This window comes from Occallatibacter sp. FHG110214_02 (assembly GCF_059115385.1).
Map to the genome: position 1 here is coordinate 1 of NZ_JBZYWK010000030.1, position 40640 is coordinate 40640.

Below are 40640 nucleotides of genomic sequence, written 5' to 3' on the forward strand. Positions count from 1 at the left end.
CCCGGGCGTGCGTGGCGGTAGATTGGATTCCAGGTGATTCGTTGATTGAGATGGTGGGAAGCGCGCTCGTCGTCAATCCGTAAGCATGACGCGGCATCCGCACAAGCCCATAGATTGATAGAAATTTTTTGAGGTCACGGAAAGGAAACAATTCATGAATCTGAAGTCCATCTGGAATCGCCGTTCGTTTCTCTCACTTTTAGGCGCGGTTGGAGGCGGCGCATTGGCTCCAGCGCCGCTGCGCGCCGCCACGGCAAAGCCGGATGCCCCTGCTTCCCCGCTGCTGGACGGCCACCCGATTGTGCCGATTACAAGCGGCCTTGGTTCTACGGGCGATGTCTACGCCGAGCTGGGCGTAAAGCCGCTCATCAATATTGTCGGCACCGTAACGGTGATTGGCGGCTCGGTAATGAAGCCGGAAGTTATGGAGCTGATGCGTCAGGGCAACCAGCATTTCGTGCTTCTCAACGAGTTGGAAGTGGCCGCGGGCCGCTACATTGAGAAGCTTTGCAAGACGCCTCCGGGCTACACGGGACTGGTCACCGGCGGAGTCGCCGCGGGCATTGTTGTGGCTTATGCGGGCATGATGACCGAAGACCTTGAACCGCGCATCCGCGTCTGTCCTGACGTGACGGATTTCCCGCGCACCGAGGTCATCATCCAGAAGTCGCATCGCAATCCCTTTGACCATCAGATTCGCCAGACCGGCGCCAAGCTCATCGAAGTGGAAACACGCGAGCAGATGATTAACGCCATCAACCCGAAGACGCTGGCGATTCACTTCACCAACATCCTCTCCGGCAATGGCAAGGTGAGCGGCCCGGAGACCGTAGAGATTGCCCGCGCCCACAACATCTACACCTTCAACGATGCCTCCGCCGACGTGCCACCCAAGGAGCGCCTTTGGGAGTACCCCGCGGTAGGCTTCGATTTCGTAGCCTTCAGCGGCGGCAAAGATATCTGCGGCCCACAAACCTCAGGCATCCTCATCGGCAAGGAGAAGCTAATTCGCTGGGCGCAACTGAACATGAGCCCGCAGGAAGACCGCATCGGACGCTGCTGCAAAGTCGGCAAGGAAACTATTTTCGCTTTGCTCAAAGCGCTGGAAATCTTCGTCAACCAGGACTACGACGAAGTGCTGCGCATGTACGATGCGCGTGCACAGGTAATTTCAAATGCCATCAGCAAATTCGGTGTAACAGCACTGCCGCGTGAGTTTGATATTCATGCGCTGGGCAACGTAACGCCGCAGTATAGCTGGCAGATTGACCAGTCAAAGCTGAAGATTACTGGCCATGAAGTAATGCAGCAACTCGCTGACACCAAGCCGCTCGGCATCGGCAGCATGGGCGCAGGCTCAGGCGGTATGCGTGGCCGCGATCCCAACGCGCCGCAGCATCCACAGCCGGAGCATCACAGCCGCCAGGGCGACCCCACGCGCTTTGGATTCGCCATGTGGCAGCTCAAGGACGGAGAAGACAAAATCATTGCCGACCGATTGGTCGAAATCCTCAGTATGGCTCCCAAGGCCTAATTTTCTGCTTCCAAAGATAGCCCGGCCTGTAAGCAGACCGGGCATCTGTTTTATATTGAAGGTCATTCCCCAGCGCATTACCGTGCATTTCAATCCAATTCATTTCTTTCATCCGGAGCCTTTCAAAGAACGATGGCATGGGTGTTTGGCTTCGTCTCTTCAGGTCTCTGGATAAGCTGTCAGATTGCGAGAGAGGGTCATGGCGATTGAAACGATAAGCCGTACAGATCCGCGCTACAAAACGCTGGCGAAGGGCAAAAATGGGCGCTTTCCTGCAACAGAAGCAGATGGCGCGGGCCGCATCGAATTATGCGAAAACGCAGAGGACATCGCCATCGCGCTGCAGCGCGCCGTGCATGAAGGTTTGCGCCCCACCGTGCGCAGCGGCGGCCACTGCTACGAGGATTTTGTCTACGGCAACCCCGGCGGCGTCGTTCTCGATCTCAGCATGTTCACTGATACGAAGCCTGTTCCCAATGCGCCGAAGTACAGGGTTGCCGCCGGCGCGCAACTCGGCGAGGTCTACTCCAATCTATTCAAGCGCCACAACGTTACGCTCCCCGGCGGCAGTTGCGGATCAGTCGCCGCAGGCGGGCATATCAGCGGCGGTGGCTACGGGCTACTCTCGCGCCTTCACGGAATCACAAGTGACTGGCTCACAGCACTCGACATTCTCACAGTCGATGCCAGCGGTAAAGTTATTCCACGCAGAATCGACGCAAAGCATGAGCCTGAACTCTTCCGCGCATGCCGCGGCGCAGGCTGCGGCAACTTCGGCATCATCACCGACTACTACTTTGAAGATCTGCCGCCCGCGCCCAAAGAAGTCATCACCGCCAACATCAGCTTCGCCTGGGCAGACATGACCGAGGAGCGTTTTGAAACTCTCCTCACCACCTTTGGCAGATACTGGGAGACCCGCGGCAAAGACCGCGACACATGGGGCCTGTTCGCGCTGCTTGGCCTGACGCATCGTTCCATGGGGAACCTCGGCATCTCGCTTCAGTTCTGCAATCCCGATGGAACCTGCGATGACCTCAGGGTGTTGAATGAATTCATCGCGCTTTTCGAGCCATGCAGCCCCGTGCAGACAACGCCGCAGACAGCAGCCATCACCGGTGGTGAGCGTGCCATTCACCACGCAGCTCCCGAGGCTTGTTGGGGGCAGCAGATGATGAGCCGCCATCTCTGGCTCGATGCCAATGTGCAGGGCAACGGCGGCGGCGGCGCGGGCGGCGAGCACCGAGGCAAATACAAATCCAGCTATATGAAGAAGAACTTCACGCAGGCGGAAATCGCCTGCTATTACAAGTACCTCACGCAAACTCCCCCCGGCCTCGATCTGCGAGGAACCACAGTCTCTGTTGATTCCTACGGCGGCGCAACCAACAAGAGCGAGCTTGCGGAAACCACGATGGTGCCGCAGCGCAGTTCCGTCATGAAGCTCCAGTTCATGACCTTCTGGTCAGGGCAGGAGAACGATGCCGCTCATCTTGATTGGGCAAAGGAGTTCTATACGGAGCTTTACTCCGGACCGGACGTAGAAGCGAAGTACAAAGGCGCACCCTTCTGGAACGATCGCTACGAAGGCTGCTTCATCAACTATCCCGACAAGGACATGCTGGCCTATCCCTTCTGGGCTGAGCTTTACTATGGCACGCAAGGCCAGGTTCCAGCGCTGCAAGCCGTCAAGCGGCGCTATGACCCCAACAACATCTTTCACCACGCCATGTCGATACGCGCATAAGCGCAGCGGAGATTAGCCATGAAGAAAAGCACATGGTGGACGCGAAGGGAATTCGTAAAGCGGGTCGGGCTTGCGTCTGCTGCAACAGTAGCAAGCGGCCCGCTGCTGGCGGTCTCCGCAACGCATCTTTCCTCTCCAAGCTTTGCCTATGTAGGCAGCGCCGAAGGACACATCGCAGTCTTTGCCGCAGGAGCGGGCAGATGGAAACAGCTCCAGCAGATAGCCACGCCGCAACCATCCGTGCTTGTTCTGCACCCCAACAAAGATGTTCTCTACGCCGTCAATGAAATTGACCTGTTCGACCATCTTCCCAGCGGCTCCGTAGAGGCGTACTCCATTCAGAAAGATGGCCGCATCGCGCTGCTGAATCGGCAACCACTTTCGCTCTCCGCAACCGCACCGCGACATGCCGCCATTTCTCCCGATGGTCGTGCGCTGGTGGTTGCCATACATGGTGGAGGCGCATATAACGTGCTCCCCATTCGCGAAGACGGAAGCCTCGCACGAGTCTCGGCCATTCTCAAGGAGACAGGCTTCGGCCCAGACGAAAATCATCTGCGCACATCGCATCCACAGATGGTTCTCTTCGATAACAAAGGACGTTTGCTCAGCGCAGATCAGGGCTGCGACCGCCTGAATATCTTCTGCCTTGAGCAAGACCATTTCAGCGTGCTTATGCGCCGCGAAACACAAGCAGGAAGCGGCCCTCGTCAGATAGCGTTACACCCTAACAGCGAGCTGCTCTTCGTGGCCAACGCACAGGAGCCTTCCATCCACACCTATCGATATGACAGCCACAATGGACAGATTCTCGAACCGCTCCATAGCGTCCTATGTAATTCCGCAGAAGGCAGAGCAATGACCATGCACCCTTCCGGTGATTTCCTCTACACCGCTTCCAATTATTCTGGAGCCGTCACAACATGGCGCATCGATACAACAACCGGCACACTGCACCGCATTCATGAAGCGCAAGCGGAAGACAACATCCACACCTTGATGATCACGCCGCACGATAATAACTTGCTGACCCTCAGCCAAAGCGCAGTCACTCGCTGGCAAATCAATATGCAAGGCCAACCAACAAATCCACTACAGGCTGCAGTCATACGCCAGCCCATAAGCATCGCCGTGAAGCAGATATGAGAATGAGATCGATAACACGCGCCGCATCGCGACAGATATTCCGTCTTGCATGCCTTGCCGTGGCAACAGCCGCGCTGAGCGCATCGGCAATCGCCTCCAACTGTGACAACGTTCCCCACAGCGACCATCCCAAAGCGCATTTGTCGAACGGCAAGCTCGACGCACTGGTCTTTCTGCCCGACCCAACCAACGGCTACTACCGCGCATCACGCTTCGACTGGTCGGGCGTAGTGGGATGCGTCTCACTCAACGGCCACACATTCTTCGGCGAATGGTTCACTGATTACGACCCACTGAAGAACGACGCCATCACAGGTCCGGTCGAAGAGTTCCGCGTCGATGCCGGTCCACCAAGCCGCAGTGGCCCGCACGGCGAGTTCACCATTCCGCCGGGAGCCATTGGATACGCGGAAGCCCAGCCCGGCGGCCTCTTCTTCAAGCCCGGCGTCGGCATGCTGCGCAAGGTAGACAACTCGCCCTACCAGTTTGGCGGAGCCTACCCCATCGTCGATGGCGGAAAATGGACAACCCGCATCAAGCCTGACTCCATCCTCTTCCGCCAGGTGCTCAACAGCCCCAGCGGCTACGCCTATCTCTACGAAAAAACGCTGACGCTCGCGCCCGGCAAGCCGCTGATGGTCCTGGAGCACAGCCTGAAAAACACCGGCAGCAAAACAATCGACACCTACGTCTATAACCACGACTTCTTCATGCTCGACGGCAAACCTACCGGCCCCGGCATGGTAGTTCATTTCCCCTTCGAGCCAAAGCCGGAAGACCCGCTCTCAAGCGAAGCAAAGATTGAAGGCAAAGACCTCCTCTTCGTGCAGCCGCTCGGCCCGCACACTAGCGTCTCGGGCTACCTGACGGGCTACTCCAACAATCCGTCTGACTACGACTTCACGGTAGAGGACCGCAACGCCGGAATCGGCGTGCAGCAAACCTCCGACACGCCGCTCGCCCGCCTGCTTTTCTGGTCTACGCGCACCACCATCTGTCCGGAAGGCTATATCCACCTCAACATCCCGCCCGGCCAAACAGTCCATTGGAAAACCTCCTACCGCTTCTTTACTTCCGAAAAATAGCCAGCCCCGCGCGCCATTTCAGCCCCTGGAGGATTCTCTTATGGCAGCTTTACTCTTGCTGCAATACACTTGTACAAAATTTGCTGAACGCGCTAGGTCATACGCCCTACCGGAAGATTCCTCAGGCATAGTTCAATGGAACGTTTACGAATCAATCCGAAGTATTCGAAACATAATCCATTGCAAGGCACGTTTTTTGTGTCCTCAGGGGAATCTCACATGTACGCGCAGCGTCGCTCGCACGTCCGTTTTTATCTCGCTTTCTGGCTTTTTATTCTCAGCGGCGTAGCCTTTCTTGACCGCACGAACCTCTCGATTGCGGGCCTGCAAATCAGCAAGGAGTACGGCCTCGGCAACCAGCGCCTCGGCTGGATTCTCAGCGCATTCCTCATCGGCTATGCGGGCTTCCAACTGCCCGCAGGCTGGCTTGCCACGCGCTTCGGCCCGCGCCGCGTGCTGACGCTGGGAGTGCTGTGGTGGGGCATCACAACCGCGCTTACGGCCCTGCTGCCCTCCAACCTCTCGCATGCGCTGCTGCTGCTGATTATCATTCGCCTCGCGCTCGGCGCGGGAGAAGCCGTCATCTATCCTGCTGCGAACCAGTTCGTAGCACGATGGGTTCCACAACAGGAGCGCGGCCTCATCAACGGCCTCATCTTCGCAGGCGTCGGCGCGGGCAGCGGCCTCACGCCGCCGCTGCTCACCATGGTCATTGCCGACCACGGCTGGCGCGCCGCCTTCTGGTTCAGCGCCGCCTCCGGCTTCTTTGCAGGAGTCATGTGGTGGATCAGCGCACGCGACACACCCGACGACCACCCTGAAGTCTCGACAGAAGAACTGCGCATCATCCGCAAGGGCCTTGGCGAAGACACCAGCATCATCCTCCCGCGCAAACCCAAAAGCGAAGAGCGCTCGCGCATCTCGTGGCGCGCCATCTTTGGCCGCCGCGACCTGGTTGTGCTCATGGCCGGCTATTTCTGCTTCGGCTACATTGCGTGGATTTACTTCGGCTGGTTCTTCATCTACATGTCGCAGGTGCGTGGCTTTGACCCGCAATCCAGTGCGCTCTACACCGTGCTTCCTTTCCTGTCGATTACTGTCTTTTGCCTCGCAGGTGGCGTGCTAAGCGACCGGCTCACCAGGCAATACGGACTGCGCGTAGGCCGCAGCGGTCTTGCCGCCGTAGCGCTGCTGCTCACAGCCGTCTTCCTTGTCCTCGGTTCACAGGCGCACAATCCGCAGCTTGCCGCGTGGATTCTGGCCGGTGGAGCCGGAATGCTCTATCTCTCGCAAAGCTCCTTCTGGTCCGTGTCGGTCGATATCGCAGGGCTAAGCTCAGGCGTCTTCTCCAGCATGGTCAACATGGGCGGACAAATCGGTGGAGCCGTTACCGCATCTCTCACGCCATGGATTGCGCAACACTTTGGCTGGACAACATCCTTCGGAGTCTCCGCCGGATTGGCCATCTTCGGCGCTATCTGCTGGATGACCGTTCACCCTGAGCGCAGGCTGGAAACACAAGCCGGATAGCGCGGCATTTCAAATTGATTGGAGTAAAGATCGAACCATTGAGCAGCGCACGCAATTTCATCTCCCATGTGTTGCCTCCATGGCGCAACTCTGCCCGTCCGCGCATTCGATGTAGCATGCGAATGCTCATGTTCGCGCTGGCCTTTGTGCTTACAGCGAAGACAGCCAGCACCATGCCGCTGCCGAACCTCAAGCTCTCCGAATACCAGAAGCAGAACTGGCAGGTAGAAGACGGCCTGCCCGACAACAACGTGCGCATGATCGCGCAGCGTCACGGCGGAATGCTGCTGATTGCCACCTCTTCCGGCATATACAGCTTTGACGGCCTTCGCTTTCAGCCGCTGACAAAAACCAGCGCGGAGAACAGCGAAGACGCCGCCAATCCTCATAACGAAACCGTCATCAACGAAGCCATCAACGCCATCCTTCCTGTGGGCAAAGACGACCTCTGGATAGGCACCGATGGACGCGGCGTTTTGCACCGCACCAGCAGCGGCACGGTCAACGTCAGTGAGCAGGCAGGGCGCTTTCACGAGCGCGTGCGCAACTTCTTCCTCGATGCAAAGGGCGTTCTCTGGATAGCCACGCAAAACGGCGTGGAGCGCCTGAAGGATGGCCGCATAGAGCTGATTGCCGAAACCGGCAAAGTTCCTGGCGACGTTGTCTCTCCTTTCGCGGAAGACGGTAACGGCGGCATCTTCTACATCACTGCATCCGGCCTCTATCACTGGAGCAAGGGCAAAGCTGTTCCCTTCGCGCTGCATCTCGCACAGGGCGAAGCCCCCGTCGCGGCCTATCGCGACCCGCAACACCGCATCTGGATTGGCACCACCAATCATGTCATCGAACTGGTGCCGCACAGCCACGCGCACAACGCCGAGCCGCAGTATGAAGACAAGGTCCGGGCGGAAATCTCCGGCATCGCCACCACCATGCTGGGCGATGCAATGGGCAACCTGTGGATTGGCACGCGCCACGCAGGCCTGTGGCGGCTGGCTCCCGACGGCATCTCGCAGTGGACCACACAGAACGGCCTCTCCGATGAAGCCATCCGCACCATGTTCCTCGACGACGAGCAGAACCTCTGGATTGGAATGCTCTCCGGCGGCCTGAGCCGCTGGCGCAAAGGCGCGCTAGTACCCTACGGAGAGCAGGAAGGCTTCCACGCCTCCTATGCGGCCAACGTGCTGGCAGACAGCCGCGGCGACGTGTGGCTCGGCACATGGGACAAAGGCCTCTTCCGCCGCCACAACGGCGTACTCACCGACATGACGCCCCACACCATGCCCAAAGCCATGCCCATTCGCGCACTGGCAGAGGACCGCAAAGGCCAGGTCTGGGTCGGCACATGGTTTGACGGCATCTACCGTTATGACGGCCACAACTTCGCGCACTACCTGCTCGGCAATGAGTCCCCAAGCAACGCCGTAAGCACCGTGCTGCCCGCCAGCAACGGCGGCCTGTGGGTTGGCACCTACACCGGCCTGATGTACTTCCCATCCGGCGAGCCCGACCCGCACAATCGCGTGCAGATGCTCGACTCGCAGCTTGTAACCTGCCTCACGGAAGACAAAGACGGCTCTGTTTTAGTCGGCACCAGCACAGGCCTCTTCCGCATAAGCAATGGCAAAGCTGTGCCAATCCCGGACCTTGCCCGCGACTACATCCTGTCCATCATGCAGGATAGCTCTGGCTATCTCTGGGTGGGAACCAAAGCGGGCAGCCTCAAGCTGGTGCGCGATAACCGCGTCGTCGCCGTGCCTGCAAACGCAGGTCTGCCAAACCTACCTGTCAGCACAGCAACCGAAGACAACGACGGCCATCTATGGCTAGGCACCTCTCGCGGCATCGTGCGCGTTCCGCTAAAAGAGTTGCACGACGTAGTAGACGGACACCGCTCCACGCTCAGCACTGTGCTGCTCGACAAGGCAGACGGCATGCGTTCCAGCGAGTGCAGCGGCCTGTCGCGTCCCTTATCAACGCGCCTGCCCGACGGCACACTCTGGTTCGTCACCACCAAGGGCTACGTCTCCACCACCGATGCCGCGGAAAAAATGAACGCCGTGCATCCAGTCGCAAGCATCGTGGGATGGACCCCCTCCATCGACCCCGACTCCGCAGACCTGGTGCCAACCACTTCCAGCAATGAGATTGCGCTGGAGCCGGGCCATCAGGACCTGCTCGTCTTCTTCAACGCCAAGCTACTCGCCAATCCCGGCCACATAGAGTTCCGTTACAGGCTCGCCAACTACGACGCAGGCTGGACAACCACAAGAGCACGCGTAGCGCGTTACCGCCGTTTGCCCCCAGGCCACTACACCTTCGAGGTACAAGCCCGCAGCGCAGGCGAAGAGTGGTCCACGCCCACGGCCTCCATCGCCGTGCGCCAGCGCCCTTATCTCTACCAGAGCTGGTACTTCTACGTCGCGCTTCTCATCCTCGTCGTCACTGTAATGGCGCAGCTCTTCCGCTATCGTATGCAGTTGATGAAAGGCCGCATCGGCATCATCCTCGAAGAGCGCAGCCGCATCGCCCGCGAATGCCACGATACGCTGATGGCGGGCTTCGCGGCAGTTTCATGGCAGCTCGAAGCCACAGCCAAGCTCTTCCGCGATGGCAAATCCGAGAACACGCCGCCCGCCGAGTCCTGCGAGCTGGCCCGCAGCATGGTCGCTCACTGCCAGGCCGAAGCACGCCGCATCATCTGGGACCTGCGCGACACCGACGAAGTAACCAGCATCCTCTCACACGCGCTCACGCGCACGCTCTCCATGAATGTGGCCCCGGAAACAATCGAGACCACCTTTGAAGTGGATGGCGACGAGCTTCCACTCGCCCCCGGTTGTGTGCATCAGCTAGTCTGCATCGGGCAAGAGGCAGTCTCCAACGCCATTCGCCACGCCAACCCCACGCGCATCATGATTCACCTCAAGTACGAGCTCGACATGCTGATGCTCTCCATCCGCGACAACGGCAAAGGCTTTCAGCGCACCGACCACATGCAGGGCATTCGCGGCCACTTCGGAATCCCAGTCATGGAAGAGCGCGCACGCAAGGTAGGCGGCGTGCTGCGCGTACTCAGCACCGTTGGCGGAGGAACGGAGGTCACGGTGAAGGTGCCGTTCAACGGCCAGACGCTGCCGGTAATCTCCGAGCGCCACATCATTCACTGGATTGGGATATGAAGCAGATTCGTGTGTTGTTGATTGAAGACCATTTCCTTGCGCGTGTTGCGTTGCAGTCCGTGCTCTCCGGTCATTCGCAAATTCAAATCGCAGGGGAAGCAGGCGATGGCGAAACGGGCATCCTGATGTTCCGCACGCTGCGCCCGGATGTTGTCGTGCTCGATCTCCGCCTGCCTCGCGTAAGTGGCTTCGATGTCATCGTGCACATACGCAAAGAGGTTCCCAACGCACGCATTGTTGTCCTCTCGAACTATCAGGGCAGTGAGGACATCTACCGCGCCGTGCAAAGCGGAGCTATGGCTTATCTCACAAAAGACGCCAGCGGTGAAGAGCTGCTCAATGCAATCCAAAGCGTTAACCGCGGCCTGCGCTACTTTCCGCACGTCACGCTGGACCGCCTCGCCGAGCGCATGCCCGCAGTGGATCTCACCCCTCGCGAATCCGAAGTGCTTACCTGTATCACCAAGGGTTTGAGCAACAAGGAGATTGCCGAAGAGCTTGGCATCGCCGAAAAAACCGTGCGCATCCACGTCAGCTCCGTGCTCGACAAAATGGGCGCTCGCGACCGCACGCAGGCCACCATCTACGCCCTGCAACGCGGTTTAGTGCATCTCGACTAAGCGTCTTCCTCGCGCACAAAGCACATAAAGACCGCATTTCCTGATGCGGTCTTTATAGCTATGTGTGGATTTCAAACATTTCCTTACGCATGAATCCTCTCTAGGCCAAATGCCCTAACAGTGGCACGGGCAACAGACCGATGACAGGTTCTTCGAATCGTCATCCAATCGTGACATTCCAGAAACGTTGTATTCGGCGGCTTCCCTGGCTGCCATGGTGTTCGCTGTAGTCTTTGCGCCATTTTTTGGAAGAACAAAAGAGCGGATGCAATTCCAAGGAGGCCATTTGTGAGGAAGGCAAGTCTTTGTTTACTGATGATTCTGTTTAGCTCGCTTGGTATACGAGCACAGATTGCAAATAACACATCCCTGGTCGGAACCGTTGTCGATCCCAGTGGAAACCCCATTAGCAACGGCCTGGTCGTCGCGACAGAAGAAAACAGCAAGGTCAAATCCACCGTTCACACCAACAACGAGGGATACTACGCGGTCACCTTTATTCAACCCGGAACGTATGACATCACCGTCGAAGAGCAAGGCTTCAAGAAGGTGACAAAAGTTGGCGTCGTGGTCGCCATCGATATGGCAGTGCGCACGGACTTTACACTGCCGGTTGGTTCTGTAGATTCATCCATCACGGTTACAGCCAGCACGCCGCCCCTGCAGACAGACGACGCGACCATCGGTGAGACCTTCGACCAGAAGGCCGTCGAAGAACTGCCCATCAGCGGCCACAACGCGCTGGAAGTAGCCACCACCGCATCCAACGTTTACGTCGGCTCCAATACCAACTACACCGGCAATCCTCCGGGGGAAGGTCTTGAAGGCGCAGGTCAGCGCGAGATTCAGAACAGCCTTACGCTGGACGGCGTCTCGATCATGAACAACCTCATCAGCACCACGCCGGACCACCCCTCCGCGGACATGATCTCCGCAACCCAGATGCAGAGCGGCAACTACTCCGCGCAGTATGGTTCCTACCTGGGCATTCACGTTAATCTTGTCAGCAAAAACGGCACCAATGATCTGCACGGCGCGGCGTATGACTACGTGGAGAACACCGCATTCAACGCAATGCCGTTTACATCGAAACTTGGTTCGGCCGCACCCATCCTTCACTACAACCAGTGGGGTGGCAATCTAGGTGGCCCCGTCTACATTCCCAGGCTCTACAACGGGCGCAATAAGACCTTCTTCTTTGCCTCGTTTGAAAAGCTGAACCAGATTGGACAGAGCACCGGCATCTCGTCCGTCATCACGCCGGACATGGAAAAGGGCAACTTCAATCTTCCCGGTGTTCCGCAGCTTTACGATCCCTCCACCGGGCTACCCTACCCAGACAACCAGATTCCGCAATCCGAGCTGAGTACGGCCGCCGCCAAAGTTGCCGCCAAGTATGAGGCATACATGGTTGCGCCCAATCAGCCCGGCATCGCAAACAACCTCAACAGCTCCTATCCAAGCGACCTCGTCATCAAGCAGACCATCGACCGCATTGACGAGAACATCGGCGAGAAGGTCAAGCTCTTTGGCCGCTACTACTGGCAAAACCTGAGCTTCATCTCTGGCACAGCCTTTGCCGCCAACGCATCCAGCGGACCAACGAACAGCCGCAACTGGGCCTTCGGCTACACGCACGTTCTTTCGCAGTCGCTGGTCAATGACCTCTACCTCGGCATCAACACGGTCACCTCTGACAACCTCAACTACTGGTACGCCAACGGGCTCAAGAGCGCCGGAACCGACCTCGGCATTCCCGGGTTCACCGGCGACACGCTCTACAACAATCCCGGCGTTCCCGTGCTCAGCATCTCCAATTTCCAGGGCGTAGGCAACGCGGGCAGCAACTGGTTCCAGGATGACCGCACCTACGACCTCTACGAGCAGCTAAGCTACACGCATGGCCGCCACAACGTCATGTTCGGCGCGGAGTTCCGCCGCCTGACCCTTGGCCGTGAAGCAACCAACAACCCCGTCGGAGCAATCACCGTCTCCGCAACGGCCTATCAGCCCGGCGAGCCGCTGGTCAGCACCGGCTACTCTGCCGCAGACTTCGTTCTTGGCTATATCAACAGCGACACAACCCCCATCGACACCATCAAGGGCTCGGTCGGCGAATGGCGTGATGGTTTCTTCGCACTCGACAACTGGCAGGTAACGCCCAAGTTCACGCTGAACTTCGGTTTCCGCTACGACCTTCCCACAGCGCCCTACAGCTTGAACGGTTATGGCCGCATGCTGAATGATGCGGAGACAGCGCTGGTTCCCACATCTGCAGCAACCTCCGGCGCGGACTACAAACCAACGCCCGGCTACAAGTTCGGCAGCGCGCAGCTCGATAACGCTGGTCCGCGCATCGGTCTTGACTACCGTGTCTCGGAGAAGCTGGTTCTGCGTGGTGGATTTGGCATGTATTACAACGCCAACCAGTTGAATACCTACACACTGCTTACCTCCAACTATCCCTTTGCCGCGGCGGTCAGCTACAACACCACGGCAGCTAACCCCATGACCTTCGTGAACACCACGCCGGGCGCGGGTTCTGCCTCTCCTGTTGCGGGCACGCCGGGTACCTATGTTGCGGCCTACACGCCACAGGCAAACATGAAGACGCAGCGTGCCTATCAGTGGAACGCCGACCTCGGCTATCAGTTGTGGAAGGGCTCCGCGATGGAAATGCAGTACATCGGCTCGCACTCGCTTCACCTGGACCGCAGCTACTATGACAACGAGCCGATTCACCCCGTTTCCACAACCGTTCAGTCGCTCAACTCGCAGCGCCCCAACCAGTTGTTCGGCTCCATCCGCGTCTTCCAGGAAGACGAGTACTCACACTACAACGCGTTGACCGTCGTGCTGCGCCAACGCACTTACCACGGCCTCTCCGGGCAGGCGAGCTACACCTGGTCGCATGACCTCGATATCTCCGCCGACTCCAACTCTGGCGGAACCACATCGCAGCAGTACAACATCGCGGCAGATTACGGTAACTCCAACTGGGACGTGCGCCATCGTTTCGTCGCGGAGCTTACCTATCAGTTGCCAACTCCGCAAGGCAACCACTTTGTGCGTGAAACAGCAGGCGGATGGCACCTCAGTGCCATTCTCAACTTCCAGACCGGCATGCCATACACCGTATCCATGAGCAGCAACACGCAGGCCGCCGGCGTAGACCAGGGAACACAACGCCCCTCCTGGTCACACTTGGAAAAAGGAAGCTGCAGCCTCAAGAACGCTTATGCGGGCCTCAGCGGAACATCTGCCTCATGCATCGATGAGAGCGCCTATCAACCCGCCGTCAACTACGCCATTGCGGGCAACGTTGGCTATGGCAACATTCATCGCAACAGCCTCTATGGCCCGGGCTTCCAGTATCAGAATCTGGCAGTCTTCAAGGACTTCCCGCTCTACGACCGCCTGAAGTTCCAGTTCCGCGCCGAAGCCTATAACGTCTTCAACCACCCCAGCGGAGCCAACCCGAACTCCGGTGGAATCACCATCGACACCTCTGGAGCATGCGCGGCAAACTCCTGCCTCGTCTTCCCCAGCGGTTACGGACAGATCACCAGCGTACAGCAAGTCCCCGGCACATTCAGCGGAGCGCGTCTGCTGGAACTCTCCGGAAAAATCATCTTCTAATCAACCCACAGGCGGCCGGCAGCGTAACATCTGCCGGCCGTAAGAATGTTTCTGTTGCCTCACACTCTTTTGCGATACATTGCATCCAGTATGCAAAACCATCAGATGAACTCTACAAAGCGTTTTCGTCGCATCGTTCTCGTCGCGTTGATTACTGCCGCACCACTCCTCATAGTGGCGCGGCTTTTGCTCGCGCAAGAGCCAAAGTCAGCCGCGGACTACACTGCCAATCCCGCCGCCATGCTCGAAGCCTATCGCCACGTCGAGGCAGCCTCCGTCTCTGACGCTATCGAGCAGCTCCTGCATGAGAAGCACTACATGTCGCACAAGATGCAGGCCATCTTCCCCACAAAATTCGCGGGATATGCGCTCACCGTCAAGCTCGCCAAGCAGGAGAACCACGACTCCGACGCACTCGGCGGCATGCTGCAAGCCATCGACTCCGGCGGAGCAGGCTCCGTCTACGTCATGCAGGTAGAAGACGGTGCGGACATCGCCGGAATGGGCGGCCTGATGGGCACTGCCATGGCCGCACGCGATTACGCAGGCGCAGTCATTGACGGCGGCGTGCGCGATATTCCGCAGCTAAAGCGCATCAACTTCCCCGTCTACTCCACCGGCCCGGTACCGTCTACATCGGTCAGCCATTACAAATTCGCCGGAGCCAACATCCCCATCGATTGCGACGGCGTCCGCGTCAACGCAAATGACATCATCGTTGCCGATCAGGATGGAGTAGTCGTTGTCCCACGCGAACACGCGGCAGAAGTGCTGGTGCGCGCACAGCAGCTTGATAACAGCGAGCACTCCATGTACCCATTCATTGAGAAGTACCGCTCGATAGTGGAAGCAGTAAAACGCTTCGGCAGAATCTAGTTCAAAAAGGAAAACACAAGATGACAGGCAAAGGTTTCAACCTACTTTCGCGCCGCCGTTTTTTAAGCTGGTCGCAGGCCGCAGTTGCAACCCTCGGCGCCGCGCCCGTATTCGCAAGACCACTCATCGCGTCAGCGCATGAAACCACGCCTCCATCCAGTGAAGACGACTACTACGCCAAGCTCGGCGTAGAAAAAATCATCAACGCCGCCGGAACATACACCTACCTAACTGCCGCCGTCATGCCGCCCAAGGTGCAGCGCGCCGTTGCGCAAGCCGCACTGCACCCCGTTGTGCTTAAGGAGTTGCACCGCGCATCCGGCGAATACCTCGCCAAGCGTCTTCGCTGTGAAGGAGCATTGGTAACCTCCGGTGCATCCGCAGCGCTCACACTCGCAACCGCCGCCTGCATCGCCTCGGCCAACGGCTTCAAGTCAGAGCAGATTCCGCAGGAAGTCGCCGAAGCTAAGAACGAAGTCATCGTGCAGAAGTCGCACCGCTACGAGTACGATCACGCCATGCTGCTCTGCGGCGTGCGCATCGTGGAAGTCGTAACAGTAGACGACTACCGCCGCGCCTTCACGCCAAAGACAGTAATGACCAACTTCTTCAATGCAGCCGAAAGTGGCGAAATCGACCGCGAAACTTGGCTCAAGATCGCGCACGAGCACAACGTCCCCTGCCATATCGATGCCGCAGCCGACATGCCTCCCATAGAAAATCTATGGAAGTACACCGGCATGGGCTTTGACCTCGTCTGCTTCTCCGGCGGCAAAGGCATTCGCGGCCCGCAAAACGCAGGCCTGCTGTTAGGAAAGAAAAAGCTTATCGACCTCGCAGCCGACAACGACAGCCCCAACTCTGACGCAGTAGGCCGCGGCATGAAAGTAGCCAAGGAACAAATCGTCGGCATGGTTGCCGCAGTAGATTGGCTGCTCGAACAAAATGACGCCGCCGACCTAGCCGAATACACGCGCCGCGCCAACATCATCGTGGACAAGGTCAAACACATCCCCACCATGAAGACCGAAATCTTTATCCCCGAAATTGCAAACCACGTCCCGCACCTCGTCCTGGCCTACGACCCTGCTGTTGTCGGAATCACGCCCAAGCAGGTGCAGGAAAAGCTGCACAACATGCGTCCGCAGATTGAGCTCAACCCCGCAACAGGCACCAGCGGAAGGCTCGGCACGCATTCCAATGAAAACACCATTGTCGTGGGAACATGGATGCTGCAGCCCGGCGAAGCGGAAGTCGTAGCGCAAAGCCTTCGCACAGTTCTTGAACACCCGCACGCCTGAACGAACCAATCAAGATTCATACACGACCAAGGAGCTGATTATGTCGAACCAGTCCACCAGAAGAAACCTCATCAAGAATGCCGCCACCGTTGCAGCAGCCGTAACTGGCGGCGCGGTTCTCGCGCAGCCTGCCCATGCCGCAAAAAAAGAAGTGCTCGAAAAGAAGTCCTATCCCACCGGACCTGTTGACCCCAATGCCGCGCCCCCGCTCTTCTCAAGTGTCGTCTCCTACGGCAACCTCGTCTTCCTCGCCGGCGTAGGCGCGCACTTTGAAGGCACCATTGAAGAACATACCAAGCACGTCCTCGACGAGCTGGAAAAAAATCTCGCCCTCGCCGGCTCTTCCATGGAGAAGGTGCTCAAGGTCAACGTCTATCTCAACGACATCAAGGACTGGCCGCGCATGAACACCGTCTACGCAGGCCGCTGGGGCAAAGTCCCGCCCGTACGCACCACCGTTGCCCCCGCCGGAGGAATCCCCGGCAACTCCCTCGTCGAAATTGACCTGATCGCATACATCTAAATCGCGAAAGGCGCTTCCACGCCATAAGGAAGCGCCCTTCCCCATAGTCGGCTATCGCGAAGTTGCGCAACAGGCAGCACGAGCCTGATGAAAGAGCACATCTCAAAGAGCCAGTTTTTGCAAGCCCATCTTCATCACAGGCGAGAGGTCCTATGATTTCCTTTTTTTCTGGAAAGCCTTTTGGTTCCACCGCAACCGCTGCAATGGCGTTGTTGCTTCTCTTCAGCAGCCGTTCCATCACCGCGCAAACACCGCCGTTGCCCGCATATGATTTGATTCTGCAAGGCGGCCACGTACTCGACGACAAAAACCACCTCGACGCCATCCGTGATGTTGCTATCAAGGACGGCAAAATCGCCAAAGTCGCCGAGCACATTCCCACGTCAGACGCGCTCAAAACCATCGACGTAAAAGGCCTCTACGTCACCCCCGGCCTAATCGATATCCATGTGCACGTTTACGCAGGCACCGGCGAGCGCAACTCCTACGCTGGCGATAACAGTGTGCCGCCCGACGGCTTCACCTTCCGCGTTGGTGTAACCACGGTAGTCGATGCAGGCTGTGCAGGCTGGCGCAACTTTGAGGACTTCAAGCAGCGCATCATCGACCGTTCCAAAACAAGAGTCCTCGCCCTGCTCAACATCGTAGGCGCAGGCATGCGCGGCCCCAACTACGAAAACAACACCGCCGACATGGATGGCGAAGCAACCGCGGCCATGGCGCTCAAGTACCCGCAAACCGTCGTCGGCATTAAGACCGCGCACTTCGGCGGCCCCGAGTGGACGCCCGTCGAACAAGCCGTCATCGCGGGCACCAAGGCAAACATCCCCGTCATGGTGGACTTCGGCGAAGACCACCCGGCAACGCGGCCCATCTATGACCTGCTGACACAGAAGCTGCGCCCCGGCGACATCTACACGCACATGTACTCCGGCCTGCGCCACGAGCAGGACCCCGTCACCCTCGGCCCCAGCAAAGCCTTCCTTGAAGGCCGCAAGCGTGGCATCTACTTCGACGTAGGCCAGGGCGGCGGCAGCTTCAAGTGGTCCCTCGCCGTGCCCATGATTAAGGACGGCTTTATCCCCGACTCCATCTCGACGGATCTGCACATCACCAGCATGAACAGCGCCATGAAAGACCAGCTCAACGTGGCCGACAAGATACTCGCCCTCGGTGTTCCGCTGAAAGAAGTAGTAGCGGAGATGACCTCGCACCCCGCGCATGAAATCAAGCGCGAAGAGCTGGGCAATCTTTCCGAAGGCGCAATTGCTGACGTAGCCGTTCTCCGCCTCGAACACGGCAAATTCGGCTTCACCGACATGGTCAACGCCCGCTTCGACGGCACGCAGAAGCTGCTCTGCGAGCTAACCATCAAGGACGGAAAAATCGTCTACGACCTCAACGGCATGGAAGCCGATTTGTGGACCGCCAAGCCCGGCCCCTACGCGGCAGAAGCCCATCGCTGGACAACCTTTGCGCCCAGGCCGCCACACACCGCGCCCGCTCAGAAATGAGCGGGTGTTTTTCCGCCCTTTCTCCGTAGTAGCCAAGCCTCATCCGTGGCGCTTCTTTTTCCCATACTGAGAAGCTGGCTGAATGCTGTTCCACGGCACGGGCGAAGCCAGGATCATCGCCGTATTCGTCGCTACATACGGCATCATGTCGTCAATCACCGCCTCCAGATGCGCCACATCCCGCACCGCCACCTGCGCAATGTAGGAGACATCGCCTGTCACGCGATGGCACTCCACCACCTCCGGCATCTTCTTTACCAGCGCCGCAAACTTCGTCAGGTTGTCGCCTGAGACCGTTACCTTCACAAACGCCTTTACCCCCAGACCCACCTTCGCCGGGTCCACCATTGCGCGGTAACCAAGAATCACGCCCTCTTCTTCCAACCGCCGCACGCGCTCAATCACCGCCGGAGTCGAAAGCCCCACGCGCCGTCCCAACTCCGCAAAAGCAATCCGCGCATTCTCCTGCAGCTCATTCAGAATCTTCAAATCAATCTTGTCCAGCAACCCCGAAACATCGCTCATTCCACACCTTCCTGCATCTTTTCCACTTTTCCTAATGTCATTAGGAAAAGTAGGAAAACTGGCAAATATTCTAAGGTAAAATCTCGAATCTTCCATAAAATCCGCATTCCGTATCGCTTTTCTTCCCGCTAGCCTTAAATCAGCACCACGAAACGAGGCAGCAATGGCAACCAAGGCGCAGCAAATCCCGCAAACCCTCCTCTCCATGCAGGAGCTAATTGGAAACACGCCCCTGCTCGCCATCACCTGCCGTTTCCGCAACCAGACGCGCACCCTCTATGCCAAGGCTGAACACCTCAACCTTACCGGCTCCATCAAAGACCGCATGGCGCTCCACATCCTGCGCCACGCCTACGCAGAGGGACTGCTCCGCCCCGGCGACACCATCATGGAAGCCACCAGCGGTAACACCGGCATCGCCTTCGCCGCCCTCGGCCGCGCCCTTGGTCATTCGGTTGTCACTTATATGCCCGACTGGATGAGCCGCGAGCGCATCCGCCTGATGGAAAGCTACGGTGCCCGCATCGAGCTAGTCAGCCGGGAACAAGGCGGCTTCCTCGGCAGCATTCGCCTCACAGAAGACCATGCCCGCCGCCAGCCGCAAAGCTTCCTGCCGCAACAATTCGCCAACGCCGCCAACTGGCAGGCCCATGCCCTCACCACCGGCCCGGAACTCGTCCAGCAGCTAGCTTCACTCGGCCTCATCCCAGACGCTTTCGTCGCCGGCGTCGGCACCGGAGGCACCGCCATGGGCCTCCTGCACTGCCTCCGCAGCCGCGGCCTTACCACCCGCGTCCACCCCGTCGAGCCAGCCGAGTCCCCCACGCTCACCACCGGCCACAAAGTCGGCAGCCACCGCATCCAGGGCATCTCCGACGAGTTCATCCCCTCCATCGTTGCCCTCGACCAGCTCGACCCCGTTCTACCCATCTCCGACGGCGACTCCATTCTCATGGCACAAAAGCTCGCAGCCCAACTCGGCTTGGCCGTAGGCATCTCCTCCGGCTGCAACTTCCTGGCAGCCCTTATGGCGCAAAACCAGCTAGGCTCCTCCGCTACCGCCGCCACCGTCTTCCCCGACGACAACAAAAAGTACCTCAGTACCGACCTGGTCCGCCCCGAGCCAGTCCGCGACACCTACCTCTCCCCCGAAATCGAGCTCCTCGACTACCGCGTCGTCCAGCGCCCCACCCCCACGACCCCGCACTGGCCCTCCGCCGATTCCCACACCAGCTCCTGCCTCTAAATAAGGAGAAGGCTGCACACTCAAGGCATAAAATTCTCAAATCCGCAAAATATTCAATTTTTAGAATTGCACTACTGGAAACGGGATCAATTATCACGACCTTTAACGTAACTTATTGAATAAATTAATGTTTAATTTTGGTAACAAAATTGCAACAAACCCTCCGTCGATTGAGCGGAATTGAGAATCTGAATCACAGCCAGAGCCCGTCTACGAGCCTGGGTTGAAAAATCAGAGTTGAAAATTTCCCCTGTCCCTGATTGCACCACCAAATGATGTTCAAAGGTTTTAGAGGAGACTTGCAGTAATGCGTAAAATTGCTCATCTGCTGATTGTTTTGGTTGGAGTGACACTAGGCGCCGCAAATCTTAGCGCTCAGGACACATCTTCAATTACGGGCGTGGTCACGGACGCCTCTGGCGCCGTGGTTCCCGGTGCAAAGGTGGAGTTGAAAAACCCCGCCACGGGCCGCGTGTACTCCGCAGTCACAAATTCCGTGGGTTCGTACCTGATTACCAACGTGGCCCCCGGCCCCGGATACACGGAAACCGTTACGCGTGATGGCTTTGAGACGGGCATCGTTAATGGCATGTATCTCAACGTCTCCAATACGCGTACGCAGAACATCACCCTCAAGACGGGTTCGGTGCAGGAGTCGGTTGCCGTTTCGGCCAGCAATCAGGACGTCACGCTGAACACCACGGACGCCACCATCGGCAACAACTTCCAGGTGCAGTACCTGAATGACCTTCCCGTCCAGGTCCGCGATTCTCCGTCAGCCCTCTTTACCATGCAGCCCGGCGTCACCCTCGATGGCGCAGTGACCGGCGCCCGTACAGACCAGAACAACGTCACCGTGGACGGCCTCGAAGTCAACGACAACGCAACCGGCTCCTTCGGCGCCATCGTGGGCGCTGCTCCGGTTGACTCCGTGCAGGAGTTCCGCGGCACCACGGCTGGCCAGACTGCCAGCGCAGGTCAGGGCGGCGGTGGTCAGTATGAGCTGGTTACCCGCAGCGGTACCAACAGCTTTCACGGCGGCGTGGTTGAGTACCACCGTGACGCGGCTCTGACGGCGAACGACTGGTTCAACAACAACGTTGGTACCCCGCGTTCTCCTCTTATCCGTAACCAGTACGGCGCCTTCATCGGCGGCCCTATCAAGCGCAACCGCCTTACCTTCTTCTTCGACTGGAACGCCCGTCGCGACACCATCAGCAGCCTCGTCGAGCGCATCGTTCCCATGGGCACGGATACCTCCGGCTTCCGCGGTGGTGAAGTAGCGTACAAAAACAGCACTGGCGGCACCACCACGCTGACACCCACCCAGGTTGCCAACCTCGACCCCGCTCACATCGGTTGGAATCAGGCGGAAATTCAGCTCTTCCAGAAGCGCTACCCCATTGCGAACGACCTCACGGGAGGCTACGGTGACCACATCAACACCGCCGGTTACCGCTTCAACGCGCCGCAGCCATACATAGAGAACACCTACGTCGAGCGCGTGGACTGGAACATGACATCCAAGATGAAGCTTTTTGGCGTCGGTACAGTACAGCACCGTGATTCGATTCAGAGCTCCATCCAGTTCCCTGGCGACCCTGTTACGGCTCCCTCCGTAGACCGCAGCTACCGCTGGACCGTGGGCCACAACTGGCAGATCAGCGACAACATGATTAACCAGGCCCAGTTCGGCATCATCCATGAGGATTACTCCTTCGATATCGTCTATAACCCGCAGGGCGACTATCAGTACAGCTTCGCTGGCTTGGATGGACCGTATAAGGCTGGCAGCAACTCGCAGCACCGCACCTACCCCATTGACGTCGTCCGTGATGACTTTACGTGGGTCAAGGGACGCCACAGCTTCAACTTCGGCGGCACCTTCAAATGGGATACACCGGATGAATTCGCAGCAGAAAACTACTACTCGCCGTCCATTGGCGTAACCGGCAACACCTACCTGACGAGCCTTGCAGTCGCCGCCGGTCAGCCGTCCCTGCGTCCGGCTGATATCCAGAACAACAGTACGGTTCGTACCTACTGGGACCGCGCTTTCTCCACCGCGCTCGGCGTCAACCCCGTGGTTACCGCCAACTTCAACTACGACAACACCGGCAAAGAGCTGCCGATGGGCTCTGGTCTCGACCTCAAGTACCGCTATTACGAGACGGAAATCTACTTCAACGACATTTGGAAGATGAGCCCGGATCTAACCCTGACCTACGGCGTGCGCTATCAGAACTACACCGTGCCTTATGAAACGCGCGGACGCCAGGCCATCACCAACCTCAACGATAACGGCAAGACCGAAGACTTTAGCTGGGATACCTTCTGGGGTGACCGTCTCGCGCAGAGCAAGGCCGGCATTACCACGCCTACTTCGCTGCCCTACTTCCAGTTCATCTACGGTGGCAAGGCCAACAACCAGGACAGCTACTACCACCCCAACAACAAGAACTTCGCTCCGCACGTGGCCTTGTCCTGGAACCCCAGCTTCGACAAGAAGTCGGTCTTCCACATCGGTGGCGGCGTCCTGTACGACCACTCGGAAATCAACGCCCTGCAGTTCCAGCAGTTGCAGACCTCCTACCTCTTTGAGGCAGCCAACACGCTTCTCAACGGAACTTCCGGAGATGCCAATGCCACGGTTAAGAACGCCCCGCGTTTTGCCGGGCTGAACTCTCCTCCGCCGGTGCCGGCCACTCCGAAGATCACCACGCCGAACGTGCCCTTCGTCGATGCCGACGGTGTGCCTTACGGACTCCAGACCAGCCAGTTCAACCTCATGATGGACACCAAGCTGAAGACGCCATACAACATCATCTTCAACTTCGGCTTCCAGCACGAGTTCCCGCAGGGCTTCATCTTCAAGATGGACTACGACGGCCGCCTGGGCCGCAGGCTCCTCGCCACGGCGGACTCCAGCCAGTTGCTCGACTTCCCGGACAGCACCGGACGTTCCAACCAGTCCATGGGCCAGGCCTTTGCTGGTTTGACCACGCAGCTTCGCAACAGCGGCGACGACTATAACAATGTTCAGCCGGAACCCTGGTTTGAAAACATGATGGGTTCGGGTGCAACTTCGTTTGTTGCCTCTGCCCTCGACCCGTTGCCCTACTATGGCGACTTTGCAGACGTAATCGAGTACCTCTCGAACTACCTGCCGTCGAACGTCGGTATGGCTTCGCAGTTCGCCAGCAACTCGGTGTGGACCAACAAGGGTTCGTCCAACTATCACGGTCTGCTCGTTACCCTGCATAAGAACGCAGGTCACGGACTGCAGTTCGACCTGAACTACACCTGGTCGCACTCCATTGACAACGTGTCGATCATTGCCAACTCCATCGCCTCCAGCAACGGCAACGGCTTCATCTGCGATGTCCAGCGCCCGCGCGAGTGCCGTGGAAACTCCACCTTTGACGTAACCAACTACCTCAACGGCAACTTTATCTATGAGCTGCCCTTCGGCCGTGGCCGCGAAATCGGTTCGTCCGTTCCTTACTGGCTCAATGAAGTGGTTGGCGGCTGGTCCCTCAGCGGCCTTCCCAGCTGGCACAGCGGCAAGGCCTACAACGCCAATGGCAGCGCGTTTGTGACGAGCTATGCAAACGATGCCCCGGCGATTCTCACCGGCAATCCTTCGCTGCTCAGGGCGAAGGTCAACGGCGGCAATGGTGCGCGCGTCAACATCTACAAGGATCAGACAGCAGCGATTGCAGCCTTCACTGGTCCTGTGGGCTTTGACATGGGTGGCCGCAACAACCTGCGTGGCCCCGGATACTTTAACCTCGACCTCGGCCTCGGCAAGACCTTCCCGGTCTGGTCGGACAGGGTCAACCTGAAGTTCCGCGCGGACGCCTTCAACTCTACCAACCATCCGAGCTTCTCTCTGCCTTCGCAGTCGAACAGCGACATTACGGAATCGAACGGCGTGCCGTTCGGTACTATCACCGGGACGGATAGCTCGCCTCGTGTTCTGCAGTTGTCGCTCCGCTTGGAGTTCTAAATCACAATCGCTTGTGAAACCAGAACGGGCGCTCCGAATGGAGCGCCCGTTCTACATGTGTTTCGACAGAAATACCCCTTCCTGCGGGATACCTCAACCGCGAATTTCCCAATAAAGTAAGGGCCGCCTGAGAAATCAGGCGGCCCTTAGCCCATAAGAAGAGTAAGCAAGAAATGCGTTCGCCGTAGCAGTAGTTTTGCCTTTATTTAGTCCCTAGTCCCTAGTCCCTAGTCCCTAGTCCCTAAACCGGCACTTGCATAAAATCCAACGCCCGCGCCAGATAGCCCTTCAGCTCCTTGCGAGAAACCACCGCATCCAGAAATCCCTTCTCAAGCAGGAACTCCGAGCGCTGAAACCCTTCCGGCAGCTTCTGGCGAATCGTCTGCTCAATCACACGCGGCCCGGCAAAGCCAATCAGCGCGCCCGGCTCAGCAATATTCAAATCGCCCAGCATGGCATAGCTCGCCGTAACCCCGCCAAAGGTAGGGTCGGTCAGCAGGCATATATAAGGAACACGAGCATCATCCAGCGCCGCCAGCCCGGAGGAAATCTTCGCCATCTGCATCAGCGAAGCAATACCTTCCTGCATGCGCGCCCCACCCGACGCCGCAACAATAATCAGTGGCTTCTGCTCGGCCAGTGAGCGGTCAATCGCGCGGGCAATCGTCTCGCCCACCACCACGCCCATCGAGCCGCCGGCAAACGAGTACTCCATCACGCTCAGCACAACTTCATGCGACCCCAGCTTGCCGACCGCATTCACTATCGCGTCGTCCAGCCCGGTCGCCTTCTGAGCCTGCGCCAGCCGCAGCTTGTAGGGCTTAATGTCAGTAAACTTCAGCGGATCGGTCGAGCGTAGCCCACGATCCACAAGCTGATAGCCCGGTTCCAGCAGTGACTCCACGCGAGCCAGCGCACCCATCTTAAAGTGGTGCCCGCACTTCGGGCACACATTCAGATTCGCCTCAAGGTCGGCCTTCCAAATTGCCTGCCGGCAACCCAGGCACTTCACCCAAAGGCCATCTGTTTTTACACGCCGCTCCGCATCTTCGCCATCCAGAGCAGGAGCAGGTTCAAAATCAGCGTTCTCGCGCTTAAACCAGGACATACTTCGGACATTATACGGGCTGCAAGCAGAGGAACAGGGAACAAGGGGTGGGATGCAGTTCCACAAACATCGGGTCCCCCGGCCCTTTGCCTTTGAGGCCCGGGATATATACAGTCTTTTACAGCTTTTGTCTTTTATAGCTTCCGCTGTGTATCTAAAACTCTGTACCCCATACCCTGTACCCTGCCTTTTAATGTCCCGTATGGTAAGGGTGTCCCGAAAGAATCGTAAACGCGCGATAAAGCTGTTCCGCCAGCACGGCCCGCGCCAGCGAGTGCGCCATGGTCATCGGCCCCATCGACAGCAAAAGATTCGCCTTTGCCCGCGTCTCCTCGTCCCACCCGCTCGCCGGCCCAATGGCAAAAATAATCTGCCTCACTCCTTCATCCCGCCGCCCTCCCAGCCACTCCGCAAACTTCTCCGAACTCATCGCCTTCCCGCGGCTGTCGAGCAGAACAATCTCCGGTTTCCGCCCCTTCACTCCGGCAACCGAGGCAAACAGATCCTCAATCGACCGGAATGCCGTCGTTTCCGCCCGCGCAAACTCGCCAATCCGCTTCAGCCAATCCTGCGTCAGCACCTCAAACGGGTCCTTCGCCGTCAGCCGGTTTCCAATATGTGCCAGCGTCCACTGCATGCAGTGCAGAATACAGTACGACTCAGTAAAAATCCGGTCCGGACTTGCCATGAAAGCAGGCCCGCGCTTGCAAATTGTGGATATTTGTGCACCAACCTACATTTTTCCGTATAAATCCAAGAAAATAAAGAAATTTTTATATGCGGTAAATCTTTTGTTTTCAAATAAGAGAAAGAAATTTGCTAGCAGAGGGTAATTTGGCATCTCTCATGCAATAGCAATGCAGTCGAGTTGTCCACAGTTCTCCTCGGGGGCGTGGCTACACGTACGGAGAAACACGGCAACATCAGACGAAAGATCAAAAAAAGAACGACGGAGCGGAAGCGCTGTTAAGGCGCTGATTTGTAGTACTTACGCTCCACCTTCCCGGGTGGAGCGTTCAGGATGACCCAAGGAACCAAGGCTAAATCCATAAAGGGGTTAGCCCTTTGTTCCCACAGATTTGGAGGAATATTCATGCGAGCTTTCCGGTTTCGCAGCGCTGTGTCCATTCTCGGAGTGGCACTCTCGCTGACGGTAGCATCGCCGCTGATGCAGCGGTCGGCGTACAGCCAGGCAATTTCACAGAACGGCGGATCGATTCAGGGCGTTATCACCGATCCGGGCGGTGCCGTCATTCCGGGCGCGAAAATTACCATTAGCAGTCCGGACACCGGTTATTCGCGTGTGCTTACCTCGGACTCGGCTGGCCTGTACAGCTTGGGACCGCTGATTCCGGGCAACTACACCGTCACAGTAGCGGCGCAGGGCTTTGCGCACACTGTCGTTAAGACGGTAGTCGCGACGGGCACGGTGACCTCGGGCAACGTGAAGCTAACGGTCAGCAGCACGGGCGAGACTGTGGAAGTGAGCGCGGGCGATGTGCAGGTGAACACCGAGCAGATCGGCGTGGCCGGCATCGTTACGCAGGATCAGATCAACACACTGCCCATTAACGGCCGTAACATTCTCGACATCGCGCAGATTCAGCCCGGTGTCATCCTCCAGTCCGGCCAGAGCTTTGACCCCACGAAGACCGGCTATTCGGCTATCGGCGTTAACGGCCAGAACGGCCGTACCACCCGTATCCTGCTTGACGGTCAGGACATCTCGGACGAAACCGTTGGCACGGTCGTCTATAACGTTCCCGAAGGCGCCATCGGTGAGTTCCAGTTGAATCGCTCCACGCAGGACGTTTCGGGCTCAGTCACTTCCACCGGTCAGGTGCTGATGGTGACCAAGACGGGCACTAACCGTATTCACGGCAACGCTTTCGGCATCTTCCAGGATGCACGTGCGGGCTTTGCCGGTGCGAATGGTGAGGCAGGCGATGCGGCTCCCTTCCAGCGCGATCAGTTCGGCGGCTATATCGGCGGACCGGTTCTGAAGGACCGTCTCTTCTTCTTCGGCGGCGCAGAGCGTCTCAAGCAGGTGAACTCCAGCCCGGTCACCCAAAGCAATTCCAACTTTACTGCCATTTACACCCATTGGAATCAGGTTCCTGACCCCTTCAAAGACACCTTCTCGACGGGCCGCCTGGACTGGAACGGTCCTTGGGGCGTGCACTACTTTGTTCGCGCAACATACAGCAATAACGCCGGTTACGGCTCGGGTCAGGCGCCTTATGGCATCTATCAGAATCAGGACAACGTGCCGGCAATCGTAGGTGGCGCCGATATCACGGCTGGCCGCTTCACGCATTCGTTCCGCTACGGCTACCTCAAGTTCATCAATAACATGAACAACGGTACGGAGCAGCTCGGAGATGCGGTCTATAACCCGGCTACACAGCTAGGTGTTCCGTTTGAGCTTTACGGTTCGCTCGACGCAGGCGGCAACTACCTGTCTCCGCAGAAGACCTACCAGTCCAGCAAGAATTTCCGTTATGACGGCACCTGGACCAAGGGCGCGCACAGCATCAAGTTCGGTGGTGAAATTTCTCGCATCCAGGAAGGCGGGTTTGCAGCCTTCTACGACACGATGCTCTCCTACTTCCTCACTACCCTTCCAGAACGCCAGCTGAGCACCTGTGCCACTGCGAATCCAATTGGCGGCATCGCTGCCGACGGTTCGTGCCCTGGAGACCCGCTCTACGGCTGGAAGAACTATGAATTCGTGCTCGGCAACGGCAACGGCTCCTTCTCCGAGAAGCCCGGCTTCGGCCTTCCCGGCGGCGCCTTCCAGAGCTGGCGCATGGCAGCCTATGTTGGCGACACGTGGAAGGTGAAGCCTTACCTGACACTTGTTGCGGGCATTCGTTGGAGCGTGGATACCGATCGTGCCAACCAAGACCTGCCTACTGTAACTTGCGGCCAAGTGGATGCCGACCTGCAGTTTGACGGCTGCGACAGCGCTCACGGGAGCACGCCTCTGTTTGACTTCTTCGGACCCGGCATGGGTCTGGGCAAGCGGACAAACCAGCCTTATGCGAACTTCGGTCCGCAGCTTGGCCTGGCTTTCAGCCCCGGCGCGCACAAGTACGTACTGCGCGGTGGCATCGGTATCTACTACGAAAGCAACCTCTTCAACAACCAGTCGAATGCTCGCGCCCAGAATTCCCCAGCGGAATTCCCCGGTTTCGCCGATGGTTCCATCCACTACAACAACACCAGTCTTAGCCTTCCGGGTTATGCGATCGGCATCAAGGGCCTTACCAATGCCGGTGATGTTTGCACACCCGCTGCCGGTGACTCAAGCTGCAATGACTGGCCGACTATCTTCAGCTGGTCGGTGGCAGATGCAACAGTTCTGATGTCCAAGCTGGATGCCAAATACAAGGCGGCTTCGGCGGTTCCTCAGCCGAACACCTCCTTCATCGGCTTTGCGAACGGTGACGCACTGCAGGCCAGCAGCGCCTATGCCGGTCCATACAAAACCCCGTACTCCATCCAGATAAATGGTGGCGTGCAGTACCAGATCAAGCCTGGCCTGATCCTCAATGTTGACTACATCCACAACGCCACGTTGAAGGTGCCTTTGAGCATCGACACCAACCGCGTGGGCGCGGCCCGCTACCTGAACGTGACAGCGGCTAGGAACGCCATTAATCGCGCGCTGGATGATTGTGGTGCGACTTCGATTGAAGGCGCGATTGCCAATGGCTGCACCATTGACGATTTCGCCGCCGAAGGCTTGGACTCTGCTGGCCAATACACGCAAGGCTATCCGTCTTCGGCCTACTACGGTCCGGGCACGGCTGACAGCGACGGCGCAGCCTTTGCCGGTGCCAACAACAACGTGGGCAAGGGCCTCTTCATCCTGCCGGCCGGCAAATCGGCCTACGATGCCCTGCAGGTCGTGGTGCAGCAGCAGAAGCAGCATCCGTTGCCTGGCATTCTCCAGAGCAACATGCAGATTTCTTACAACCTCTCGCAGGTCATCACTAACTCAAGCGGCGGCAGCAACCAGTTCTTCAGTGGCTCCGGCGCGTTCAACAACGACTACGTTAACAAGTACATTGGCCGCAATGGTCAGGACCACACGCAGATGCTGAGCCTTGCCACCAGCTTCACGGTCAAGTATGGGCCGCAGATCGCTCTGGTGGGCCACTTCTTCTCGGCTGCACCTTCCAACCTGACGGCACCCTCTATCGGCTTTGCGGCAGGCAATGGGGTGCAAACCAGTGCCGGTGCGATCTTCAAGTCAGACTTCGACGGTGACGGAACGACGGGTGACCTGCTCCCTGGCACGCTTCCCGGTGCCTACATGCACGAGGTGAAGGGCAAGAAGCTCGGTCAGTTGATCGACAACTACAACAGCAGCGTCGCGGGCCAGCTTACGCCGGCCGGTCAGGCGCTCGTGAGCGCTGGCCTGATGACCCAAAGCCAGCTTTACAATCTGGGCGCTGTCGGCCAGAAACTTCTGCCTGCGCAGGCCCCCACGCCGATCCAGAACCCGGCAACCCGTACGCTGGACGCCCGATTCAGCTACCCGATCAACTTCCTGAAGCGCTTCCGCGAAGGGCTTGTTATTACTCCGGAAGTCAGTTTCTATAACGTGACCAATATGGCCAACTACAACCAAAGCCTATTCAGTGGATTGGCGGACACGTCTGTCGATCCCAGCACGGCAGCGGGCCAGAAGACACTACAGTCCAATAACTATCTGAACGGTTTGAACGATCAAAATCACCTGAACATGAATCGCACTTTGCGCGGCTCGGGCCAGGGAACCTTCGATCAGGGCGGACCTCGCACCGCGGAGTTCAGCCTCAAGATCGATTTCTAATCAACCAGCAAAAACCAGAAGGGCGTCCGCTAAGCGGACGCCCTTCTGGTTTGCACAAATCAGCGTTCAGTACAGTTTTCAGCCGACTAACCGAAAGCCAGGCTTACTTCTTCTTCGCTGCCTTCTTTACAGTAGCTTTCTTTGCCGCCTTCTTAGCCGGAGCCTTCTTAACAGCCGTTACTTTCTTCGCAACAGCCTTCTTCGCAGCTTTCTTAGCCGGAGCTGCCTTCTTTGCTGCGGGTTTCGCCTTAGCCCGCGCAGCTTTCGTAGCAGCCTTCAGCTCCGCCTCAAACTCTTCTGGAGACACCGGCCGCGCCGACTTCCGCAGCCGCTCAATGTCATAAAAGGCGCGCCGCTCCGCCAGGAACACGTGCACCACAAAGTCCACGTAATCCAGCAGAATCCACTGCCCATGCCGCCGCCCTTCCACTGAGCGCGCATAAACGCCAAACTCGCGCTTCAGCTTCAGTTCAATCTCATCGGCAATCGCCAGCGTCTGCCTGTCGTTGGAAGCGGAGGTAACGAGCATAAAATCCGCCAGCCCGCTATCCACCGGGTCAAGCTCCAGGATGCGTGTATCTGTGCCTTTTTTGTCTTCGCAGGCCGCGGCTGCTGCCTGAACAAGAATGCGGGTTTCCGATGTGGGGGTGATTGCCATGCGTGCGTTGTTTCCTCTCCGCGTTACATCGTAGCACTTTCGCAGCCCCGCAAAGACCGCTATTCACCAGCAAAGCTACTGGTAAAGCCCATGCCGCCGAATATACTCCGCCACTGCATCCGGAATCAGCCGGGAATTCTCCGCCGCCACGTGGTTATGCAGGTGCTCGCGAATCTCTGATGCGCTTATCGGCACATCCAGTCCCGGCAGCAGGTAAATCTCCGCCGTTTCCCCAAACGGATTCTTCAACGAATAGACCTGCATCTCCGCCGAACCATCATCTCGCTTTTCAGTCGGAGCAATGCTGAGCGAAGGCGGCAGATACAGCGCAAGGTTGCCGATAAACTGCCCCGGCCTCGACGCAATCACCAGCGTAGCCGCAAAGGGAATCTGCGCCGCTCCATGCCAGTGACGCAGCGAAGCAAACGAATCCGCGCCAAGAATCAGAAACAGCCGCGCTCCCGGCTGCTCGCCCCGCAACTTCTGCAGCGTATCAAGCGTATAGTTCGGCGCGCCATCCTCCTGCGGAGCATCCAGCAGCGACACATCCATCCCCGCTTCGTCCGCAATCGCCAGCCGCGTCATCTCCACGCGATCTGTAAATGAGGCCTTAGCCCCGCCCGGCTTCAACGGCTGCGCGCCCACCGGCGCAAACAGCACGCAGTCCAGATGCAGCGCCTCGCGTACCGCCCGCGCCACGGCCAAATGGCCAAAATGTGGTGGGTCAAAGCTGCCGCCAAAAAAGCCAATACGCAGCGTGCCGGTTTGCTCAGGGCCTGGGGAGGAGCTCATGCCACCATCGTAAAGGCTAGGGCCTCATTACTTCACGCGACACGCCAGCCGTCCTTCCATCACTATCCCTGTGCACGCGTTTAACGGAGGCAAACGAAGCAGAACCATACTTCGCATCTCCGCCCTGCAGGCTCGCACCTGCAGACAAAGGCTCATCCGGCATAACCTCGCCGCATGGGCCTTTTGTTGCGTCGTTCACGCCGCAATAAATTCCGTCCGCGCTGATAAACTTAAAGATAGATGTTTAGCAATTGGTATGCGCGTTGGATGTATCGGTGGGAAACGCAGCTGACCACACGCGATGAGAACCGCGTCGTGCGTCCGCTCGAATGGGGCTTCGACTGGATTGCCCCCTTTCTCGAATCCCACGGCTTTGGCCGCGAAGAGCTTCGCCTCGCGGAAAGCGGAAACCCCGCAGACTCAGAAGCAGCCCTCACACAAATCAACCAAATCCTTATCCGCCACAGCGACGAGTTCTTCGGTTACGAGCGCCCCACCGACTTCCGCCTCGAAGAGCGCTTCCCGCAGCTCTTCCCCACAAACGTGCGCCCTGAAACCCTCGCACAGGATGCCGAGTTAAAGCGCCAGGCCGAAAACGGTGAAATTCCTCGCGCACAATTCCTTCGCTTCACCTCGCCCGAGCGCACGCCCTATCCGGAAAACGACCTCGTCAACGCTCGCTGGTTCCCCGCGCCACCGCACAAAGACCCCACGCGCCCCAAGCAGGCCATCGTAATCCTGCCGCAGTGGAATGCCGACGCCTTCAGCCACAACGCGCTGGCCACCATCTTCAACAAGATGGGTATCTCTGCGCTACGCCTCTCCAAGCCCTACCACGACATCCGCCGCCCCACCGAGCTGGAGCGCAGCGACTACGCCGTAAGCTCCAACGTTGGCCGTACGCTCTCCGCCTGCCGTCAGGCTGTCGTAGACATTCGCTGCTGCATCGACTGGCTCGAATCGCAGGGCTACCAGCACTTCGGCGTCCTCGGCACCAGCCTCGGCTCCTGCTACGCCTTCCTTGCCAGCGCGCATGACGCACGCATCCGCGTCAACGCCTTCAACCACGCCTCCACCTCGTTCGGAGACGTAGTCTGGGCGGGTCAAAGCACACGTCACATCCGCGCAGGTCTCGAACAGGCAGGCCTCACACAGCAGCGCCTCCGCAACCTCTGGGCTGCCGTCAGCCCCGTGCATTACTACGGCAAGTTCATGAGTGAAGAGTCGCGTGGCCGCGACAAAAAGGTGTTGCTCGTCTACGCCAATTACGACCTGACCTTCCCACGTGAGTACTCGCTTCAGGTAGTCGATTCCTTCCGCCAATACGGCGTAAACTTCGAGCCCCGCGTGCTCCCCTGCGGCCACTACACCACCGGCGAAACACCCTACAAGTACATCGACGGCTGGTACATGGGCTCCTTCGTCTACCGCGCCTTCAGGCAGTTAAGGGAAGAGAAGCTGGCTGTACAAGCAACAGAGCTGTTAGCTCCAGAAGAAGAAAAAGAAGAAGCGCTGACCCGCTAAGGCACCGCGCTCAAATCCAGGTGCAGCAGTTTAATCGGATCAAGCATCGCTCCCTGCCACCGCACCGCCCAATGCAGATGCGGCCCTGTCACACGCCCCGTAGCGCCGCTCAGTCCCAGCACATCGCCCGCCTTCACATGCTGGCCCTCTTTCACCTCAATGCGGCTGAAGTGCATCGACTCCGTGTAAAGCCCCATCCCGTGATCAATAATCACGCAGTTGCCCTCGTAATAAAGCTTCCGCGCCAGCACCACCACGCCGCTATTGGAAGCACGAACCACCGTTCCCATCGCCGCGCGAAAATCCGCACCCTTGTGAATGCTCGCCAGCTTGCCGTTAAACATCCGCCGCGTGCCAAAGCTATCCGTAGCCTGCGCCTTCACCGGAGCAACAAAGTCCCCCACCCACAGCGGACGCTCCGCACTCTCCGCAAACGCCTTGGCCTTCGCCGCATTCGCTTCTTGAATCTCCTTCAACTCCTCGGGCCCCGGCGAAACAAACTTCGGCGCTACCGTCAGCGAGCCCGTCCGGTAGTGCGCCGCCTCAATCGCCACCGTTCGCGATAAATCAACAGGCCCGTTCACCGTCTGAGCAGTAATCCGAAGAGTAGAAGGGCCCACGGCCCCCTCCACATCCACGCCACCCAGCACAAACCACTCACCGTCCTTCTCAAAAAACGGGAAAGATTTTCCCAGCCACTCGCCGCTCACAGCCTGCGTTCCCGCAGGCGCATGCACGCGAATCAACTCCGGCGCGCCGGCCTGCACCACCGCAGGCGTCAGCGTAACGGAGTTCGTTTGCGCACCCGCAAAGGCCGCCGTGAAAGCAAGAAAGATTGCAAGAAAACGAAGCGTGGGGACTCGCATCGCCTCCAGAATACACGTAGCCTACTCCGCCCGCAGCGCCGCAATCGGCTCAATCTTTGCCGCACGAATCGCCGGAATCAACGAAGCCGCACTCGCAATCAACACCAGCGCCGCAACCGACCCAATCAACACAAACGGATCGCGCACCGAGGTGTTGTAAAGAAACGAAGCCAGCACTCGGAAAGCCACAAGCGCAATCCCCAGCCCCAGCACCGACCCGCACACAGCCACCCACGCATTCTCGCGAAACACCATCGCGACAACCTGCACGCGCTGCGCCCCCAGCGCCATACGAATCCCAATTTCACTCGTCCTTCGCGCCGTCGCATACGCCAGCGTGCCATACAAACCAATCGCCGTAACCAGCAGCGCACTCACCGCAAAGAACACAGCCAGCATCGCCATCATCCGCTCCGCGCCAATAGAAGCATCAAGATCGTTGCTCATAGTGGTCATCACCGGCGCGGGAACATCGGGCGCCATGCGCGCAACCAGGGACCGGGCGGCAGAAGCTAGAGGTGCGGCTGGCCCTGTCATGCGAATCACAGCCGTATAGGAGGGTTTGTGATCTCCATTCTGCGTAACTGGGTAATATGCCTCTGCACGTGCGCCCTCTTGAATAGACGCATAGCGCGTATCGCTAACAACCGCGACTACTTCATAGGCCCTGTTCTTGTCGCCAAGCACAGTTTGCCCAAGTGCATTGCCATTCGGAAAAAGATACTTTGCCGCAGTCTGGCTCAGTATTATTTTGCGTCCAGAGGCAAGAGTGTCGTTCCATCGAAAGTCGCGGCCATTGAGCATAGGGATACGCATGGCCTGAAAATAATCAGGAGAAACACTGTTGACATATATCTCGCGATCGCCGCCACTGGTCGAAGTGCGAAGATCTTCGCTCCATACATTGCCGCTCATGGGAGTAACGAAAGCGAAGCTTACATTCTCCACTCCCGGCTGATGCTGAAGCGCGTCACCAAATTGCTGATACCAGCGCACCAGCGCATCGTCGTCAAGAGATTGCTTCGACATTTCAAGACTGAGGTGGACAACACCCTTCGGTTCAAAGCCGAGCCCGGTGGAGTAGAGCCGCGTCAGGCTTGTAGCCAGCAGCCCCGCGCCAATCACAAGAATCAGCGCAAGCGCAACTTCCAGTCCCATCAATGCGCGCGGCAAAAGCCGTTGACGTTCGCGCACGGTTGTTGCTTGAGAGCCGGATTTGATCTGCTCATTCAGATTCTTGGATGTTGCACGTACTGCGGGAATCAATCCAATCAGCGCAGTGGATACGACCGCCGTCAGTGCAACAAAGAAAAGCACGCGCACATCAAGCGAAGTGTCCACCATGAATGTAAAACCGGGTATGTGCGGAAGAAGCATCGAGATCAAAACGCCGCTGACAAACGGTGCCGCAATCAAGCCTGCCGCTGTTCCCAGTAGCGCAAGCAGCAGGCTCTCGATCATGAGTTGTTGAATCAGCCGCCTGCGCGTTGCGCCCATCGCGAGCCTCGTTGCCAGTTCGCGCTCTCGTGCTGCCGCGCGAGCCATCAGCAGGCTGGCCAGGTTCAGGCAGGAAAGCAGTAACATAGCGCAGCACAGGCAAAAGACCGCCATCAGCGGCTTTACAAACATAGCGCGAAGAAACGAGAAGCCGTTCGTGCCCACTTCCGCGGCAAGTTGAAAATGATGTTTGCGCGCATCCGCAGTCCAGTCGGAGGCGTTATGTCCCGTAGACACTTCATCCAGAATGGAATTGGAAGCAGCGGCTATCGCGGCATTCGTCTGTTCCAGGGAAACGCCTGTCCTGCGGCGGGCAAGAGTGCTGAACCACGAGGAATGCAGGCCATTGCCAATCGCGTTATAAGGTGCGTCAACAACTGGTTCCGCCCACATCGGCACATAGATTGCCGGTCGCGCAATCTGGGTGCCGCCAATAAATGTTCGCGGCATCACGCCCACCACTGTAAACGGCGTATTGGCAATCGTAAGCTTGCGGCCAACCACATCCGGCGCACCGCTGAACCACGTCCGCCAGAAATCCTCGCCAATGACAGCAGCATAACCACCCGGCCCACCACCTTGCTGGTCATCCGCTGGCGTCAGCGTCCTGCCCATCAGCGGTTGTGTTTCCATCATGCTGAAAAACTGTCCGCTAACAATCGTGCCGGGAATACTGACACTGCCGGTTGTTCCGCGAACGAGAAAAGAGCGGAACTCCGTGAACCCGGCGACTTCCTGAAATACATCGTGCCGCTTCTCCAGTGCACGCAGCATCGGCGTACCGAAGGTATAGTCCGCTCCACGCGCACCCTGGTCATCGCGATCCACCCGCAGCACAACCAGCTCATCCGCATGCGGCACCGGCAGCGGCCTCAGCAGCAGCGCATTGATAAGCGAAAACACCGCAGTATTCGCACCCAGCCCCAGCGCAAGCGTAAGAATCGCCGTCACCGTAAACCCCGGCGACTTCCACAACTGCCGCATAGCAAACCGCACATCGCGAACAATCTGCTCCAGCCACGGCACCCCACGCTGCACGCGATATGCTTCCCGCGTCTGGGTCACTCCGCCAAACGCGCGTAGCGCCGCCGTACGAGCCTCATCGGCATTCATCCCGCGCTGCAAATTCTCCGCAGTCGCCAACTCAACATGCGCCCGCAGCTCCTCATCCAACTCCGCATCAAGCTGCTTCCGCCGAAACAACGAAGAAACCCGGCTCATCAAAACGCTTACCCAATCCATAGCAAGTCTCCTATTCCGTTCTCAACGCGCGCATCGGATCAACAGATGCAGCCCGCCGCGCCGGAAGGAATCCGGCAATCAGCGCACTGATACAAAGCAGCAGCACTGTGCCTATCAGCACGGCTGGGTCATACGGCTTCGTCTTGTAAAGTTGGCTGGCAATCAGGTTGCCGCCAATCAAAGCAAAAGGAACGCCGACAACAATCCCGACTGCCACCTGCATGAGCGAGCTTCTGATCACCATCGAGATCACACGGCTGCGATCCGCTCCCAGTGCCATGCGGATGCCGATTTCGTCCGTTCGCTCTGCCACGCTGTAGGCGGTGACACCGTAAAGTCCAACGGAGGCGAGGGCTAACGCAAGCAGGCTGAATAGTCCAGTGAGCCGCGCAATCAAGCGCTGTTGCGAGAAGGTAAGCGCCACCTGATCTTTTACGGAGAGGAAGCGGAAGACCATCAGATCCGGGTCAATGCTTGCGATTGCGCGCCGTACCTCAGCCTCAAGGTTGGTCGCCGATCCTGACGCATTTCCGGCTACATGCAATTCGATTTCGCCTATATACAGAGAAGCCATCTCTGTGCGCTCGTAGCTCGGTGATGCGAAGTGAATCGATTGGTTGAGAGGCAGAAAGAACATTGGATTCTGTGTATTGGTCACACTGTCGTATTGAGCATTCCGCACCACGCCGACAATCTCGTAATCCGCCGCGTGTCCCGCAATGCCACCCATGCCAAAATGCTGCCCAATTGGATCTCTGCTCGGAAAAAACTTGTGTGCAAACGCTTCATCGACGACAACGACAGGCGGAGAGGTAGCCGTGTCCTGCTCTCGCATCAGGCGGCCTTGCATCAGCGGCGTGCCCAACACGCGGAAATAATCAGCGTTCGTCCGCAGCCAGCTTGCTGTCTTGCCTTGTGTTGCATCGGCGGTAGGGTCTTGAAAGTTGAGGCCAGAGTTCCAGCAGCAACCTTCCTGCGGGCCATAGGAGGCCAGCCCCACTTGAAGTACACCAGGAACCCGCCCGAGGCGTTCCTTCAGTTCCCGGTACAGAGTCTCTAGTCGAGCCGGTTCATATCCAGCCGTCTGCGGATAGACGTGAACGCTCACGCGGTGGTCCGTTTCAAATCCCAGCGGCTGGCTTTCCAGGGTGCTCAGGCTGCGCGTTAACAAGCCGCCCAGCGTAAGCAGCACAAGAGACAGCGCGGCCTGCACAACAATCAGGGACTTCTGCGAAAGCGAAACCCGTCCCCGTGTTGCTCGATGAGTTCCGCGCAGTGCATCAGCGGGGTCAGATCGAGAGGTCATCCATGCGGGAATGATTCCAAAGACAATGCCGGTGACCAGGGAGACAGCCAAAGCAAATGCAACCACCGGCAACGAAGGTGTGTCAGGGATAGGGAGGTTCTTGATATCGCCGAAAGCAAGCAGAAGAATGGCGCGGGTTCCAAGATATGCAAGCAGAAGTCCGGCAACTCCGCCGAGCAGGGCAAGCAGGATGCTTTCGCTGAGTACAGCACGCAGAATGCGCCTGCGCGGCGCACCAAGCGCCACGCAGATGAGTGTCTGTCGGCGCCGCGACGCTTCACGAACCAGCAGCAGATTAGCCAGGTTGGCGCAGGCAATCAGCAGCACGAGTGCAGAGATTGCAGTCAGAAGGTAGAGCCCTTTGCTGTAGTAATCCCTCAACCCGGCAATGCCGCCGCCACCGGGGCTGAGACGAACACGCTGCCTGGGAATATCCCGTTTGTCGCTTGCGGAAAGATTGGCTTCGCCCCGCAGCCATTGCTGAATTTCAAGCGTCAACTGCGACTGAACCGCAGCAGGATCGAAGTTATTTCCTGCGCGCCCCATCATGTATAGCCAATGTGTATCCGGCAGATGCAGGTACGAGTCGTGTGGCCGAATGACCCGCTCCTGGTTAATTGGAATCCAGAGATCAGGCGGATCATTCGTGAGCCTGTCTCCAAAAAAATCCGGCGGTGCAATGCCCACCACAGTGAATGGAGACCCATTCACAACCACGGTGCCGAGATTAGAGGCATCGCTCCCGAAGTGCTCCCGCCATGCGTGATAACTCATCACAACTGCCGGAGGAGCGCCGGGTGTATCGTCCGCCGCGGAGAATAACCTGCCTGCATAGGCCTGCAGCCCGAACATGGAAAAGTAATTTCCCGAGACGAACTCGCTGGTCAGCGCATAGCCAGGCTCAACGTGACTGGACATGGCGTTCTCTGGCGCTCCAGCGTTGCTTCGCCGCACGCTCAGTGCAGGATTCACCGTCGAAAACGCCGCCACTTCTTCAAACGCCGGCGTATGGTCGCGGAGATACGAATAGAGCGCATACGAATAAATGCTCCAGTCATCCATCGTGCCGTTCCACGTGCAGCATTTATTGTTATCGCCCACACGATAAATCCGTTCTGGCTCGGTAACCGGCAGCGACTTGAGCATAACGGCATGCACCAGCGTGAAGATGGCCGTGTTGGCTCCAACGCCTAGCGCGACCGTCAGGATTGCAGTGACAGCAAACCCCGGCGACTTGAGTAGCTGACGAAGAGCAAGGTGCAGATCGCGCAGGAAAATTTCGAGGAATGGGAGGCCGCGCTGCATGCGATAACTTTCGCGGGCTTGTGTTACTCCTCCAAAATCGCGCAGCGCAGCCGTGTGTGCCTCATCCGCGGTCATCCCTCGTCGCATATTCTCTGCAACAGCAAGCTCAACATGCGCCTGCAGCTCCTCATCCAGTTCCGCATCCAACCGCCCGCGCCAAAACAACGAAGAAACCCGGCTCATCAAAACGCGTAGCCACTCCATTGCAGCCTCCTAATTAGAAGAGTTGCCAGCAACGTCGAGAAACCGTGCCATCGTTGCCGCCACGCGTTCCCAGTTTTCCGTCTCGCGAACCAACTGCTTGCGTCCCGTCCTGCTCAGCGAATAAAACTTCGCGCGCCGGTTCGTCTCGCTCACGCCCCACTCGGACGTAATCCACCCGCGCTGTTCCAGTCGCAGCAGCGCCGGATAAATCGTTCCCTGGTTCAAGCTCAGCGTGTCGCCGCTCACCTGCTCAATGCGCCGCGCAATGCCGTAGCCATGCAGTGTACCCATCGACTCCAGCGTCTTCAGCACCATCAGGTCCAGCGTCCCCTGCAAAACATCCGATTTGTTCTCGCCCATCGTCACTCCTGTAGAACTTCTACATATTGACGGCAGTATATGTAGATTGTCAACAGAAAGACGAGAGGGAGCGGAGAGAGTAAGAACAAAGCTGGGATGCCCATACGGCCAGTTCTCTCATTTCAAGTTCTTCCGTCGTCCCTGTGGAAAACCCTTGTCAAGCCCTGGGAACCAAAATATTTTCTAACTCGTTGATTCCATTAAGCAAAAATCCTGGCCCGGTTTGCGCTCCATTATGGTGCTTTATGCCAAACTAAAAATAAGCAGAAATGGCACAGAAAAACGGCCCGATTCCCTGGGAATCGGGCCGTTCTGTTTTTTTCTGCTAACTCGCTGACTTGCTAAGCGCGAAGCGCGGCGGACTCGCTAATTCCAAAGAAAAGAGAACTCAATGCCATCAACGGCAGGCATACCCCACTTCTCCCTTGTCCCTCTTCCCCTGTCCCGGCCTTCTC

At 58.0% G+C, this 40640-nt stretch carries 26 protein-coding genes; 16 read left to right on the top strand and 10 right to left on the bottom strand.

What is annotated here, in order from left to right:
* Positions 1 to 154: 154 nt before the first annotated feature.
* From AC5S3R_RS18685 to AC5S3R_RS18740, 12 genes are all read left to right on the top strand, one after another.
* Complete coding sequence (locus AC5S3R_RS18685) at positions 155 to 1534, top strand: aminotransferase class V-fold PLP-dependent enzyme (RefSeq protein WP_494268689.1); 1380 nt, start codon at positions 155 to 157, stop codon at positions 1532 to 1534.
* A 199-nt stretch (positions 1535 to 1733) separates the two neighbouring features.
* Positions 1734 to 3281, top strand: a complete 1548-nt coding sequence (locus AC5S3R_RS18690) for an FAD-binding oxidoreductase (RefSeq protein ID WP_494268690.1) — start codon at positions 1734 to 1736, stop codon at positions 3279 to 3281.
* Between the two features lie 18 nt (positions 3282 to 3299).
* On the top strand, positions 3300 to 4427 hold the full coding sequence (locus AC5S3R_RS18695; protein WP_494268691.1) for a lactonase family protein: 1128 nt from the start codon (positions 3300 to 3302) through the stop codon (positions 4425 to 4427).
* Positions 4428 to 4429: 2 nt separating this feature from the next.
* Complete coding sequence (locus AC5S3R_RS18700; RefSeq protein WP_494268692.1) at positions 4430 to 5512, top strand: hypothetical protein; 1083 nt, start codon at positions 4430 to 4432, stop codon at positions 5510 to 5512.
* A gap of 219 nt (positions 5513 to 5731) precedes the next feature.
* Positions 5732 to 7042 carry an MFS transporter gene (locus tag AC5S3R_RS18705; RefSeq protein WP_494268693.1) on the top strand — a complete coding sequence of 437 codons (1311 nt, stop codon included), beginning with the start codon at positions 5732 to 5734 and terminating at the stop codon, positions 7040 to 7042.
* A 116-nt stretch (positions 7043 to 7158) separates the two neighbouring features.
* Entirely contained in the window at positions 7159 to 10227 is a 3069-nt protein-coding gene (locus AC5S3R_RS18710; protein ID WP_494268694.1) for a sensor histidine kinase, read from the top strand.
* Positions 10224 to 10847, top strand: a complete 624-nt coding sequence (locus tag AC5S3R_RS18715) for a response regulator (RefSeq protein WP_494268695.1) — start codon at positions 10224 to 10226, stop codon at positions 10845 to 10847. Before AC5S3R_RS18710 ends, AC5S3R_RS18715 begins: the two co-directional genes overlap by 4 nt.
* Positions 10848 to 11135: 288 nt before the next feature.
* Positions 11136 to 14486: a TonB-dependent receptor gene (locus AC5S3R_RS18720; protein WP_494268696.1), complete on the top strand. Its 3351-nt coding sequence runs from the start codon at positions 11136 to 11138 to the stop codon at positions 14484 to 14486.
* A gap of 105 nt (positions 14487 to 14591) precedes the next feature.
* Positions 14592 to 15362 (top strand): RraA family protein, encoded by a 771-nt coding sequence (locus tag AC5S3R_RS18725; RefSeq protein WP_494268697.1) that lies wholly within the window; start codon positions 14592 to 14594, stop codon positions 15360 to 15362.
* Between the two features lie 20 nt (positions 15363 to 15382).
* The gene (locus tag AC5S3R_RS18730; protein WP_494268698.1) at positions 15383 to 16663 is read left to right on the top strand and encodes a selenocysteine synthase; all 1281 of its coding nucleotides are present in this window, start codon (positions 15383 to 15385) and stop codon (positions 16661 to 16663) included.
* Positions 16664 to 16703: 40 nt separating this feature from the next.
* Positions 16704 to 17186: a RidA family protein gene (locus AC5S3R_RS18735; RefSeq protein ID WP_494268699.1), complete on the top strand. Its 483-nt coding sequence runs from the start codon at positions 16704 to 16706 to the stop codon at positions 17184 to 17186.
* A 152-nt stretch (positions 17187 to 17338) separates the two neighbouring features.
* Entirely contained in the window at positions 17339 to 18700 is a 1362-nt protein-coding gene (locus tag AC5S3R_RS18740) for an amidohydrolase/deacetylase family metallohydrolase (RefSeq protein WP_494268700.1), read from the top strand.
* 39 nt (positions 18701 to 18739) lie between these two features.
* On the opposite strand, the gene AC5S3R_RS18745 is transcribed toward AC5S3R_RS18740, so the two are convergent.
* The gene (locus tag AC5S3R_RS18745; RefSeq protein WP_494268701.1) at positions 18740 to 19225 is read right to left on the bottom strand and encodes an Lrp/AsnC family transcriptional regulator; all 486 of its coding nucleotides are present in this window, start codon (positions 19223 to 19225) and stop codon (positions 18740 to 18742) included.
* A 163-nt stretch (positions 19226 to 19388) separates the two neighbouring features.
* On the opposite strand from AC5S3R_RS18745, the gene AC5S3R_RS18750 reads away from it, so the two are divergent.
* On the top strand, positions 19389 to 20471 hold the full coding sequence (locus AC5S3R_RS18750) for a PLP-dependent cysteine synthase family protein (RefSeq protein ID WP_494268702.1): 1083 nt from the start codon (positions 19389 to 19391) through the stop codon (positions 20469 to 20471).
* Positions 20472 to 20778: 307 nt separating this feature from the next.
* Positions 20779 to 24480 (top strand): carboxypeptidase-like regulatory domain-containing protein, encoded by a 3702-nt coding sequence (locus AC5S3R_RS18755; RefSeq protein ID WP_494268703.1) that lies wholly within the window; start codon positions 20779 to 20781, stop codon positions 24478 to 24480.
* A gap of 241 nt (positions 24481 to 24721) precedes the next feature.
* On the opposite strand, the gene accD is transcribed toward AC5S3R_RS18755, so the two are convergent.
* Positions 24722 to 25588 carry an acetyl-CoA carboxylase, carboxyltransferase subunit beta gene (accD, locus tag AC5S3R_RS18760; RefSeq protein WP_494268704.1) on the bottom strand — a complete coding sequence of 289 codons (867 nt, stop codon included), beginning with the start codon at positions 25586 to 25588 and terminating at the stop codon, positions 24722 to 24724.
* A 190-nt stretch (positions 25589 to 25778) separates the two neighbouring features.
* Complete coding sequence (locus AC5S3R_RS18765) at positions 25779 to 26276, bottom strand: 23S rRNA (pseudouridine(1915)-N(3))-methyltransferase RlmH (protein ID WP_494268706.1); 498 nt, start codon at positions 26274 to 26276, stop codon at positions 25779 to 25781.
* A 405-nt stretch (positions 26277 to 26681) separates the two neighbouring features.
* Here AC5S3R_RS18765 and AC5S3R_RS18770 point away from each other — a divergent pair, with 405 nt between their 5' ends.
* Positions 26682 to 30431, top strand: a complete 3750-nt coding sequence (locus AC5S3R_RS18770; RefSeq protein WP_494268707.1) for a TonB-dependent receptor — start codon at positions 26682 to 26684, stop codon at positions 30429 to 30431.
* 103 nt (positions 30432 to 30534) lie between these two features.
* On the opposite strand, the gene rsfS is transcribed toward AC5S3R_RS18770, so the two are convergent.
* The 3 genes from rsfS to AC5S3R_RS18785 form a co-directional block, all read right to left on the bottom strand.
* Positions 30535 to 31089, bottom strand: coding sequence for a ribosome silencing factor (gene rsfS / locus AC5S3R_RS18775; RefSeq protein WP_494268708.1), 555 nt, complete (start codon positions 31087 to 31089; stop codon positions 30535 to 30537).
* Positions 31090 to 31164: 75 nt separating this feature from the next.
* A complete protein-coding gene (gene nadD / locus AC5S3R_RS18780; protein ID WP_494268709.1) occupies positions 31165 to 31881 on the bottom strand; it encodes a nicotinate (nicotinamide) nucleotide adenylyltransferase in 717 nt (238 codons plus the stop codon).
* 16 nt (positions 31882 to 31897) lie between these two features.
* Positions 31898 to 32080 (bottom strand): hypothetical protein, encoded by a 183-nt coding sequence (locus AC5S3R_RS18785; protein ID WP_494268710.1) that lies wholly within the window; start codon positions 32078 to 32080, stop codon positions 31898 to 31900.
* A 68-nt stretch (positions 32081 to 32148) separates the two neighbouring features.
* Here AC5S3R_RS18785 and AC5S3R_RS18790 point away from each other — a divergent pair, with 68 nt between their 5' ends.
* Positions 32149 to 33405, top strand: coding sequence for an alpha/beta hydrolase family protein (locus AC5S3R_RS18790; protein WP_494268711.1), 1257 nt, complete (start codon positions 32149 to 32151; stop codon positions 33403 to 33405).
* Here the strand turns inward: AC5S3R_RS18790 and AC5S3R_RS18795 are convergent.
* Genes AC5S3R_RS18795 through AC5S3R_RS18810 form a run of 4 tightly spaced genes read right to left on the bottom strand, consistent with a single transcriptional unit; the run spans position 33402 to position 40185 of the window.
* On the bottom strand, positions 33402 to 34271 hold the full coding sequence (locus tag AC5S3R_RS18795) for a M23 family metallopeptidase (protein ID WP_494268712.1): 870 nt from the start codon (positions 34269 to 34271) through the stop codon (positions 33402 to 33404). The two genes, AC5S3R_RS18790 and AC5S3R_RS18795, sit on opposite strands and share 4 nt — an antisense overlap.
* Positions 34272 to 34292: 21 nt before the next feature.
* Positions 34293 to 37010 (bottom strand): ABC transporter permease, encoded by a 2718-nt coding sequence (locus tag AC5S3R_RS18800; protein WP_494268713.1) that lies wholly within the window; start codon positions 37008 to 37010, stop codon positions 34293 to 34295.
* Positions 37011 to 37020: 10 nt separating this feature from the next.
* Positions 37021 to 39825, bottom strand: a complete 2805-nt coding sequence (locus AC5S3R_RS18805; RefSeq protein ID WP_494268714.1) for an ABC transporter permease — start codon at positions 39823 to 39825, stop codon at positions 37021 to 37023.
* A gap of 9 nt (positions 39826 to 39834) precedes the next feature.
* Positions 39835 to 40185, bottom strand: a complete 351-nt coding sequence (locus AC5S3R_RS18810; protein WP_494268715.1) for a PadR family transcriptional regulator — start codon at positions 40183 to 40185, stop codon at positions 39835 to 39837.
* Between the last annotated feature and the right edge of the window lie 455 nt (positions 40186 to 40640).

What these genes read in the sequence shown, in the direction of transcription:
- AC5S3R_RS18800 (WP_494268713.1), bottom strand. Translation starts at nt 37,010, where the DNA reads ATGGATTGGGTAAGCGTTTTGATGAGCCGGGTTTCTTCGTTGTTTCGG.
- AC5S3R_RS18770 (WP_494268707.1), top strand. Translation starts at nt 26,682, where the DNA reads ATGCGAGCTTTCCGGTTTCGCAGCGCTGTGTCCATTCTCGGAGTGGCA.
- AC5S3R_RS18805 (WP_494268714.1), bottom strand. Translation starts at nt 39,825, where the DNA reads ATGGAGTGGCTACGCGTTTTGATGAGCCGGGTTTCTTCGTTGTTTTGG.
- AC5S3R_RS18795 (WP_494268712.1), bottom strand. Translation starts at nt 34,271, where the DNA reads ATGCGAGTCCCCACGCTTCGTTTTCTTGCAATCTTTCTTGCTTTCACG.
- AC5S3R_RS18750 (WP_494268702.1), top strand. Translation starts at nt 19,389, where the DNA reads ATGGCAACCAAGGCGCAGCAAATCCCGCAAACCCTCCTCTCCATGCAG.
- AC5S3R_RS18740 (WP_494268700.1), top strand. Translation starts at nt 17,339, where the DNA reads ATGATTTCCTTTTTTTCTGGAAAGCCTTTTGGTTCCACCGCAACCGCT.
- AC5S3R_RS18690 (WP_494268690.1), top strand. Translation starts at nt 1,734, where the DNA reads ATGGCGATTGAAACGATAAGCCGTACAGATCCGCGCTACAAAACGCTG.
- AC5S3R_RS18735 (WP_494268699.1), top strand. Translation starts at nt 16,704, where the DNA reads ATGTCGAACCAGTCCACCAGAAGAAACCTCATCAAGAATGCCGCCACC.
- AC5S3R_RS18730 (WP_494268698.1), top strand. Translation starts at nt 15,383, where the DNA reads ATGACAGGCAAAGGTTTCAACCTACTTTCGCGCCGCCGTTTTTTAAGC.
- AC5S3R_RS18810 (WP_494268715.1), bottom strand. Translation starts at nt 40,185, where the DNA reads ATGGGCGAGAACAAATCGGATGTTTTGCAGGGGACGCTGGACCTGATG.
- AC5S3R_RS18755 (WP_494268703.1), top strand. Translation starts at nt 20,779, where the DNA reads ATGCGTAAAATTGCTCATCTGCTGATTGTTTTGGTTGGAGTGACACTA.
- AC5S3R_RS18765 (WP_494268706.1), bottom strand. Translation starts at nt 26,276, where the DNA reads ATGGCAAGTCCGGACCGGATTTTTACTGAGTCGTACTGTATTCTGCAC.
- AC5S3R_RS18700 (WP_494268692.1), top strand. Translation starts at nt 4,430, where the DNA reads ATGAGATCGATAACACGCGCCGCATCGCGACAGATATTCCGTCTTGCA.
- rsfS (WP_494268708.1), bottom strand. Translation starts at nt 31,089, where the DNA reads ATGGCAATCACCCCCACATCGGAAACCCGCATTCTTGTTCAGGCAGCA.
- AC5S3R_RS18745 (WP_494268701.1), bottom strand. Translation starts at nt 19,225, where the DNA reads ATGAGCGATGTTTCGGGGTTGCTGGACAAGATTGATTTGAAGATTCTG.
- AC5S3R_RS18710 (WP_494268694.1), top strand. Translation starts at nt 7,159, where the DNA reads ATGCGAATGCTCATGTTCGCGCTGGCCTTTGTGCTTACAGCGAAGACA.
- AC5S3R_RS18715 (WP_494268695.1), top strand. Translation starts at nt 10,224, where the DNA reads ATGAAGCAGATTCGTGTGTTGTTGATTGAAGACCATTTCCTTGCGCGT.
- accD (WP_494268704.1), bottom strand. Translation starts at nt 25,588, where the DNA reads ATGTCCTGGTTTAAGCGCGAGAACGCTGATTTTGAACCTGCTCCTGCT.
- AC5S3R_RS18695 (WP_494268691.1), top strand. Translation starts at nt 3,300, where the DNA reads ATGAAGAAAAGCACATGGTGGACGCGAAGGGAATTCGTAAAGCGGGTC.
- AC5S3R_RS18685 (WP_494268689.1), top strand. Translation starts at nt 155, where the DNA reads ATGAATCTGAAGTCCATCTGGAATCGCCGTTCGTTTCTCTCACTTTTA.
- AC5S3R_RS18705 (WP_494268693.1), top strand. Translation starts at nt 5,732, where the DNA reads ATGTACGCGCAGCGTCGCTCGCACGTCCGTTTTTATCTCGCTTTCTGG.
- AC5S3R_RS18790 (WP_494268711.1), top strand. Translation starts at nt 32,149, where the DNA reads ATGTATCGGTGGGAAACGCAGCTGACCACACGCGATGAGAACCGCGTC.
- nadD (WP_494268709.1), bottom strand. Translation starts at nt 31,881, where the DNA reads ATGAGCTCCTCCCCAGGCCCTGAGCAAACCGGCACGCTGCGTATTGGC.
- AC5S3R_RS18725 (WP_494268697.1), top strand. Translation starts at nt 14,592, where the DNA reads ATGAACTCTACAAAGCGTTTTCGTCGCATCGTTCTCGTCGCGTTGATT.